Genomic DNA, 57,671 nt, shown 5'->3' with positions numbered 1-57,671 from the left:
CACAACAGATATTATAGAAAGCAAACTGGATTTTGTAGGTAAAGTAGAAGAAACCACTACCCGACATACCAAAGGCAGTAATGCTACGATTGTAACCATTGATCAATTTACCTATGATCATATGGGGAGGCTCCTTACTCAAACCCAAAAGATCAATGCACAGGATACAGAGCAGATTGTAAGTAATACCTATGATGCCCTTGGTCAACTGAAACAAAAAGATGTGGGCGGCACTTCGACTCCGCTCAGTGCAGGCGATGGAACCCTGAGCGTAGTCGAAGGGTTACAAACCGTAGATTACACCTATAACATAAGAGGTTGGCTAAAAACCATAAACGAGGGCACAACAGCCAATGGAGATCTGTTTGGCTTTAATATCGATTATAATGAAGGTGCAAATCCACTGTATAATGGCAATATCGCTGGAACTTCTTGGCAAACCGCTAATGACAATATAAATAGAAGTTATAATTATACGTATGATGCTCTTAACCGAATCATCACAGGAATTAGTAATGATGGTAGGTACAACTTAAGTAATATCTCCTATGACAAAATGGGAAATATCCTATCCCTAAACCGAACAGGACATCTTAATGAAGCAGCTACTACTTTTGGAGCGATGGATAATTTAGGATATACCTACGATGCAGGTAATAAACTTCTAAAAGTTGCAGATACAGGAAATACCACCTTTGGATTTAAAGATGGTACCAATACCAATGATGATTTTACTTATGATGATAATGGCAATATGATCACTGATCAAAACAAAGGTATCACAGGGATTACCTATAATCATTTGAATCTACCCAAAACAGTTTCTATATCCAATACGCAAGGAACAGGAAATATTACTTATATTTACGACGCTACTGGAGCAAAGCTAAAGAAAATTGCGCCAAGTGGAAGTTCTTTAATAGAAACGGAGTATGCTGGTAATTACGTCTATAAGAATGGTAACCTAGAGTTCTTTAATCACCAAGAAGGGATTGTAGAAAAAGAAGCTGATGGGTATAAGTATGTGTATCAATTTAAAGATCACCTAGATAATATTAGGTTATCCTACAAAGACGCCANGATCGAACGTTCTTATTTTTTGCTTTGTAGCAAGGCAACCGCTTGAAAAAAGGGTATACCGCTTGTTTTTTTGCGTAACTGATTATACAGGTAATTACGTCTATAAGAATGGTAACCTAGAGTTCTTTAATCACCAAGAAGGGATTGTAGAAAAAGAAGCTGATGGGTATAAGTATGTGTATCAATTTAAAGATCACCTAGATAATATTAGGTTATCCTACAAAGACGCCAATAAAGATGGGGCCATTACCCAAGATGAGATTATTGAGGAAAATAATTATTACCCCTTTGGACTACAACATAAAGGATACAATAATACCATTGTTGGTACAGAAAATAACTATCAAACGTATCAAGGAAAAGAAGATGAAAAAGAATTAGGAAAAAACACTTATGCCTTTGGTTGGAGAGATTATGACCCTGCTGTAGGAAGATTTAACAAGATAGATAGGTTTGCAGAAAAGTATTACGCTGTTACACCTTATCATTTTTCAGCTAATAACCCCGCTCCCGCTAGCGTCTCGCTAGTGGCCTCAAAGATTGGTTAGCGGTGGTATATAAGTAAAAAACAAGCTGGTTTCAAAAAATGAAACTGGCTTGTTATATTTTGTGTCCATGAGTAGAAACTATAAGTTCCATAATAAGTCTGGATTATACTTTGTTAGCTTCGCTACAGTCTATTGGATAGATGTATTTACAAGAGAAAAATATTTATCAATAATGGCAACAAGTATAGACTATTGTAGGAGAGAAAAAGGAATGGAAGTCTATGCATATTGTTTTATGCCAAGTCATGTGCACTTTGTATTTCGTTCTACCAATGATGACCCATCAGGACTGATAAGAGATTTTAAAGGATATACCTCTAGAAAGATTATGCAGGCAATAGAAGAAAATCCAAAAGAAAGTCGAAAAGAATGGTTATTATGGATGTTTGAAAAAGCGGGTAAAAAGAATGTCACAGTTAGTAAAATGCAATTTTGGCAACAACACAATAAGCCTATTGAGCTTTGGACAGATAAAGTAATCCTGCAAAAGATTAACTATATTCACAACAATCCTGTAAAATCAGGTTTTGTAACCAATCCTATAGATTGGAAATATAGTAGCGCAAGAAACTATCAAGATGATCATACTGTATTGGAAATAGATAATGATGGATATTTGTTAGGTCTTTAAAAGAAATTACGCCACTAGCGAGACGCTAGCGGGAGCGGGGATGAAATTTTCCCTATTTTATCCAGATAGCCATTCTATGGATAAAAACAACGAAACTTATAGTGCTTTCCATATATAACAACACCCTTATTAGAATTTATAATAAGGGTATTCAATATTGACATAAAATGTTCAAAATAAAATCTTTAAAATGCACAAACCGATAATTGAATAGGACGACCATTAATTATTCTTTCGACTCCGCATATGCCAGAACAACAATCACTGTCATCAACACATTTTCGGGCTACGTTTTGACAATCATAGCTTCCTCCATGAATGGATTGTTGGTGCTTTCTTTTAAGAACAGCAACACCCTCTACTTTTAATATATTTTTAATCATTTGATTTGGTTTTATAATTATACAATGAGCTTTGAATTTGTCATTATAAAAATTCCCTGAAGCAAAAACTCCAGGGAAAAATTATACATTAATCAATATGAAAAAAGCATCGCCCTCCTGAACAGGAACCTGAACAAAATCTCAAACATTGATCTCCATAATATGTCCCTGCTTTAATCGTTTTTTGTTCGCTTTTCTGAAGTGTAGTTACTCCCTCTAAATTTAAAATGTTACTTAGCATAATGATATGGTTTTGATTACCTACTCTATCCTTAAGGTTTTCGGTTGCCCCTTATCAAAATCAATGTACTATGTATCATTGATTTTGATATGAAGGTATACACGAAAATGAAGGTATAAAAACGAAGTATCCCTATATTAAACAAAATGGGGGTATAAAAAAACCCTGTAAATTTTGCAGGGTTTTTCTACTATCATTTTTTGTTTTTAATTACTTTTCATCATAACAAATACCATCAGCTTCCATATTATATACTGTTGTATCAGAAACTCTACTGGTTCCTCCTTTTATTACCTGTAATGATGCTACATTAATTCTAGTAATAGTAAGCTTTTTCAAGCTAATTTTGTTTGTGTTGTGCTTTTTCATGGTATGTGATAAGTTAATTTTCCCTACTCTTTTATGGCTTTTCAGAATCCTCCAGTATAATAAAATGAGAAGGTAATTTTTTTACAAAATTAAAAATAATAAAGCTTCCCTATTTTGTTTAAAATAGGGTGTCTCTATCATACCGTTTCAAAGCTTGTTTCTTGCTTCTGTATATTCTTGATATAATACGATGGATTGATCCCCGTTTTTGCTTTAAAATGTTTAGCAAACGAATAGTCACTTTTGTATCCAATCTCTGTTGCAATAGATTTAATAGAGAATGATCTAAATTTCTTATCGTTCTTGATTCTCATTAACGCATACTCTATTCGTAAATCATTGATATAGTCATTAAAGTTTTTTTCTTTGTGAATATTTATAATTTTGGATAGATAGGTAGCATTTGTTTTTACTTTTTTTGCCATTGCTCTTAGACTACAATCAGATTTTAAGAAATATTCCTGATCTTCTAATCGGGTTAACCCCTTAAGTACCTCAACCACCTTATCATCATCAATTATAATTTCTTTGGAAGATTCTTTTTTAACATCAATTGCTCCATTAGATTCTAATTGATTAATTTTTTCTAGCAAATCATTAAAAAGTATTTTATTTAATTTCTGTTTTTTAACGTATTTAAAAACAATGAAAATCAAAATCAAAACAAGTAAGGTTACTATTCCAAAGGTGATCTTTTTTATGTTTTCTCCTTTTTCTTTTTTTAAATTTTCTATCTCAGACTTCAATTTTTGAGCATCTTTCTCATAAATGCTATTTAAGGTTTCGTCTTTATCTTTCTGATAGTTTTCAATTAATCGTACATATTCATTATTCCAATACAATGCTTTTTCAAAATCCTTTTTTTCGCCATAACAATTAGCCAGTAATAGATACGACTGAATCACTGGTGGTTTCATTACATCTTTTTCTTCTGCAGCGTCGGTAGTTTTATGTAGGATCTCAATGGCTTTATCATACAACCCTTTTTCATAATAAGAGCTTGCTAAAAAATAATTGATATTTACCTTGGGGAAAGACTGGTTTGTAATATCATGTTCCAGTAAAATATCTTGCGCATCAAACAGATATTTAAATGACTTATCATATTCTTTCTTATAATAGAATATCATTCCTTTTTTGATATAGAAATCAACCAAACCTTCTTTATAATCCAGATTTTTACTGACTTCAATTCCTTTTTTTGAAAAGAACAATACAGAATCGTATTGTTCTCGGGCAAGATATATATCACTTACCGTAGTAAGGATATTAACATGGTTATGTGTATTTTTAAATGAGGTTTGATCCAAGGACTTAATCATTCCTGAAGCAATTGTATGAGCTTTATCCAATCGATTCATCCTTCTTAAAACCTGAATAAGTCCAGAGTTGATAACAAACTCCTGATCCAGGTCTTTTGTTTTTTTGGCCATCGACAACCCCTTGTCATAAGCATCTAAAGCTTCTTTATTTTTTCCGCTTAGTAAATACGCATGTCCCTTCTTGGTATGTATATCCCCAATTAGAACATCATTTTTTGTTTTTTCTACCAGCGCTAAAGCTTTATTATAGTACGTTATACTTTTTTCATAATCATCTGCTTTATAAAAAGATTTTCCCTTTAGAATGTATTGTATTGCAATACTATCCTTATCCTGAGCAGAAATACGACCAGAAAACAGTACTAAAAAAAATAACGTAACACTAAGCCTAAAAGCTAAATTTTGTAGAGTAGAAAAAGTCATTCTGATGGATGTGTAATTATCCAAAAGTAAGAATTACTTTTAAATTCAGAGATTATAAGCTAAGACCATGAAGTTTAGCGTAATTTATAACTTACCTCTTTTTACTACTTTTTGCTAAAGGGTTAAAATCGAGACATAATTCTACCCAATACTCCAGGTCTTTATCAAGATCAAAACCATCTGGGGTTATAAAAACAAAACCTTTCATAGGTCTACCTGTAAAATCCATGGGTTGACATCCTTCTTTTTTCATAGCTTCTTCTGTAGCGTCAACTCCTATTCTTGCCATGAGTAAATCCATTTCTTTTTTCTTGCTAAAATGAATTCCACAGCACATTTTATCATCTACCATAAAACACAATCCGCCCATCATCTTCTTTTCACAGACATTGACTTTTTGTTCTCTAAAAATCTGACGTATTCGATCTGCTAAAAATTCATTATATGCCATAATTACTGAATTGCTTTTAATAAATATTCATTTACAGGACGCATGGTATGCCAATATTCCATAACCTCTTCAAGAAGATTTTCGCTACTAATTAATCCTGAAGCTTCTTCACCTACAAAATAGAATTGTTTATTTGCGATCAGAGGTTCCTTTTTACATGCTTCTTGCCATTCTTTAGGAATACGTTTCATAGTTTCTCCTCTGATCTCTCCAAATTTTTGTACAAAATCGGCATGTTCTAACAGGCTTCTAAATGTTGTTGCATCCTTATTGATTGTAGTTCTTATCTTATGTAACTGCTCCTTAGATGGCCCGAAACATCCACCCATAATCCCTATCATTTCTGGCGAAAAACGTAAAAAAATACCAGGAATACTTTTATCCTTACGCCCTTCTCTCGAGATAAAAGCTGTGTAATGAAGATTATATGGTGATTTGTCTTTAGAAAATCGAATATCCCTATTAATTCGTAACATACAGTCTTTGGGTTGAATCACTATATTAGTGTCATATTGTTGGATTGTTTCAATTAATTTTCCAACAAATACTTCGAAGGGTTTTTTTATGCTAGTTTCATATCTTTTTTTGTTTTCGTGAAACCAGTCCTTGTGATTATTCTTTGCCAAATCTTTAAAAAATGCAACAAAGTCTTGTGTAAAATAATGCATGGTAATAAATTTAAGAGAAAACATAGAGCTTATCGAAGATACTATCTTGACAACTTCGATAAGCTCTAAATAAAATGTATATCAAAATTAACTTAAACTACAAGAGAGTTATTTCATAGAGTGAAAAGCTACTCGATTTCCTTCGGTATCTAGAAAAATAGCCATAAAACCATTTTCTCCTAAAGAGGTTTTAGGCATAAGAATTTTTCCTCCAGCTTTTTCTACTCTAGCCAAAGGTACAGACAGGTCATCGCCCCCATTAAGGTATGCAAATGTACCTTCTTGTGAAGGTTTATTACCATTACCATGGGTAACACAACCTCCTACTCCTCCATCTTTGTATGGAAAGAATGCCATTTTAAAATCCATTTCCATAGGCTGTAATTCGGCTTGCAAAAGTTCGTTGTAAAATTTTATTGCTCTTTCAAAATTTGTGCTTGGTATCTCAAACCAGCTAATTGCATTTGACATGATGTATAATTTATTGGTTTCTAATACTTCAAAGGTAAACGATCATATGAATCAAAAAAATTATATTTTTGCAAAAACATAGGTTTCTAAAATGAAGAAAAACGAAGAATTATTTTATCTAATCAAGTCATTAACCAAAAGCGAAAAACGATATTTTAAATTAAGTGCACAAGGAAATGAATCCGCAGAATACCTTCATCTCTTTGATGCTATAGAAGCACAAAAAGTCTATGATGAAACAAAAATCAAAACGCTTTTTAAAGATAAAACCTTCGTTCTTCAATTAACAACAATAAAAAACTACCTGAAACAACGCATTTTACAATCTTTGCGAAGCTATCATTCTAGAATTTCAAAAAATGCAGAACTTATGGATATCATACGTAACGTAGAAATTCTGTATCACAAAGGGCAATATTCAATCTGCAAAAGCGAATTAAATCGCGCAGAAAAGAAAGCCAAAAACTTTCAACAAGACATGTTGTTATTTCATATAGAAGACTGGAAAAGAAAAGTACACCAAGCGCTATATCCTCAGGATTTCACAACATTAAAAACTATCATAGAAAAACAAAAAGACACCCTTGACTCTACTAATGAGTATATCGATTTATTACTAGCTAATGTAGATCCTGCACAATTCTCATTATCACATAAAAAAAGTGTTTCTCTTCAAAACAAAACACTCAAAACCCTTCATAAATACAGGAAACAGCTCTTGTCTAAACACACAGATAAAGCAAGGCAAACGTTAGAAAACTTAATCAAAGAATGGGAACAGAGCCCAGAATTACTAAAGGAATATTTTGCCATGTATTTCTCTGTTAATAATAATCTTCTTGGTTTTCTGGTATTTAATAAACAATATAAAGAAGCATTTGTGAGAATTCTTCTTTTAAAACAAAAAGCCCAAACAATAACCACCATCTCTGCAGCTATAATAAAAGAAACATTGCGACTCTACAATATCGAACTCGAGATCCATAGAAATCTAAAAGACCTACACACTACCCATGAAGTAATTAATGAAATTCAGACCTTCATCAACACACACAAAACTCTGGTCCCTAACAACTATTGGCTTTCATTTCGTTTTCAATTTGCTAATATCTACTTCCTAAAAGAAGATTACAAAAAAGCATTGCAATGGATCAATGATATCCTGAATCATCAAACAAAAAAAGATCGCAAAGATTTAATCACACATACGTATTGGCTCAACCTTCTTGTACATTATGAATTAGGCAATGGATTTACATTACGCTACCTAATTGATTCTATGAAAAAACAATTAAGAAAACAAAAAAACATAGTTTTCTATGAAAAAACTATCTTAAAATTTTTATCAAAAACTGTTGAATATGATGCTATAGAAAAAAGAAAAGCTTTTATTGATCTTAATGACCAACTCGAAGAGTATCCTATCCCTGATCATATTTTGGGGTATGTAGATTTTACAGAATGGATATTTAAAAAATGCTAAATAGCTTTCTTTCTTGCACTACAATGCTATACTACACAATATAAATACCGGGAAGTAAGCAGCATAACACAAATTTTGGCTAAATCTTTCTCAAAACCTATTTCACACCCAATAAATGGTAGCTCTATCCATACTTGTGTTTAACTTGAGACTGTGTATCATTATATAATTTAAAGCAGCTCCAGATAATTTTAAAACATCCAAAATTTCCTGTTTCGATTATGTAGTTCTCCTTATCACATTTTATTAATGCAACTATGTCGCAATAAAGTAATAATTATTATCTTTGACAAAAAAATAACCCAATGATAGATAACAATAATTTTGATGTAATTATTATTGGCGGAAGTTACGCAGGACTTTCTGCCGCCATGGCTCTAGGTAGATCTCTTAGAACCGTTTTGATCATAGATAGCGGAAAACCTTGTAATCGACAAACGCCTCATTCTCATAATTTTATCACTCAAGACGGAAAAAAACCCTCAGAAATTGCTTCGATTGCAAAGGAGCAAGTGCTACAATACAATACGGTATCATTTTTTGCAGATCTTGCCACTACTGCAAAAAAAACCAATAACAGCTTCGAAATTGAAACCCAGTCGGGAGCGTTATTTCTTTCCAAAAAAATAATATTCGCCACAGGGTTACGAGATATCATGCCAAATATTGAAGGTTTTGCAGCATGTTGGGGAATATCGGTTATACATTGTCCGTATTGTCATGGCTACGAGGTTAGAAACCAAAAAACCGGTATTTTAGCAAATGGTGATATGGCTTTTCATTATGCTCAGCTAATATCCAACTGGACAAAAGAACTAACACTCTTTACCAACGGCAAATCAACACTTACAAACGAACAAACAGAAAAAATTAAGAAAAATAATATTGAAATTATTGAAAAAGAGGTTGATGCTATAGTGCATGAAAATGGAAAATTACAACACATTACTTTTGATGATCAATCAAAAACTGTTGTCGAAGCGATTTACTCTGGACCACAATTCGAGCAACATTGTGATATCCCTGAAAAACTTGGGTGTCAATTAACAGAAGAAGGTTTAATCAAAATAGACACTTCTCACCAGACTACCGTCGAAGGTGTCTATGCATGTGGTGATAATTCTAATAAAAGAACAGTTTCACTTGCAGTTTCTTCTGGTACCCTAACAGGAGTACATATAAACAACTATTTGATTCAAGAGGAATTTTAATACGTAGAACTATCTAAATAATTCTTAACAATAAAAAAAGAAGATAGGTTACATGTAACCTATCCTCTTTTACACTTAAACTAAGGGGTATATGTAGTTTGAGCTTTATCTCGAAGAGAAAAGTATTTTCTATGAAAAATAAATATAGATTCCTATGACAATTACACAGATTAATCCTCCTACTATTTTCACATTCTTCCAGGGAGTAATGTCGACTTCTTTAGTGTATTGTTGTTCATAAGGTACTTCTCTTGGAAAGAGTTTTCCTATAATAAGCATGATAATAATATTTAATACAAAAAGAATAGCCATAACATGTAAGAAATGAGGAAACTGATCTTTCATAACTGTGCTATCCAATACCACATAAATCAAATATAGTATTGCACCCGAAACAATGGCAATTTTTGCAGCAATAGCAGGTACGTTTTTGGTTAAATACCCTACTACAATAATGGTTAGGATCGGAATACTATAACATCCATTTACTTGTTGCAGATATCCAAATAACCCATCAGGAGCATTTGCAATAAACGGAGCTATAAACATCGCCAACAGCGCCAATACCACTCCAAATAATTTACCAGCCTTCACCACTTGTCGCTCAGAAGCTTCTTTATTGATATATTCTTTGTAGATATCAATTCCGAATAAAGTAACAGAACTATTTAGAGCACTATTAAATGAACTTAGTATTGCTCCAAAAAGAACAGCCGCAAAAAAGCCTACCAGGGACAAAGGCAATACTTTACTTACCAGAGTTGGATATGCTTCATCGGCATTAGTAAGCGTATCCCCAAACATATGAAACGCAATTACACCGGGAAGCACTACAATTAAAGGACCTAAAATCTTAATAAAAGATGCTAATATCAATCCCTTTTGCCCTTCTTTTAGGTTTTTTGCTCCCAGTGCCCTCTGAATGATTGCTTGGTTCGTTCCCCAATAAAACAATTGTACCAGCATCATCCCGGTAAAGATCGTTGCAAAGGGTACAGAAGCTTCACCAGAACCTAAAGAATTAAATTTCTCGGGGTTATCATTCAGCAATGTCGTTAATCCTCCAGTAAGACTTCCATCTCCTATATGAAGTAATCCAAAAATGGGAATCATAATTCCTCCTATCAATAATCCAACTGCGTTAATCGTATCAGAAACAGCAACAGCTTTAAGACCTCCGAAAATAGCATAGATAGAACCTGTAATTCCAATTCCGAAAACACAAATCCAAATTGACATAGTTTTAGACACTCCTAATAATTCAGGAACATCGAACATGGTACTAATAGCTAAGGATCCAGAATACAAAACAATAGGCAGAAACACAACTACATAACCTGTAAGAAACAACCCTGATGCTATTGCTTTGGTGGTAGTATCATATCGTCTTTCTAAAAACTGAGGAACCGTAGTAATTCCTCCTTTAAGATATCTAGGCAATAAAAATATAGCAGTAACTACCATTGCAATAGCCGCTAGAGTTTCCCAAGCCATTATCAAAATCCCCTCGGTAAATGCTTGTCCGTTAAGCCCCACAATTTGTTCAGTAGAAAGATTAGTAAGTAATAAAGAACCTGCGATTACAACGCCAGTAAGACTTCTACCTCCCAAAAAATATCCATCTGATGTATTTTCATCCGTTTTTCTGGTTGCTATGTAAGAAATAATACCAACAAGTAATGTAAATCCTAAAAAGGAAAGTATGCCCATGATTTATGCGTTTTTAATTTTTTAAATATATTAGGATTTTTTTAATTCACCATTTACAAATTTTCCTTAAGATGTTAATTTAAAAAGCTTATTGTATAAACCTTCTATTTATTACATCATGAGATAAGTAATTGCTCCTTGGTTTCATCTTCCTACCTTCATAAGCACGAAAACTCAGTTTTGTTTACTAAAAAAATGTTAATTTTTCATAAAAAGGTAATAACTCAAAACTTTTGCGGTTATTTAACACATAATTTAATAACTACAAACTCAACAAAATGAAAAATTGTAAATCGATGCTATTGCTAGCTACAGCGATAGCTATGGTCGCATGTTCGGACAACGAACCAATCTCAGAACTAGAATCCTTACAACCAGAAGTTTTAAAATTTGACGGAGCAGAAAAGGCTTTTGCAGATCAATCAGGAACTATCGAAGAAGGGTTTTTTCAAGGATTAGCTGTTACTTATGAAAAAATTAACGGTCAAAATATCCTAGAAGGAGATATTGTAATGCCCGAAAATCAAATCTTTAAAAGTGCAACCAATATTGTTCTTGAAGAAGGACAAGATCCAAATCAAGCAAAAAGTGTAGGGAGAACCGGAGGAAGATGGCCAAACAATACGGTATATTACACTATTGCCAGTGACCTTCCGAATCAAGCGAGAGTCACTAATGCAATCGCAAGCTGGGAAAACAACACTAATCTTAGGTTTGTTAGAAGAACAAATCAAAGAAATTATATCTATTTCAGATCTGGAGGAGGATGTTCTTCTAGTGTAGGAATGGTAGGTGGAAGACAAAATATTACTCTTGCCAATGGGTGTAGTACGGGAAATACTATTCATGAAATTGGTCATGCTGTAGGTCTTTGGCACGAACAAAGTAGAGCTGATAGAAATCAATATATCACTATCAACTTTCAAAATATCCAATCTGGAAAAGAGTTTAATTTTAGAACTTATGCTGAGCAAGGAAGAGATGGTGATGAATACACAAGTTCACTAGATTTTGGATCTATAATGATGTATGGTCCTACATCTTTCTCTAAAAATGGACAACCAACAATTACTAAAAAAGATGGTAGTTCTTATTCTGTGCAAAGAAATGCATTGTCTTCTGCAGATTTGCAAGGGATAAGTCAAATGTACCCATCTAGTACAGGCGGCGGCGGAGAGCCAACGTATGCAAATGGACAATATTATACTGTAAACGGCTTAAGAGTATATCGTTATAATGATAAGTGGTACTACTATACTTCTAGTAACGGCTGGAGAGAAGTTGTATATAGAAACGGGGCATGGTACTACGCTTAAGGATTAAAAGCTAGAATCATAACTCTATTAAAAGTATATATTTAGACCTTGGATATTAATCTATCCGAGGTCTTTTTTTTGGTCACAGTAATAAATACCTTATTTTTGAGTCCTTACTTAAAAACGTAGAATGAAACGATTTCTTTTTATAGGAATATTACTAATTTGTATTGGATGTCAAAGCGAAAATACCGCAAATACCCAAGAAGAAAAACCCGTTGCTCAACTGGACAGTCTTTCTAAAGAAAAAATCAAATTAGAGCCTTTAAAGCTTTCTCCTCAAGCAGAAAAAAGTCTTGAGAACTTTGAGGATTTCCAAAACTTAAGAAATTTTGTAACATCTCTACGTAATGGAAATTCCTTTTATATTAATAAACACGCAGACAGTATAAATGTATTAATAGGTACATTTAAAGAAAATCTCTCTGAGGATTTAAATGTAAATACCATCAACTCTCGTATTGGTGTGCTTGCTACAGAATCTGGTTTATTAAGATTACTTACTGAAAAGAAAAATCCCGATTCAGAAAAAATAATGGAGGCTAATACCAGGCTGATTAAGGCCTATAATAGTTTAATTATTCAGCTTAATGAATTGTCATTAGCAATTCCTGAAAATATCGAAAAAGAACTTCTTAAAAAATTAGACTTAGAAGAGGAAGAATAAACAAAACATTATCCCTATGCAAAAACTAACATTGTTTCTCTTACTAATAACATATAGTCTCTCTTCTGCCCAACAGAAAACAGAAATCAACAACATATTAGAACAATGGCATAAAGCCGCAGCAGATGCCAATTTTGATGCCTATTTTGGTTTAATGACTAAAGACGCAATTTTTATAGGAACTGATCCTACAGAAAATTGGACTAATGCAGACTTTAAAGCATTTTCTAAACCTTATTTTGACAAAGGAAAAGCATGGGGTTTTTCAACCCTCGAAAGAAATATTTTTGCTGAAAATGATATGTCCATTGCCTGGTTTGATGAATTATTAGATACTCAAATGGGGATTTGCCGTGGAAGTGGTGTAGTTCAAAAAACTAACCAAGGTTGGAAAATAAAACATTATGTCTTGTCGATTGCAATTCCGAATGAAAATGTAAAAGAGATCACTGAGCTTAAAAAAACATTTGACACTGATTTAATGAAAAAACTAAGAGTTAAAAGTAATTAGATTAGCCATTCTTTAAACGCTGTTAAATTTGAAAAACAATTTTCTGCTCCGTTTTCAATGAGTCTTACTTTGTTTTTATCTCCGATCCCTACAAAATCAAGTGATAGGTTTTGAGCTGTTTTTAGATCCCAAAGGCCATCACCAACAGAGATAATAGTATCAAATTGTTCTTTGTTATAAAAAGTTTTTGCTCGGTCTATCGCATCCATCACAAAGCCTTCTCTGGATTCATGTGTTTTTGAAGTAGCTAATAAAGATGTATCATACCATATACCACACTGATCTAGTTTCATAATTGCTGGTTTTGGCAAAGCTCCTGTAGCAAAACAAAATGGAATTTCATTATCTCTGAAAAACTGAATTAATGTCATGGCTCCTTCAATTTCATGAACTGGATCAAACCTCTTCATTTGATCTATCAGATGCTCTTCAAAATCTCCTAATAAGCTTTTGGGAGGTTTTTTTCTAAAATTACGCTCATAGTTATATCGTAAAGCATAACTATCAGTATGATGTTTATAATTATTATAATCTGTATCGATATCAGAAATTCCCAAAGCCATTAATGATTTGGTAACCGAAATTAGATACATAGGAACACTATCTGTAAGCGTACCATCTATGTCGAATATGAATAATGTATTTTTCAGAAAACAAATATTAGGTTAAACCCTTCTCTATAGCAAGCTCAGAGTAAAGGTAATTTTTATTAAAGTGTATATTTTACAGATAGAATAAAATTTCGCCCTGCTCCCGCAATACCAGAAGAATAAGGTCGATATCTTTGATCTGTTATATTTTCTACGGATAATATCCCTTGTATATTTTTACTTACTTGATATTGCGTTCTAAGGTTAAGCGTATACCAGGAAGGTGAATATGGGTTTCCGTTCTCGTCCTTGGCATATAAGAAATCATTATTTTGCTGAGAAGGTGCCAAATCTTCAAAGTTAAATTTACCATTATACACTGCAAATGCATCAATAGTTATCTTAGGTAACGCATAACTAACTCGGGTAGTCCCGAATTGAGGAGAAACATGTCTAGATGGGGCTATTGTACCATCATCTGATTCTTCTTCTCCACCGACAAAAGTATATTTTGATGTTAATTTAAAACTCTCAAGAAATTTATATTCTAAGCCCGCTTCAAAACCATATACTCTGGCATTTGCCGCATTTTGAATTGCCTGTACTGTACTAAGCTCTCCTCCAAACTCAATCTCTGTTACTCCATTAAGGTTAAAATCTCTTCGAATCAACGCATCATCTAATAAGGTATAATACGTGGCTAAATCTACAGATAAATTTTGATCCAAATTTAATCGTACTCCCAGTTCACCGTTATATGCGTATTCGGGCTTTATATCTGGATTAGGCACTACTACAGATCCAGGTTCTGAATCAAAAATCTTACCTACATCATCAATATTAGGTGCTCTAAAAGCAGTAGAGAAATTAAGTTTCCAATGTATAAAATCGTTAGGGAACCAACTTAATCCAGCAGTTCCTGTTACTGCTTCTGTATCAATATTGGCTTCGGTAAAAGGAAAATCAAAAAAGGTATCATCAAATTCTGAATACAGGATAATTTGATTATATCGTAATCCTCCTTGAAATCTTAATTTTTCACTGAATTTATGCTTTATACTTGCGTAGGCTGCAATAGATTGCCAAGTAGACCCATCAGGATAGCGTGAGGGAGCATCTGATAATACATTAGTTTCAACATTTCGTTCAAAACCGTCAGAATATACCTGATTTAATACATATTCTAACCCATAATACAATGCTGTCTTTTTATTAAAGTTTTTTTCAAAATCCCAATTTAAAGAGTACGCATCTACCTGCTCTTTGGTTCTCGATAAAATTGTACTACCAAAATCACGATCATTTCTACTCTCTTCAAAATATTGATACGCTCCTGTAATTCTCATTTTATCAAACAACTTACTCTCAGATTTATGTGAAACCTGCACATTACCCATAAACCATTTTTGAGGTCCATAAAACCATTCTGCTGATCTTAAATTACCATCACTTCTTCTAATCAAACGATCGTATCTCGGAAAATCTGAAGTTTCTGTATAAATAAAACTTGCATCAAACTCCCATTTATCAGTAGGAACAAATCGTACTTTCTGTAATACATTGAATTGATCATATCCTGTAAAAACTTGTTTTTTCGGATCATCATTTTGAATAACGATATCTGTTCCGTCGAATGTTTCTACATATTCGTTTCTCAAATAATCATCAGGACCATGGCTTCCCATTTTAAGATCATCAAAATCTGTATAACTGGCACTAGTTAAAAAGGCCCATTTCTCCAAGCCAATATTAAAGTCCACATGTCCCGTTCTTTCATTGCTTGCACTTGCATATCTTACTAATGCATTACCGCTAACTTTGTTTTTACCGCTTATTGCAAATTTGGGTTGCTTCGTATAAAAATTAAGTACACCTCCTACTGCATCACTTCCGTAAACTACCGAACCGGGACCAAGAATCACTTCTGTTCTTTCTACAGAAAAAGGATCCACAGAGATCACATTTTGTAGATTCCCTCCTCTGAAAATCGCAGTATTCATTCGCACTCCATCTACCGCTAATAATAATCGATTGGTAGAAAAACCTCTAATGATTGGGCTACCTCCTCCTAATTGACTTTTCTGAATAAATACTTGACCACTATTCTGTAAAAGATCCGCAGAGGTCTGAGGAGTAGATAAGGCAATATCATTAGAAGAAATACTTACTATTTTTTGAGTAACATCTTTTTGTTCCTGTTCCCATTTTGATACTGATATAACAACTTCAGAAAGTTGATTTTCATCAGGTTTTAAGTAAACAATATTTGATCTTAATATTTTCGATTTTACAAGGCTAGTTTTTAAATGGGATATATGTGCAAAATATAATATCTCTGTATCAGAAAATATAGAAATATCAGCAACGCCATCAAAATCTGTTACTGCGCTTTTTGATTTAATTTTATTATAAATTTCAACATTAGGAATAGCTTGGTTATTAGTAGAACTGTATACTGCTATCTTTTGTGCAACACTAGGTATCACAAAAAAAACAGTTAACAAAAAAGACACAAATAACTTCATTATTCTAATTAAAAATTTCGTTCAAAACCGAAAGTGATTTTGGTTTCTTAAAACCGTGCAAATGTAGCTCAAAATATACTAATAGCATAGCTAGAATATCACTTCTTATACTCCTTGAGAGTCTAATATTCATACTTGCCTCAAATGTTGTGCCTAAAAATTGTTTGAATTGTGCTATATGATTTCCTTTTACACAATACACATTGCTGCTAGTCGTCTGAAAAAAACCTTCCTGCATATTAAAATACTCAGACTCTATCCCTGATGTATCTGGGTAAAATCCAAGATATTGAGTAAGCTTAATTAGAAATGTAATATGATAATTTCCAATTGTATCATGCTCATCCAACCAAATAAATGCAGTCTCGAGATAATCGAACAAATCAATATTAGTTTCTTCTTCCTGAATAGAATTCTTTAGTATTTCTGAAATAAAAAAGACCAATGCACTTTTTACATAATCTGTATGTAATGTTTTATACATAGTATGAAGCTTAGCTTCTTTAATACGTTCTAAAGAACCTTTATCTTTATGAAATGCTTCTATTTCTAATATGGTAAGCGGTTGAAATAAAGATGACCTAATTTTACCTCGTTTTGATTTTAGAATTCTTTTTAATAAATAAGAACGTAATCCACTTGTCTTAGTAAACAATGTAACTATTAAATCTGCTTCTCCATATCGTAAGGAGTGTATAACTATTGCTGGAGAATGGACAATCATAATCGGGTAAAAATAACTTTAAAAAAAGAAGATTATCCTTTAAATCAAGGAATAATTCAATACCAATTGTTTTATAACAATTCCTTTTTCATTTTACACCTATCAAGCGAATCTTTTGCCCGATTAACTGTATTCTTATCTAAAGTGTTTAATGCACATTTTTTGTAAAAGTCCATTGCTTTATCTAATTTACCTTGTTGCTCGTACATAATAGCATATTCATTATAGATTGTAGCTTTAACGATACCAGGTATATTCATTGCTGTATCCAAAAGTTCTTTAAGCTCATCCCATTTCCCTAATGTAGATAACAAAACAGCATAATTATAATAGACGCTTGGATACATAGGAGATTTTTCTAAGCATAGTTTATATAATGTCTCCCCTTTATCAAACTCCTTAAATTTTACCTCATACAGATATCCCAGATGATTATATGCTTTACCAAAGCCAGGATCTATATCAATAATCTTTTCTAATTTGTTGGTAGCATCATCATACAACCCATTTTTGATATCATCATTGGCCAAATGTAACATTTCTTCAAGTTTAGTAAGGTGATCCATAGTTTCTACTTTTTCTTTTTTGGAGGATATTTTGATAAAGATTTTTCGATTATTCTTCTAAAAAAGTCTGTATGTGCATTAGGAGAGCCATTAGGGTTAAAACGTTTCTCTGCTATCGCCTGCCACACTAATTCGTCCCGTTTGGTATCAACAAAATCTGTGGTGAGCTCAAGATAGGTTTCTGGCCCACCTATAGGAATGGAACCTCCAATACCTATATTGACACCTCCTCCGCCTCCGCCTCCTAAACCAACACCGATACTATTTCGTGATGGGGCTTTAACCGTAGTTGTTTTAAAATTTATATAAATATCTGGAGTTTCTGATTTGACAAACCCCATAACTTCCATAACTTTTTCTGTTACCTGTATCAATCTCTTATGATCCAACTCACTAAGTCCCGAATTCATTTCTGGATAAAATGCATACGTTTTGTATACCAAAAAATCTTGCTGTTCGTCATAATCATAACTAGTATTGGTAACTCCACATGAAGTTAGCCCTATAATGAATAGTATAAAAACTATAAGCCTCATAAAAATCAGTTTTACTATAAAAATACGTAACATAAATAATATACCTTAAAATTGATTCAATGATTTACTTTTTTCAAAGCCTAGGTGCTTTCTATCATAACATAAAAAACCAGGAATCAAAAGGTGCAACAAGCTATATGACTATAAAAATAGTTATATAACTATTTTTATAGTCATAATTTAAAATATTATCCTATATTTGCGCCTATGAGTGAACTAACAAAAGCAGAAGAGCAAGTTATGCAATACGTTTGGAAGCTAGAAAAAGCATTCCTTAAAGATATTGTAGAGCAGTTTCCAGAACCCAAACCCGCATACACCACTATTTCTACTGTAGTGAGAGTATTGGTTAGAAAAGAGTTTTTAAAATATGACACCTATGGTAAAATTCGGCAGTACCATCCGGCAATATCAAAAGAGCACTATTTTAAAAAACACATTAAACAAGTTATAGGTAATTTCTTTAGCGGTTCGACCAGTAAATTTGCCTTATTCTTTGCCGAAAGTGAAGATTTAAATCTTAGTGAATTAGAAAAAATGAAACTGATGATAGAAGAAAAAATTGAAACCCTGAAAGATAAAAATGAATAATTTAATTGTATACTTTTTTCAATCGACTTTACTTTTTATAGCGCTTTTTCTAATTTATAAATTAGTTTTAAGTCAACTTACATTTCATAGACTTAATAGATTTATATTATTGTCATTAATTCCTATATCTGTTTTTATACCATTAATGGACAATGTGTTTCCTCCAATACATTCGACAATTATAGAAGTACCTCAACTATTCGAAACCATAACACTTAATCCTGATAACATAAGTAATGGCATTGAAAAACCAATGACCGATACTCCTTATACTTATTTTTCTTTTTTAATGGCATTATATTGTATTGGAATTCTAATATGTTTGCTAAAATTCTTCTTTACCACTCGAAAGTTAATTATACTGAAACGTACGTCTAAAGTATATCAGAAAGAAGGATTTAAATTAATAGCAACCAACGTTCCTGAAATCTTTTCATATTTCAATTGGATATTTACTCCAGAAGAAAAATTAGAAAAATATGATGATTTAATTATTGAACATGAAAGAGCTCACATACAATTAAAGCACTCCTTAGACCTCATTATAGCTGAGTTTTTCATAACATTTTTTTGGTTTAATCCTGCAGTATATCTCTACAGGAAATCATTAAAATCGATTCATGAATTTCAAGCAGATCACCAAGTACTTAAAAACAAAGTTAAAACCTCTCATTATATGCAATTGCTATTGCAAAGTATAGCCGTTGAAAAACCAAATAATTTGTATAGTTATTTTAATCACCCAATACTATTAAAAAGAATAAATATGATGACAAAAACTAAATCTAACAATATCGCAAAATTAAAATATCTCTTGCTTTTACCTGTTTGTGCACTCTTTTTAATTGCATTTACAAAACCAACTGTTGATCACACCTTTATGGATACGACAACAGAAGTATTTGAAATAGAAAATTTTCCTCCTTCTCTTTTCCCAGTTCAAAATGGAAGTATAAATGACATCAGTAGTAAATACGGTTCTAATAGTAGACGTCCAAAAATTAGCAAGAAAAAAATTCATCGTGGGATTGATATACGAGCAGAAGAAGGCACCCCTGTTATTGCAACTGCCGACGGTATAATTTCAAAAGCATCTATGGAAGGAGATTGGGGTAATCTAATTGTTATCTCTCACTCTGGAGGTTATGAAACCTGGTATGCTCATTTAAAAAGTTTTAATAGCAAAGAAACGCAACATATTAAAAAAGGAGAAATCATAGGTTATGTTGGAAACACAGGCCTTTCTACCGGTCCACATTTACATTACGAAGTAAAGCTTAACGGAAACTGGTTAAATCCAATAGATTATATAAAAAATTAGAACCTTCTACGACTAGTCTTTAAACTCTAAATTTAAAATCATTTAATCAGATAATTACTTCTGTTTTTTTAAGCAGAATAGGATATCTATGTCCTTTTCACAACCTCATTAAAATTCAATATTATTTTATGAAATTACCTTTTTACCTTACTGTTTTCTTTCTTATCTCCTTAAGTGGATATAGTCAAAATGATACTATTATAGGAAAAATAAGGAATCAACCTGAAACTTCTGTACAGGATCAATTATTGAAACAAAGTGCTTTTAATCAAACAGATGATTCACTTTTTCTAAAATTAGATACTATTCTTATAGATTCTACAAAACTGATTAAGCCCATTGACATTAAAGCAAATCATTGGAATACTACCGTTTTTAATCCGTATAAAAATGTAAAACCCAAATTCCCAATTAAATTAGAATTCTCAGATAGTAGTTATAGCTCTCCAATTACAAGAAATAAAGTTGTTACTTCCCGATTTGGATGGAGAAATGGCAGGGGTCATCATGGTATTGATATAGATCTTATTACCGGAGATAGTATTTTTTCTATGTTTAGTGGTATTGTTCGTTTTGCAAGATATAGTACCGGATATGGAAAAACTATTGTAGTTAGGCATTATAATGGTTTAGAAACGGTGTATGCGCACTTATCTAAGTATGCTGTAAAAGCAAATGACACCGTAAAGTACGGACAACATATTGGTTATGGAGGAATTTCTGGTAATGCCAGAGGAAGTCATTTGCATTTAGGCATTTATTACCATGGCATAGCAATATATCCAGAGTATTTATTTGAATTTTCAGCAGCTAATAGTGTAAGAGCAAAAGAAATTTGGGTCACAGATAAATGGACCCGTTCATACTTACATAACCATAAAAAGCAGAGTACTTTGAATATTTTTACGACTAAAGAAGAAGCGGTTAGAAGTCGTAAAAACCGAAAAAAGATTTACATTGTAAAACGAGGAGATACACTGTCTAGAATAGCTTTAAAAAATAACATTCCTATTACTACAATTTGCAAAACCAATTATATTAAAAGCAGTGCTATTTTAAAAATCGGACAAAAGTTGATTATAGAATAAAATATGATATAAAAAACGGCTTAGAGAAAACTCTAAGCCGTTTTTTTAACCTTTATGTTTATGAAATTATATCACGCCTTGCGCAAGCATAGCATCTGCAACTTTTACAAAACCTGCAATATTAGCTCCTTTGACATAATCAATATATCCATTTCCATCTGAGCCATACTCAAGACATGCAGAATGAATTTCCTTCATAATTTGTTTTAATTTGTCATCTACTTCTTCACGAGTCCAATTATAACGTAATGAATTTTGCGTCATTTCTAATCCAGAAGTCGCTACACCACCAGCATTGGATGCCTTACCAGGGGCAAAGAAAATCTTAGCCTCATGAAATGCCGCAATAGCTTCTGGTGTACTTGGCATATTAGCACCTTCACTAACACAAATACATCCATTAGCAATTAAAGCTTTTGCATCATCTCCATTTAATTCATTTTGAGTAGCACATGGTAATGCGATATCACCTTTCACTCCCCATGGAGTTTGTCCTTTATGAAACTCTGCTGATGGATATTTATCTATGTATTCACTGATACGTCCTCTTTTTATATTTTTAAGCTCCATTACAAAAGCCAGTTTTTCATCATCGATTCCATTGCCATCATAAATATATCCAGATGAATCTGATAAGGTGATTACTTTTGCTCCTAATTGTGTAGCTTTTTCTGCAGCATATTGTGCCACGTTTCCAGAACCAGAGATCACAACATCTTTTCCGTTGAAAGAATCTCCTTTTGTTTCAAGCATATTTTGCGCAAAATATACCGCTCCATATCCTGTAGCTTCAGGACGGATTAATGATCCCCCCCAAGTAAGGCCTTTTCCGGTAAGTACTCCTGTAAATTCATTACGCATTTTACGATACATCCCGAATAAAAATCCTATTTCGCGGCCTCCTACTCCTATATCCCCTGCAGGAACATCGGTATCTGGACCAATATGTCTAAAAAGTTCACTCATAAAACTATGGCAAAAGCGCATAATTTCGTCATCAGACTTTCCTTTTGGATCAAAATCAGATCCACCTTTACCTCCTCCCATAGGAAGTGTGGTCAAACTATTCTTAAATACTTGTTCGAAAGCTAAGAATTTTAAAATACTTAGATTTACCGATGGGTGAAAACGTAATCCTCCTTTATAAGGACCAATAGCAGAATTCATCTGAATACGATATCCCCTATTTACATGAATCTCTCCCTTATCGTCTACCCATGGTACACGAAACATAATAGCTCTCTCAGGCTCAACCATTCGTAACAGAATGTTTTTACCATTATAAATTTCGTTTGAAGCTATATACGGAATTACAGTCTCTGCAACTTCCTGTACTGCTTGCAAGAATTCGGGCTCATGTGAGTTACGAGCCTTTACTTCTTCCATAAATGCATCTATCTTTGCTTGCATATGTTAATAAAATTAATAGATTCTAATCTAATGGTTGAATTACTTCGTCAAATATATGATATTCTTAAAAATAGAGGTTTGTTTTTTTTAATTTAATAATCAATTAACCTATTGCTTGATCAAGATCGGCAATTAGATCATCTACATCTTCAATTCCTACACTTAATCTGATCAAAGCATCTACTACTCCTGTCTTCTCCCGTTCTTCTTTTGGGATCGAAGCATGTGTCATACTAGCTGGATGTCCTGCTAGACTTTCTACTCCTCCAAGTGATTCTGCCAACGTGAATATTTTCAGATTCTCAACAATCTTAATCGCTTTATCATAGTCACTTCCTTTTGTGATAAAAGAAATCATACCCCCAAATCCATCCATCTGAGCTGCAGCGATATCATGGTTAGGATGATCTTCAAAACCTGGCCAATACACCTTTTCAATTTTGGGATGATTTTTCAAGTATTTTGCAATCGCTTCTCCATTCTCACAATGCCTTTGCATTCGTATATGTAATGTTTTAATCCCTCTTAAGACTAGAAAACTATCCTGAGGTCCACAAACAGCACCGCTTGCATTTTGAATAAAATATAAGCGTTCTGCAATTTTTTCATCCTTCACAATTAATGCCCCCATAACCACATCACTGTGACCTCCCATATATTTAGTGGCACTATGCATTACAATATCCGCTCCAAGATCCAAAGGCCTTTGTAAATATGGTGTAGCAAAAGTATTATCAACTGCTAATACAATATTATGTTTTTTTGATATCATAGCTACAGCCTTGATATCAATAATATTCATCATTGGATTGGTTGGAGTCTCTACCCAAATTAATTTGGTCTTATCATTAACGTACTGTTCTATTTTATCAGCATTTTCCATACCAATAAAATGAAATTTGATTCCGAAATCTTCAAATATTTTGGTAAATATTCTATAGGTACCTCCATATAGGTCGCTAGTAGAAATCACTTCATCACCAGGTTTCAATAATTTGATAACTGCATCTATAGCCGCTAATCCCGACCCAAAAGCCAGTCCAAATTTTCCATTTTCGATACTTGCAAAAGAATCTTCTAATGCTTTTCTGGTTGGATTGTGGGTTCTACTATATTCAAATCCTTTATGTCCCCCTGGAGTAGTTTGAGCATACGTGGATGTTTGATAAATAGGAGGCATTACGGCTCCATAAGCTGGGTCATGCTGTTGCCCTCCGTGTATTGTTTTTGTATTAAATTTCATTTCTCACCCTATTATTAAGAAGAAAAAATTAACTTGATCGTTTTTATGTTAAAAAACTGAACAAATGTATCATTTAATTCGTTCTAATCATATTTCAATGAATACCTTTAGTAGATGATTAACAGAAAACCTAACACTCGTTTTACATTCATTTATTTCCTTCTAATTTTCATCGTTTTTTATAGCTGTAATAACAAGGAATCCTTCACTTTTGAGAAAGAAAATTTTACCGTAGACGACCTACTCGATTGTAAGGTTGTCGATTGCGCTTCTTTAGAAATCAATCTACTTAAGGTAATTGATGATAGCCAAATTTCGACAACCATTAATAAAGAAATTGAACATGTTGCTTGCAGTATATTAAATATTGGTGAGCAAACATCACAGGAGACATTAAAAGAAGCTGCTCATCAATTTAATACATCTTACCAGGAGATTAGCGAAGAATTTCCTGATGAAACTGTTCCTTATGAGGCTTCTATTAATTGCGAACTTGGTTTTCAATGCAAGGGCTTACTCTCTGTTGTCATGGATTCATATGTCTTTACTGGTGGTGCGCATGGATATGGCAGTATCTCTTATATTAATATCGACACAAAAAGTGGTAAACGAATTGCAAACAAATCCTTATTTAAAGATTATGATGCTTTTGTGAGCTACGCCGAAAAGGTATTTAGAACACAACATAAAATCCCGGAAGAAGAATCTATTAATAGTACGGGCTTCTTTTTTGAAAACGATGTATTTACTTTACCAGAGAACATTGGTTTTACGGATAAAGAAGTCGTTTTATATTATAATCAATATGAAATTAACTCATACGCTGAAGGCCCTGTTGAGCTGAAATTAAACAAAGAAGAGGTTCTATCGTTTTTTGCTATTAAGGTTCAATAAGAAGTTATAGAGTTAGATTACCATGATGAGTGGGAGTTAAACTAAATTTGTTTTGAGGTTTCATGTATAGCCCAGTTTGCTTCGCAAAACGCATATATACATTTACAAATATTAGTTCTTGATTTCTTTTTTAATTAAGCCAGGTTCAATCCACTTTTTGTATATAAAAAATTCAATTACAGGTATACTCATAATAATAAATAATAATATGATAAAAAGAGATTTCACCATCGAATGGTATTGAGAATCTAGAAAAGAAGTAAGCCACGTCATTAACTTATCCTGCACAGCTACTTCAATTTCTTTATACACCACATCTATTAAAAAGTCCATTGCGGCACTAAATTCATCATAAGACATTGACTCATTGATGTCAGCATGAACCTTTCCTCCAGCGAGATTAAGCATAGCATAGAGGCATGTCTTATAAATGTCGTCTCCGTATTTTTCAATTAGATACACAGAAATCTTATTTTTACCACGATCTATTAACGAAATTCCTGAATTATAATTCGTTGATGTTACTTTTAATAGCTCAACCAAATAATCAGATCCATCCTTTGCATATTCTGCAGATGCTTGTAATTCTTTAACAAATGTGTTTTTATTTTCCTCTGATCTAAAAATAAAGCTCAGGGTAATAAAATACACGTTAGATACAATAGGTTCTTTTTCTTTGTGCAAAATCTTGTAGACACCTCTTATAAAACCTACTTGTCCAAAAATATATAGAAATGCACATAGAAGTATTGGAATGTATAGTTTTACTGCCCAATTATAATATTTAGGCTTTCTTTTGAGAACTTTTTTTTTGGATAAAATAATAGTGTAAATGATCGATAGAAAAAAACCAACTATTAAAAATAAAATAGTATTAAAGATTAATGTGGCAGAATGTGGAACAATTGTATCCTTAATTACGCCCCAAACCAAACTCCAATCCAATTTTTCCAGATACTCCATGTTTTATCTCTCTTTTCTCTATTTTTAACCGAATATAGAAAAAATCTTCTCGTCTTTTAATTATTGATATTAAATAAAGCTATCTAATTCTTATGCGTCTCAATCCAATTTTTTGCTTCAGTAGTATACCAGTTTTTTGAAAAATTATCAGCATTAACAATACTTTCAAAATGATATCTTGCCCTGTTAATATCTCCTTTTCGATCATAATAAACACCCATATATACATGGCCATATGGATTTTCAGGATCTTCTTTTAACACCTTTTCGCCAATAGCTTCAATTTTTTCATCAAATTGATTAAACTCTCCTAATTCTTTATAAAATGCCACATCCTTTAGAAATGTAAGGTTATGCAACAAGTTAAGGTCTGCATACTCTAAATAATCTGGAGATTCTGAAAAAACCTTCTCTAGTAACATCGAGCTGGTTTGCATTTTTTTTGTTTCGAATCTTGCCATAAACGATGAGGCTAACGCTTGAGCCAAAAGTTTTCTGGTATAAAAATTCTCATTTTTATAATCTCCTTTAGTTTTACCAGACTCTTCTGGTTTTAATAGCGGCATATCTTCTATTTGATAGATATAGTTTTTTATAAAACTTAGAGCAAAAAGTGATGTAGTAACATCTCCATAAATTAATCGTGCAGGATCACTCAATAAATTATTATTTGCAAGCAATACTAAAGTGATGTTTCTTGAAGGTACTTTAAGTAATAAACTCGAATAACAATCGTATTGGCCGTAAGCCCAAACTAATTTTAAGTCATCAAACTGTTGATTAAAAACTCCGTATCCATACGGTAAATTTTCATTAACTCCAGAAAGCATTAGATTTTTTGATCTTTCTGAAATGAGTTTATTATGATCAAAAGCTAGGCTAAAAGTTTTCAAATCATTTAGATCAGTAATAATACCAGCAGATGAAGAATACCCAAAATCAATAAATCCTTTTTCTATACCATTATCTAAAATATATGGAGAAGGTATTTTTAAGTTATTTTGACTTATCTGTACAGTGTCTTTTAGTAAATAGGTATTTTGTAAGGCTAGAGGTTTAAAGATTTCTGAGGTCATATACTCCTTAAACGACTTTCCTGAAGCTTTCTCAATGATAGCTGTTAAAATTCCGAATCTAGAACTATAATAAAATTGTTTTCCCACTTCTCCCTGAGAGGTATGAGACAAAACATGTTTTACCAAAATCGAGTCTGGGACATTCATTTGCGGAACATACTTTTGTATAGGTTCATCTAAAGAAATTTTCTGCTGCTCTACTAACTTCATCATCAAAACACCAGAGAATACTTTTGTAATAGAAGCTATCGGAAATACATAAGTACTATCTAATTTTGTTTGGGATTCTAAATCAGAATACCCCAAATAGTTCTGATAGATAGTCTTATCCTCTTTTATCACTGACACTGCAATACCAGGGACATTAAAAAAGTTCTGCAACTCTATAAGTTCGTTTTCAAATTTTTCTGAACTATTAAATTGAAGTTCTTCTTTCTTAGCACAACCAAAGGTCAATAAAGTAATGAATGCATATTTTATTAGTGACCTCATTTTTGTGCTTTTTAATCGTTTATAATTAGAGAATTACAGAATCACTCCCGTTAGAATCCTTCAGAAAGAAACACTTCATACTCTTTAAATAGATGTTATACAGATTTCTTAAGTGCCAGAATATATCCTAAATGAATTCCCTCATGAAAATTATTAAAATTTAGAGCGTCTTGAACAGATTTTAACACAAATCCCGTACTGGTTGGATATTCGTTATAATCCTTGAAAACTTCAGCTGTCAAATCTTCTTCGGTTTTATCCAGAGTGCTAAATAGCAATTCTTTTATTTTTAACACTTCTTCTGCCGTGACTTCTCTTTCAAATTTGGTTCCTTTTCGATATAAATTGACCATCTCCTCATCAATCATCATTGGTAATCCACTTAAATTATATACTAACAACTGTTGTGTCACTACAACATGAGCAATATTCCAAATCAAATTATTCTTAAATCCTTCAGGTACTTTATTCAGCTGCTCTAATGTATGATTATCTAGTATCTTTTCGATTAATTTTCGATTTACCCGAGTAATTGTAATTGGATCTTGCATGGTATTTATCTCTTTATTTTATTGCTTTTCAAAAGTCATACTTCAATATTGATTAGTAATAACATAATGAATGTATGATTTCATAATTTTTAGCCAAAAATATGAGTTTTAATTGTGAAATGAATTCCTTTGCAGTGATTTTGATACTTAAAATAATTAACTGTGAAAAAAATATATCACCTATCCACTTGTGACACGTGTAAACGCATTATCAATGAGTTAAATCTATCTTCAGATTTTGTATCACAAGACATCAAAAATGAATCAATTACTTTAGATCAAATAGAAGAAATGCATCAACTGGCAGGTAGTTATGAAGCCTTATTTAGTAAACGTGCACGATTATATAAAGAGCGTGATCTCAAAAATCAAAGTCTTACAGAAGAAGATTACAAAAAATTAATTCTTGAACATTATACATTTTTAAAACGTCCGGTGATTATCATTAATGATCAGATTTTTATAGGAAATAGCAAAAAAGTAGTAGAATCGGCCAAATTGGTGATATAACATATGAGTAAAAGAACTTTAGCACTAATTGCAGCTAGTTTTGTGGCAATATTTTATGGAGCAAACTATACTATTGCTAAAGATGTAATGCATTTTTATATTCAGCCATTTGGATTTATTCTATTGAGAATAGCGGGCGCTACAATTCTATTTTGGGGAATTAGTTTTTTAGGGCCAAAGGAAAAAATAGAACGTAAAGATTTTGCCAGAATTGTCGCTGCATCTTTATTTGGAGTAGGTATAAATATGTTGGCGTTTTTTGAAGGTTTACATCTCACCACTCCTATAAGTGCTTCCGTTTTAATGGTTACCACACCTGTGATCGTATTAATTCTGGCTGTAATCTTCTTAAAAGAAAAAATAAGAGCATTGAAAGTTCTCGGGGTTTTAGTTGGACTTTCGGGAACATTGCTTATTATCTTATACGCCACCGGAAACTCTGCTACCGCAACAAATCCGACTTTAGGAAATTTTCTGATTTTTGTAAATGCAGTCTCTTATGCCAGCTATATCATTGTAGTAAAAAAAATCACTCAAAAATATCACCCTTTTACTTTTATGAAATGGATGTATGGTATTGGTTTTCTATTTGTTTTACCTTTTGGGTATTCTCAACTTTTAGAAGTACAGCCTGATATAATTCCCTTAGAAGGATACCTTAAAATTGGTTATGTTATTCTCTTTGCCACTTTTGGGACCTATATTCTCAATATTTTTGCTATTCGAGAACTTAAACCTACTACAGTAGCTGTATTTATTTACCTACAGCCTTTATTGGCTTCTATATTTGCGATTGGATTAGGCAAAGACACCTTGGATATTATCAAAATTGTTGCTACTCTTTTAATTTTTATCGGAGTGTATCTTGTAACCAAAAAACCTAAAGCTTTACACTAAATCCACTGGAACCTTAGCAAATTTTCTAGTATCTTCTTTGGTTAATACTTTAAAATCCTTTGGGCGTTCTATTGTATTCAAAAACTGGTGCATCTCTTCTGGAAGCGCAATAAGTTTACGAGTCTCCAAATTCATCCATGCTCCCATCATCTCGCACTGAGCAAAATTTCTTCCTTTATAATCATAAAAATTATGCCTGAATTCAAAAAATTTCCCATCCTCACTTAATCCTGACACTTCTAAAGAAACCCGAACAGGTCTGCCATAAAAAACTTCTTTAAAATAATAGATATGTTCATAGAACACAACCGGACCAACATTAAACTTGGCCAATAAGCGCTGATCAAATCCTTGTTCTACCAAGAAAGACATTCTCGTATGAGCTGCAAATTCTATATATGCTTTATTGGCTAAATGACGATTAGCATCAATATCGTTCCATCTAATTTCAAAATCTTTTATATACATATTCCCTGATTTTTCTGAACTGCGAAAATACAAAAGATAGATTATGCACGCATAATATTATTGTGTTAAATATTACTTCCTACGGTATAATAAAAAGCCGAAAAAATGATAATAAAAAACTGATTTTATTTTTTTCGCACCTGATATTCTAATTATGCCTATCGTATGCCAAAAGTACCCTCATTTTACAAAATGTACTCCTAATGTACCCATGTATTTAATGATGTTATTTATCTATTTAAGAACCTTTGCCCCACAACAAAATGAATCAAAAACCAACACTATTACACACAAAAAACAACACTTCTTTCTCTTATCAACACAAACTCAACTCACTTAACACTTATTTATCTTGAAACCACAATTAATACTCTTCACTAACCCTTACATATCATTTCCATTCTAGGAAAATCGAAACGTTAATTCGTAATCGAAAAGTAGTTATCCCCATAAACTACTGGTATCCATGTGATCCAAAAAAGACCTGGCAGACTTTGAAAGTCTGTTGGGTCTTCTTATTTTTAACAAAAAACCGCACATGTACATTAAACGAAATATTAGTTGGGGAGTTATTCTTAGATATGCATGGAAGAACATTATCTTCTTCACCGTATATACCACAAGTATTTTTTCTATCTATTATTTTTTGGGCTGGGATTTTATTGATATTCCTTTTCAGCCATTATCTCTAATTGGTATCGCAGTTGCTTTTTATATTGGTTTTAAAAATAGTCAAAGCTATGATCGGTTTTGGGAAGGTAGAAAAATTTGGGGCGGTATTGTAAATTATTCCAGAACCTGGGCAAATCAAGTATTATGCTTAGTAAATGCTGATCATAATACAAAAAAAGTTCTTATCCACCGTCATATTGCGTGGATCAATGCATTACGAATTCAACTGCGTCAACCTACTTCATTTACCATTAAAGAAAATGCAGCTGTAGAAAATCTTTTTAAAAGACATGGCGAACAAAAACCAGCCTGTGATGCTACTCAACAATTTGTTTCTGAAAAAGAATATCAAGATTTACTCGAAAGAAAAAACACCGCTACACATCTTGTAAAAAATCAAGGACTTCACATCAAACAACTTCTTGACAATGACCAAATCACAGAATTCGATAAACAACTTTTTCATCATACTCTCGAAGAGTTTTATAATCTTCAGGGAAAATGTGAACGTATCAAAAACACACCTTTTCCTCGTCAATATGCTTATTTTAGTACTGTATTTACCTGGATCTTTGTTCTCTTATTACCCTTTGGACTACTTAATGTATTTGAAAGTGAATTAAGTGATATGTCGCAACACCTTAAACCATGGTTCATTTTTTTAATGATACCGCTTTGTGTTTTGATAAGTTGGATTTTCACCACTATGGAAAAAATTGGAAGTAACAGTGAAGACCCTTTTGAAGGAAGAATTAATGATGTCCCTATGACAGCTCTTTGCAGAACTATAGAAATTGATCTTCGTGATATGTTGGACGAAAAAGATTTACCAGAAAAAGAACAACCAAAAGATAACATCTTATATTAATGCCAGTAATAGACTCTCAATATAATCCTCCTTTTTTATTTAGAAACGGGCATATCTCCACCATATATCCTAACTTATTACGTAAAGTAAAAGACATATCTCAAAAAAGAGAACGAATAGAACTTGACGATGGAGATTTTATAGATTTAGATTGGAGTCACGGCTCAGCCAAGCATTCTAAAAAACTAGCCGTAATTATTCATGGATTAGAAGGCAATGGACAACGACAATATATGCTTGGATTAGCAAGACATCTTAATCATAATGGTTGGGATTCTGCCGCAGTTAATCTTAGAAATTGCAGTGGTGAAGTAAATCGCTTGTACAAATCTTACAATGCCGGAGCTAGTGAAGATCTTGATCATATTATCAATCATATCCTTTCTATCTATGATTACAGCAGTATAACTATTTGTGGATTTAGTCTGGGAGGTAACCTTCTACTCAAATACTTGGGAGAAGGTCGTGTTCTTCCATCAGAAGTAAAAAATGCTGTTGCCGTTTCTGTTCCTTGTGATCTTTATGATTCGTTATCAGAAATAAATAAACCCAAAAATTATATCTATCAACAACGTTTTATTAAAAACCTTAAAGCCAAACTATATGATAGGCAGATTCAGTTTTCTGAGGTCCTAGATAAATCCGACATTAAGGCTTGCACTTCGCTTATAGATATTGATAACTTATATACCAGCAAAGCCCATGGCTATGAAGATGCCATGGACTATTACTCAAAATGTAGCAGCAAACAATTCCTAAAAGCTATCCAAATTCCTACACTTATTCTTAATGCAAAAAATGATTCTTTCCTTGGAAATCAGTGTTATCCAATAGATGAAGCAGAAAAAAATCCTAGTATATTTCTAGAAATGCCTGATTATGGTGGTCATGTGGGTTTTTATCTTCCAGACAAAACCTACTACAATGAGCGACGAACACTGGAGTTTTTTGAAAAACATATATCTTAAACCATCTTAAAGAAGGTTTTTTCCTACCCAAAAAATACCTTAAACGAACGTTAAGCGTTTGTTAAGGTTTTATGAAGTGTTTTTCTTTCACTTGATCGAAAATCTTTTTTTAATTAAGAATATTTTAAGAATTTTGGTTGTTTCCTTTTAATTTTTCAAGGAAATGTATTTAACACTAACTCAAATTCAATTAAAATGAAAAAAAGCTACAAAAGCCTCAATACTTCATTGAGCTTTATGGGCAAAGTGACTCCTGCAATGAGCACCTTTGCTTTTATGACAATGGTTTTACTATCTTCAGGACTTTTTGCTCAAAATGCTAAACAAAAGCAGCAAATCGCACAAGAAACTAATCTTGCAAAATTAAGTCAACTTCAGATTGAATCTTCTAACAAAGCAACTTTACAAAAGAAAGAAGCTTTACAGGCTGCAAAGTCTAATGGATGGCAGGTAAAAATGACCAATGCCGATGGAAGTTTTTCTGAACTACAAAGAATTGCTAAAGACGGAAGCCCACTTTATTACACAACATTTAATGTAGATGCGGCAAAATCTACAAGAACAAATCATCTTAATTCTGGAGGTTCTCTAGGATTAAATCTTGATGGTCAGAATATGACTGCCCACGTTTGGGATGGTGGTCATGCCAGAGCATCACATCAGGAATATGATGGTGCTGGGGGTAGCAATCGTGTTACTATAAGAGATATCGCTGGAGAAGGTGGTTTAAAACTTAACTTTCATGCAGCTCACGTAACAGGAACTATTGCTGCATCTGGTGTACAAGCTAACGCAAAAGGAATGGCTCCTCATACAAAAATCGATGGATATATGTGGAATAACGACGTTGCAGAGGCAACTGCTGCTGCTGCTAACGGAATGTTAGTTTCTAATCACTCTTATGGTTTTAGAGGTGACCTTGTTCCTGATCAGTATTTCGGGGCATATATTGACGAATCCAGAAATTGGGATGAGGTAATGCACAACGCTCCATTTTATCTAATGGTTGTTGCTGCAGGTAATGATGGTAACAGAGATACATATAATGCTGCACCTTTAGACGGTAATTCTTCTTATGATAAATTAACTGGTCATTCTACTTCAAAAAACAACTTGGTAGTTGCAAATGCACAAGATGCCAATGTAAATAGTAGTGGTACTCTGGTAAGTGTATCAATCAATAGTTCTAGTAGTGAAGGACCTACAGATGATTATAGAATCAAACCAGATATTACTGGTAACGGTACAGGTGTATACTCTACTTATGAAAGTAGTGATACTGCTTACAACAGCATTACCGGAACATCTATGGCATCACCAAACGTTGCTGGTTCTCTTTTATTATTACAGCAACATTATAACAACGTAAATGGAAACTTTATGAAAGCGGCTACTTTAAAAGGTTTAGCTTTACATACTGCAGATGATGCTGGACCTTCTGGACCAGACGCCGTATATGGATGGGGATTATTAAACGCTAAAAAAGCTGCCGAAACAATCACTGATAACGGTAGTGAAACAAAAGTTGAAGAATTAACACTTACTAGTGGTCAAACATATACAATAACTGTAGATTCTGATGGTACTAGCCCTTTAATGGCTTCTATCTCATGGACAGATGTACCAGGTGCTGCAGTTACAGCTACGAATTCTAACACCGCTGTATTAGTAAATGACCTAGACATTAGAGTATCCAAAGGAGGAACTACATATAACCCTTACAGATTAACAGGAATTACAACTAATGGAACTGGAGATAACACCGTTGATCCTTATGAAAGAATCGATGTTGCTAATGCATCAGGAACATATACAATTACAGTAACCAACAAAGGTTCATTAACTGGAGGAAGTCAAAACTTTTCTCTTATTGTAACTGGATTAACAGGAACTCCTGTAGTATGTTCTGCAACAGTACCTGCAGGTGTTAACAACTCTAATGTTGGAAACACTAGTGCAACTATTGGATGGACAGCTGTTCCAGGAGCAACATATGATGTTAGATATCGTCAAACAGGAACTACTTCTTGGACTACCCAGGCTGCTAGTGCAACTTCTTACGCAATTTCAGGATTATCAGCTTCTACATCTTATGAAGCGCAAGTAAGAAGTAAATGTTCTGACGGAACGACATCTTCATATAGTGCTTCTACTACGTTTACAACTACAGCAGTACAATTAAACTATTGTGCTTCGAATGGAAATAGTGTAGCCGATGAATATATTAGTAATGTACAATTAGGAACAATTAACAATGCTTCTAGTGCGGGAAGTGGTGGTTATACTGATTTCACTTCTATTTCTACAACAGTAGCAAAAGGAAGTTCTAATACCATTTCTGTTACTCCTACCTGGACTGGCACACAGTATAACGAAGGATACAGTGTATGGATTGATTATAATCAAGATGGGGATTTTGCAGATTCTGGAGAACAAGTTTGGACACAAGCTGCTACACAAACTACTCCGGTAAGTGGAACTTTCACTGTTCCTGCAAGTGCTGCAGATGGGAGCACAAGAATGCGTGTATCTATGAAATATAATGGTATCCCAACTTCTTGCGAGTCTTTCCAATATGGTGAAGTAGAAGATTATACAATAATAATAGGCACATCTACAGGAGGTGGAGGTGGAAACACAGGTTGTACGTCTGGTATTTCATCTTTCCCATATAATGAAGGGTTCGAAAACACTCTTGGAGCATGGACTCAATCATCTGCAGATGATATTAACTGGACCGTAGATGCTAGTGGTACTCCTTCTAGAGGAACTGGACCTTCTAGTGCAACTCAAGGATCTTACTACATCTTTGTAGAAGCTTCTGGAAACGGAACAGGATATCCAAACAAACAAGCCATCTTAAACTCTCCATGTTTTGATTTATCTGGACTTACTTCTGCAAGTTTTACATTTAGTTACCATATGTATGGTGCTGCTGATATGGGAAGTATTGCAGTAGAAGCAAGTAATGATAATGGAGCTACCTGGACTAGTCTATGGAATCAAACTGGAAACAAAGGAAATTCTTGGCAAACTGCTAATATTGACCTTGCTTCTTATGTAGGTAATAGTGTACAACTACGATTTAATAGAGTTACGGGCGCTACATGGCAAGCTGATATTGCTATAGATAATGTTGCTCTATCTTCTGGTTCTTCTACAACTTCGATTTTTGCTGTAACAGCAGATACTTTAGGACAAGAGGTTAGTGAATTAAGTACTAAGATAACTGCTTATCCAAATCCACTAGCACCAGGTGATGTTCTTAATATTGCTTCTCAAAACAGTGAAGCTAAACCATATACAATCTACAATACGCTAGGGCAAGTTGTAGGTCAAGGAAAAGTGACAAATACTATCAATGTTGATGGATTAGAAGCTGGACTATATATGCTTAAAGTAAATACAACGATAATTAATATCGTTAAGCAATAAAAAACCATAAATAAACAAATTTTTAACCCTCAGGAACTCTTGTTCCTGAGGGTTTGTTTTTTCAAAACTATCGTTTGACAAATAATATAACACTTACATTATTTAAAAATATTTAGATTTGTAGCAACTACGAACTGATTTAGTATTTTTTATTCGAACTGGGAACAAAACAAAAACATTATGATTTTTAGACTTTTAGTTATCTTTTTAGCTATAGCTGGGGCATACTATATTATAAGAAACGTATTTGGTAATTCTGAATACAAAAGCTGTAAAAAGTGTGATGGCAAAGGATATTGGATTGCTATGAGAGGCGAAAAAGATAAATGCGATATTTGTAAAGGATCAGGAAGAATTCCAAGGCAATATTAAATGAACATGAAGAAACTTATAATCCTCGCAATACTCGTTATACTCTCCATAAAAACTTATGGGCAAATCAAAACAATTCATGTTTTTGTTGCTTTATGTGATAACGAGAATCAAGGAATAGTTCCTGTTCCCGCAAAAATAGGAAATGGAAAAGACACTAGAAATAACTTGTATTGGGGAGCTGGATATGGTGTAAAATCATTCTTAAAACTAAAAACAAAAGACTGGAAATTAGTAAAAGAATTAGATACCTCCAACCCCAACATTTTAGATAGAGTATTATTTAAACATGCAACAGAAGAAGTCTACTTGCTTGCCGATGCTTATGATGGCGAACAAATTAAAACATGTATTGAAGACTTTTTAAAGGCATCAAATGCTCAAGATCCTCAAAAAATTCAATTTAACACTAAAGAATTAGGGTTTGGAGGAGATTCTGATTTGTTAGCTTATGTAGGACATGATGGATTGATGGAATTTGATGTTTCTATTTCGTACAAACCAGTACAAACAAAACAGAAAGATATCATTGTTTTAGCTTGTTATAGTAGAAATTTCTTTTCTCCCGAAATTAAAAAAGCAAATGCCAATCCAATTTTATGGACTACACATTTAATGGCTCCCGAAGCATATACATTAAAATCTGCTATTGATGGGTGGATAAAAAATGAAACCGGAAAACAAATTGATGAAAGAGCAGCTCAAACTTATAATAAGTACCAAAAATGTGGAATACGAGGTGCGAGAAATCTGTTTACTACTGGGTTTAAGAATTAAATACTTATTTGATAAAACTTCACCATGAAAATCTGTAGTGTACAGACTAAACCAATAACAGGAGATATCGAATGTAATATTGCAGATCATAAAGCATGGATAAAACTTGCTGTTTTACATCAAACAGATTGTATCATATTTCCAGAATTGTCATTGACTGGCTATGAACCAGAATTAGCAAAAAAACTTGCTATATTCCCCAATGATCATCGTCTTGATGATTTTCAAAAATTGAGTGACCAACATAAGATTGTTATTGGAGTTGGGGTTCCAACAAAAAGCAAGACAGGGATTTTCATTAGTATGATTGTTTTTCAACCCAATACAGAGAGGAATACGTATTCAAAAAAATATCTACATATAGATGAAGAGCCTTTCTTTATTCCTGGAGAGAATATAAAACCGCTAATAATTAATGAAGAACAAATTGCAATTGCAATTTGTTATGAAACATCAATACAAGAGCATATAGATCAAGCTATAAAACATAAAGCCACTCTATATATGGCTAGTGTTGCAAAATTTACAAACGGAATTGAAAAAGCCAATCATCGATTAACAGAGATTGCAAAAACACATCATATAACAACGATGATGTCAAATGCTATAGGAAAAGCCGATAATGGTCAATGTGCAGGAAATTCTTCTGTCTGGGATGAGGCCGGTCATAAAATAGGACAATTAGATAACACCAGTGAGGGAATTTTAGTTTTTGATACAAAAACAAAAAAATTGACTACAGTATATCGTCAATAAAAATCAATTCATCCTTGGGTTCAGTACATCCAAAAATTTGTAGTAGCATTAAATTTTTGTAAGTTTAAGGGGATAAACCCAATTGATAAAATTGGTTTAGCTACATCTCCTCTAGTTCTTTAATTCAGTCACATAACCCTCACTCTAATGAATACAAACATCATAAAAATCCGTTTGCTTTTTACACTGGTTACACTTTTTGTAGTAAATACATCATGCTCTCAAACTGAAACGATAGAAACGCAGATTGCCTGGGATACCTGGGGAGTTCCTCATATTACTTCAACTACTATTGAGGATTTATTCTATGCACAAGGCTGGGCTCAAATGCACAATCATGCTAACTTGATTTTAGAACTTTATGGAAGCTCCAGAGGAAAAGGAGCAGAATATTGGGGGCAAAGCAAGCTTCAAAATGATATGCTTATCCATACATTAGGGTTTGAAGAATTAGCAAAAGAGTGGGAAACAAAACAAGATTCCGAAATCAAAACCATTTACTCTTCTTTTATCAAAGGTATGAATGCTTATGCAAAAGCCCATCCTGATGCAATAGATCAAAAAAATAAAGTTGTCTTACCGCTTACAGCTCAAGATATGAACATGCACAGTATGTATGTTATCTTCACTCGATTTATTGGTGGCAATGATTTGGGGCGTGTTCAACAATGGCCAGATATGGGATCCAATACGTATGCCATTGGTCCTAAACGCTCTGCTTCTGGAAATGCTATGTTAGTACAAAATCCTCATTTACCCTGGTGGCAAGAATTTTTATTTTTCGAATCACATTTAAATCTTAACGGAAAAAACATGTATGGGACAACGCTAGTTGGTTTTCCTGGAATTGCAATTGGTTTTAATGAAAATTTAGGATGGAGTCATACCGATAATACTATTGACAATGCAGATACATATGAACTAGAATTGAAGGACGGTAGCTATCTTTTAGATGGTAAACGAACAGCGTTTAAAACCTCTTCAAAAACAATAAAAATAAAACAAAAAGATGGTTCATTGATAGATCATAAAATACCTTTGATGAAGACTATCCATGGTCCAGTAGTTAATAAAACCAAAGACAAGGCACTAGCATTGCGTATGGTGGGATTAGATCGCCCAAATATGTTATTACAATGGTGGAGAATGATTAATAGTGCCAATTTTAATGAATTCGAATCTGCATTAAAAATGGCACAAATCCCATTTTGGAATGTAATGTATGCTGACAAAAAAGGTGAGATTTTCTACCTGTTTAATGGTTTGGTCCCTAAAAGAAACCATGGTGATTGGAAGTATTGGAATAGAATTATCTCAGGAGGTAAATCCAAAGATGTGTGGACAGAAGTGCATCCTTATGCCGATTTGCCAAAAGTAAAAAACCCTGCGAATGGTTGGTTACAAAACGCAAATGATCCGCCCTGGACCAGCACTATACCTATGGCCTTAAATCCGGATGACTACCCCAGTTACATGGCTCCTCAATATATGCCTTTTAGACCTCAGCGTTCTGCAAGAATGTTACTAGAGGATGAATCTATAACTTTTGAAGAATTGGTAGCTTATAAACTCTCTACTCGGTTAGAATTTGCAGACCGTATTTTGGATGATCTTTTTGCCGCTGTAGATGCTTCCGATTCCAAAAAAGCAAAAGAAGCAAAGGTAGTTCTCGAAAATTGGGACAGAGAAGCAGATATAGACAGTAAAGGGATGTTACTATTCTTTAACTGGGCTCGTAAATTTAATGTAAGACGAAGCTCTAATTATTCTAAATCATGGAATATCAAAAATCCCAACACAACGCCAGATGGACTTTCTGATCCCAAAAGAGCAGTTGAATTATTAGAAACCTCAGCAACCGAGATAAAAACAAAATTTGGAAAACTAGATATGCCTTGGGGAGATTATTATAGAATCAGGTATAACGGGAAAAACCTTCCTGCCAATGGTATTGATGGATCAATGGGGGTTTTTAGAGTAGCATGGCCAGGAGGTACTGATGAAAATCATATGTATGTAGGCGGTGGTGACTCCTGGGTAGGTGTCATAGAGTTTGGTGATACAGTACATGCAAAAGTATTATTAAGCTATGGTAATGCCACTCAAAAAGATTCTCCCCATAATGGAGATCAATTAGAGTTATTCTCTAAGAAAGAATTACGTGATGCATGGTTTACAGAAGAACAAGTCAAAGCCAATACTGCTAAAGTGGAAATTCTTACCAAAAGTGGGTTTCAGGAAAAAGAATAAGGAATATTTTTCATCTAATACAAACAAAAAAATGATGTTTTAACTTTAATCATCTTTGAAGATATTATAGTAATTGATCATCATTCATTCCATTTTACCAAAATAATAAAAACCGAATATTTCAAACAATGAAATTCATATTTTGTATCCTTGTAACCTAAAATCAATATTAATAAATAAGGTAATGAAAAATAAAAAAGCTCTTTTAGTGATCGACATGCAAAAAGGCTCTTTTACATCCAAAACACCCCGATTTGATACTAAAGGCGTGGTTAATAAAATCAATGCACTTGCCCAACTATTTAAAGCATCTGATTTGCCTGTAATCTTTATTCAGCATGATGGAACAAAAGAAAATGAATTTATACCTAGTACAGAAGAATGGGAATTATTAGACACTCTAGAGGTCGTTTCTAATGATATTTTTATTGATAAATATGCTAACGATGTATTTTACGAATCTAAGCTACAATCAACGTTAACCAATCTCGCTATAAACGAATTATACATTACAGGATGCGCAACGGATTTTTGTGTAGAATCCACTATACAATCGGCTCTGACTAAAGATTATAATATAACTGTTGTGAGTGATGGTCATACTACTGGTGAAAGACCACATCTCGAAGCAGAAAAAGTGATTGAACATTATAATTGGGTTTGGCAAAATATGATTCCAACCAAAGGAAAAATAGAGGTAAAAAGCTTCGAAGAAGTAAAAAATGATATATAAACACCCCCTTTAGGGAATGTAAATTTTTAGACTACATAAAAACAAGTTATTTTTGAAAACAGTCGACCTAAAAAATGTAATCCTTTATTGATCATGAAGCATATTTTTTTTATAATTTTTATCTTATTTATTTCATCCTGCGCTACAAATAAATCATCCAAAAATGTGGACATAATTATTTATACGGATTTTTTAAACCCGCAACAAACTTATGATCAAATAAGAAATAATATGATGCAAACGGGGCTTATAGACAGTCTTAAAATTATAGGTAGACCCATTACCGTTTCTTCTTTAGATATTCAAATCGATTCTGTAGCTGTACAACAACTTGAGATTTCGGTTGAAGATTTAGAAAATAAAATTGAGGCCATCTATACATCCAAAATTAGCCCTTCAGATGTAATGCATCAATCTATAAATAACAATAGTGGCAAAAAAATTCCGATAAGTGCTTTCTCAAAAATTATGATTAAGCCTATCAATTATGAGCCAAAAATATTTATACCGCTTCCAGAGGTTTATTATCATGAGGATAAAAAAGCGGTAAAGATTGAATGTTACCATAAAAAGAAAAACAGAAAAAAACTCCTCGAATTTATCCAAAAGACTATGCCTAAATATGCTGATGAGTTTTCTCTTCTAAAAATCGATTTTGAAATTATACAATAGAAAAATGCACAGTTCTGATGTTATAATAAACAGCATTTTTAAAGACATAGCCTTCACAAAACCAGAGGTTAGTTTTATGGAGAATACATTTGAAAGAGTTATACTAACCAAAGGGGAAATTGTCCTCAAAGCAGGTGAAAGAGTTACTGATCAATATTATGTATACGACGGATGCTTACGAACTTTCTTTATCGACAAGGCAGGAAAAGAGCATACTATACAATTTGCAATACAAGATTGGTGGATTAGTGATTATATTGCTTTTTTTACTGGCGAAAAGGCCGTGCTAAATATAGAATGTATTCAAAATGCGATATTATATAAAATTTCTAAAAAAAATATAGAAAAAACGTATGATAGAATCCCAAAAGTAGAACGATTCTTTAGAAAGAAAATGGAAAAATCATTTGCAAGTTTTCAGAAAAGAATTTTGGCTAATCTCGCACAGTCTGCCAAAGAACGTTATGTTAATTTTATCTCTACATATCCCAATATAGAACAGCATATAAAAAATTATCATATTGCTTCATATCTAGGAATCACAACCGAAAGTCTAAGCAGAATTCGAAAAGAATTGACAACAAGTTAATTTATTACCATACATCAATTTTTTTAATCATCATTAGTTCTAATTTCGCAATTAGAACTAACAAACTATATCTAACTAGTAAGATAAATTACCCCAATTATAATTATTATACTATTCTCTTCTTGTGAAAAGCATAGGAGAATTTCCCTGTTAAAGAAAAATAAATCAACAATAAAAGAAACACAAAAATGAAAAACGTATTATTTGTCTTAACAAGTCATGAGGATTTAGGAAACACTGGACATAAAACTGGATTTTGGATTGAAGAATTTGCAACCCCATATTATCTTTTAAAAGATAAAGGAGTTAAAATTACAATTACTTCTCCTAAAGGAGGTCAACCACCAATTGATCCAAAAAGTGCTTCATCAGATTTTGAAACAGAATCGACCAAAAGATTTGCCTCTGATAAGGAAACACAAGAAATTTTAGCAAAGACAGTACAATTAGAAACTGTAAATCATTCTGATTTTGATGCCGTATTCTATCCAGGGGGCCATGGTCCATTATGGGATTTGGCTGAAGATAAAAATTCGATAGCACTAATCGAATCCTTTTATACCAGTAACAAACCTGTAGCTGCAGTTTGTCATGCACCTGCAGTCTTTAAACACACAAAAAACACAGATGGATCGTCTTTGGTAAACGGTAAAAAAGTTACTGGTTTTACAAATAGCGAAGAAGAAGCCGTACAATTAACTTCTATTGTACCATTTCTAGTAGAAGATATGCTACAAAAAAATGGAGGAATTTATTCTAAAGGACAAGATTGGACCCCTTATGCCGTAGAAGATGAGCAATTAATTACAGGGCAAAACCCTGCTTCATCAGAATTAGTAGCAGAGTTGTTACTTCAAAAATTGAGTTAAAGATAATTGATTGCTACATCGATATTATAGCGGCTTGGGTATATATCCTTGCCGCTATTATTTTTACTGCACCTCTATATTAATCAAAAAATAGAGTTTCAAAAATTAAATAGTAAAAAAAAACCTCAGTCCCGAAAAATGGAACTCTCTCCATGTATTTTTGATAAATAAGTTAAACTCTTAAAAACTATCAAAATGAAAAAAACTTTTTTTCTATTATTTGCGGCAGTATTTATTTCTCTTACCGCTAGTGCACAATCGGTTTTGGCAACTTCTATTTTACCTAATATTCAGGATTTAAAGAATTTTGCTGGTAATGATCAATATGTTTATGTAAAAGGTTATTATACTCCTGATGATGGTGGTGGTGGTCTTTTCAAAAATGAAGTATCTAATTTTCCAGAAAATGGAGGTACCATTTTTAACGTTAATGGCAATCCAACCAAAAGATGGATTAGACTCTATGATGCTAGTATTAATGTAAAATGGTTTGGAGCAAAAGGCAATTTTCATGATGACGACACAGATGCGATACAAAATGCTATCTATGAATCTCAATATAAAGGGAAGATAGTTTACTTACCCAAAGGGGAATATAGAACTACAAAATCACTTAAAATAGATACAAGACTTGAAAGAATAATAGAAGGGGATACTACTAAAATAATAAGAAGATTGCGAATAATAGGAGAAGAGAAAACACGTACATCGATCCAGGCAGACTTTAATGGAGTTATTTTTGATCTTAAAATGGTACCAGATTCTGACACTATACAAAATATGGTCATAAAAGATATGACCTTAATTACAGTCAATCCTTCTACCAATTTAGTAACTGGTATTCAAATAAGTGAAAATCAAGGTGCACTAATTGAAAATTTAATTTTCCGTGATTTACGATACGATATTTATGCAGATCACTTCTGGTCAAGTACTATAAGAAATTGCAAAAGTTTAATAAATACTACAAATTCAAATTTTAAGAATAGATATCGTTTTAATACCCAATGTAATGATTTATTAATCGAAGGATGTGTCTTAAGTAATTCGGCGAAAAATGATGATTATTTAGTTGTAATAAGCGAACCTTCTTCAAGTATAACTTTTATGAGTTGCACATTCGAATTTGGAAAAGGTTTTTTTATTGACAGCAGAAGTACTAAAGCTGCGTTGACTAATATTTCTTTTATTGGATGCTATTGGGAATGGATACAATATTCAGCCATAAGCATTCATAACCAAGCAAATGTTAGAGGAATAAATATTACGAATAACTATTTTAACTCAATTACTGAAGGAACAGCATGTAATAGAGGTATCGACAGAAATCGATATGAGCCCAATTTTGCAATTGTTCTGGGTGGAGCAAAAGGCATGTCTATTACAGATTCTTATTTTACAAACTGGTGGAAAAATCCAATTTATAGTGCTGGTTTTGCAGAAGGAATAAATATAAACATGTGTACATGGAAAACCATCGAAAATATTAGAGTTGCAGATGCAAATATTTGTAGTAATAATCCTAGCATTATAGCCAATCCAGACTATCCTATAATAAATTCTATCCCCTTAAATAGTCAGGTTTTTAATCCAACCTCAGAAAGAGGAAATTACGGAGGTTCTAGTTTATTAAGCAGCATAACTTCTTCTAAAAGTGATAAAATTAGTCTGGCTTCTCCTCCAAAAAATGGGAATTGGATCCAAGGAGACATTATTTTCAATACAAATCCAGTACCTGGTAATTATATAGGTTGGGTGTATTCAAATAATGAATGGTTAGGATTTGGTTTAATTCAAAATAACTAATAATATACCATGACAAATAAAAAAGAAGCTACTCTAGAGCAGCTTCTTTTTTATTCCTAAATCATTATAATATCTTCATTATCATATACTTACTTCAATAAAAAAATCGATAGACCCCTAAGAGGAATACCAATAAATCTTAAAAAAATGTTAATAAAAATGTGATTTCTTAAGATAAATCTCTATATTCGCCCATTCAAAGTAGCTTCACAACCTCACACACATCATTTTAACATTTAGTATTTATTCTATACAATAGCTTAGTATTATTTCATTAATTTTTTTGACATTAAGCAATGTCATTTTTAATGAAAATAATAGAAAGAAATAATAGCATTAACAGTGCGGAAATTTTTCGCCTGCTTGCTAGTAATTATATCGAAGGGAAATTATCGAATTTAGCTGTAGTATCAGCATATAGTTCGAGTGTGTTGGGGGACACAACAGGTATATAATTACTGAATCCCTTCTCTGAGGAGAGGGGATTTTTTTTTATTTATTATAGTACATAATCTCTACATATCAAATTTTAAAAAAAACTGATATAAACTTCACAAAACAACTTTACAAGAATTTTCTCTTGAAAACATTTGTGTTTAGCAATAGAATCTGTATATTAGTTAGATACTTCGTAAATACTTCTTCCCCACATTTTTGTATATAAACAAATAGCAAATAAAAGACTTGTTTCTTTTTCCAATATTTTATGCTTTAAAACCAACCATAAAACAAAAAAATGATTACACCTCCTATAGAAAAAATACTTTCGGTAATGGATCAAAAAGGATATAGAGTTTATAATACTCCCGCAATCGATTGGAATCTAAATATAGTTGGAATACGAAATAAGAACATAGTTCCGGATAAATTTGATGACACTCTGGTTATCTTTCATAACTTTCTTAACCATTGGCATATCTCATATTATCCTATCACCACCGATCCAAGTATTTTTTATCTAAAAAAGCCTCTCAATCCTAAAGGGACAGCTATTTTATTAGAAGGCCAATATAAAAGCACATATAAAATCGATAAACATAATGGACGATATTATGCATTATGTCAAAGATTAGCAGACGTTTCTGTATATCGTGACAATGACAAAAATGGCACATTAGCTTTACAACCAGATACCATACAAACAGGTAGGTTTGGTATCAATATTCATAGAGGACCGAGAAATGGTAATTGGGGTACTGATAATAACCCTGCATATTCTGCAGGTTGTCAGGTTTTTGCAGACTCCAGACATTTTAATGAGTTCATGAATAAATGTAAAAACGGTGAGAAAGCATTTGGAAACAAATTCACCTATACTCTTCTTAATGAAGTTGATTTTTTATAAAGAAATTGTTACCCCGTTTTATCAACTTGACTTCGTAAGCACTACGTCATGATTTAGCAAAATTATGGAATAAGAAAGGACTTGTTTCCTTTCTTTTCCATATCAAAAGTTAACTACTGTAGATCTTCTTCTTTAAAATACAATAATATAAGAAGTCAAAGTACTTTACACAGATATCACTTCATCATCATCTAATAGTTCCTCTTGTCGAAGACGCAGCAAAATTTGGGCTACAGCAACAGTATCTTTTTCACAATAAATCACAATGCGATCGATATCCTCTTCTTCATAAAAAACCTGTCGTACCTGACTACCATCTATATCATCTTTTGGAGAGGGAATTCCCAGAATACCAGTAAGTAATTTTAAAGAAGTATAATGTTTGTAATCTCCGAATTTCCATAAATCTAAAGTGTCTAAATGTGGTACTTCCCAGGGTTTTTTACCAAAGAGATTAAGCTTGTGAGGTAGTGATATATTATGAATAATCATCCTACGGGCGATATAAGGGAAATCAAACTCTTTTCCGTTATGAGCACAAAGTAAATGATGCGGCCTGCTAAAATGAGTTTCTATTAAATTCTTAAAATCTATCAATAGTTGTTTTTCTTCTCCAAAAAAGGAGGTAGTTCTAAAAGATCTCGTTTCTCCTTTGGACGTAAAATACCCAACTGATATACACACTATCTTGCCAAACTCTGCCCAGATACCAGCTCGTTCATAAAACTCTTCTGGAGAGAATTCTTCTTTACGTTGATATTTAGTTTTATCCGCCCAGAGATATTTCATTTCTTCACTGAGTTCTTCAAAATCTTTATGCTCAGGAACTGTTTCTATATCCAAAAACAGGATATGCTCTAAATTAAGTTTATGAAGCATTCTCCAACATTTTATATGCTTCTTCAATGAAGACAAAGAAATCTTCTGTAAATGATTCTCCTGGAACAAACTGACCTCTGTTATGACCTAATCTAATTATCATAATATTATCTTCTGGTATGCAAATTACGTACTGTCCCAAAATACCTCTCATTGCAAATATCTTCTTGTCCAAATGATCTGATAACCAAAAGCCATACCCATACATTTCGCCATCTTCAAATCTCGCTCTAGTTGCTATTTCAGTAAATTCTTCGGGTAGTATTTGTTCTCCCTCAAAAACACCTTTATTCTTAAACAACATCCCGAAACGTGCAAAATCTCTTGCATTACTTGCTACACAACAATATGCTTTCTCCATACCGCTATCATCACTATCTAATTGCCAGATTGCATTCTGCTGCATCCCTAAAGGTTTCCAGAAACTTTGACTTAAATATGATGATAATTGTTGACCCGTAGCTTTCTCAATCACCATACCTAATAACTGAGTATTTCCGCTAAGATATTTGAATTTTTTTCCCGGCTCGTCTACCACTTCTAATCCTAACATTACATCTCTAATATTGGGATCATAGTATACCCTTGCTGTAATAGAAAATGGACTTGTGTAGTGTTCTGTCCAATTAAGACCCGATGACATTGAAGAAAGATCTCCTACTGTTGTTTTTGCTGCAAGTCCCTTAGAAAATTCAGGGAAAAAGTCTCCTAAAGGTTGATCTAGACTTTTTATATGACCATCCATTATTGCTTTACCGAGCATCCCTGTCACCAAGCTTTTTGCCATAGAGAAAGAATTAGTTTTTGAATCTTTATTATATCCTTCGGCATAATTTTCATACCAAATACTATCATTCTTAACAATCATAAAAGCAACAGTTCCAAGTTGTTCATTAATTGCATCCAATTTATCAGTAGATTTTGCCTTATTATAATCTGGATGAACAGCCCAAGCAGATGTACTATTTCCTTTTTCTATTTTACGGTTATCAAAATGTGGATAATCATCTATATATGCTGTAGTATGCCCAGTCATATATACCACTCTTACTCCTTTTAGGATATAATCGTAATCAAAAATATATAATAGTGCTACGCAAAGGAGAATAATAATTAGAAAACTTTTAAGAAGAAATTTAAGTATACGTTTTATCATTTCTATGTAAGATTGAGTTTATATGATCATTTGCCAAACAAGTACCTTGTTTATAGCTAATGTATGAAAATTAATTGCACATAAATAACCACTACAAAAATTTAAAAGCTCTAAAGTTTTTATGATTTATAGGATTAAACCACAATAATAGAACATCTCAGTTTCATTTTTTGAAACTGAATATTTCTATAACAATATTGTTTTAGGTTTAGGTTATAAAAAAGGAATTTTTAGAACAACGATTGTTGCTTTACTGGATTTTCATGATCTAGCAGCCATTTTTTTCGCCATAGTCCTCCTGCATACCCTGTAAGCGATCCATCACTTCCAATCACCCTATGACAAGGTATAATAATCCACAATGGATTCTTACCATTAGCACTTGCTGCTGCACGTATACATTTTGGATCTCCTAATCGTTTGGCCATATCCAAATATGTAGCAGTTTTACCAAAGGGAATATGAAGTAATTCATTCCAGACTTTTTTTTGAAAATCAGTACCCTCAGGATTTAAAACAAGATTAAAATCAGTGCGTTTTCCTTCAAAATATTCGTGTAATTGAGAAACTGCATTCTGTAAATGAGAAGGTATATCAATCGAAGGTGTATTTGTAGATTCTTTGGTAACAGAAACACTAGTTATTCCATCCTTATTTCCTGTTATAGTAGCAATCCCTAATGGAGTATCTATATACACTTCTTTTATCATTCTTCTTTTTTGTCGTCTAAAATCCCTAGGCGTCGGGCGCGGCTTTCCCAATTCTTACGAGCAAGTACCTGCATATCAGTTTCGGTATCACTTTCATCAACGATCTCTAATCCTAAAAGAGTCTCAATTACGTCTTCCATAGTTACCAAACCACTTATTGAACCATATTCATCAACAACCAATGCTATATGATTTTTGGTTTGAATCAATTCATTAAATAAATCTGGAATCGGTAGGTTTCTCGTTGTGAAAATTATAGGTCTTTTTATATCTGCCAAGGTTTTATGACCATTTTGATTGGCCATTTCTTTAAAAATCTCATCTTTTAATACCTGTCCCGTGATATTATCTGCTTTCTCATTATAAATAGGTATTCTTGAAAAACGAAGATTTTGATTCTCATTAAAAAACTCTTCGACTGTGGTTTTTTCTGATGCAGTTTTCATTACTGTTCTTGGAGTCATTACATCTTTGGTGAAAATCTTTTTAAAATTTAATAGATTTTTGATCACTTTTGATTCTGACTCTTCAAAAACTCCTTCTTCTTCGGCAATATCTGTCATTGCTGTAAAATCTTCTCTACTCAATACTGATCCATGATGGCCTTTACCTCCAATAAGCTTGGTAGTAAGTCGTAATATCCACAAGATTCCTGTATATTTTAAAGGAGCTATTAAAATAACCAGTGCTTTAGAAGTAAAATTTGCCAATTGCTTCCAAAATGTAGCTCCAATAGTTTTGGGAATAATTTCTGACAATACCAGAATCAGTAATGTCATGATAGTAGAGACAATCCCTACCATATTAACCCCAAAAATTTCATACTTATATGGTAATTGCTCTGCTTGTACTCCCACTAAAATTGCTCCAACAGTGTGGGCAATTGTGTTTAAGGTAAGAATGGCAATAAGTGGTTGGTCTACATCTTTTTTTAGATTCTCTAATGTAGTTGCATACGATTTTCCTTCTTTCTTTTTAACATTAATAAATGTCGGAGTTACACTAAGCAATACTGCTTCTAATATTGAACATAAAAACGAAAAGAAAATAGAAAGTACGGCGTAAATAATTAGTAAGGTCATTGTTGTTTTATTGAAGATACTAAATTAACTAATTCCTTCTCTATTCGGCATTGAATCTACAAAATAAATTTATTTATAATCAATTTAATCGTATTAGCAAAAGCCCGATGTAAAACAAAATCAATGGAATAAGATTAATTATAGTTTTAATATAACTTGAATTATTGTACTTGAAAAAACCTTGAATTATAATTTTCATAGCAATTAGCCAACCTATATAAAAAATCATATTCCAATTAAAATCTAAATCCTTGAAAAAGAATCTTTTTGAAAAGAAAACAATAATTAGGCTTATGGTTATAGGCACTGATGTATGCGAAATAACTGATTGTATATCTGCATAACTTCCATTACCTGATAACCACATATTGATCTTGTGTAAGATTAAACTAAATAATACCCCAAAGAATATAAAAACAAACACGATAAGTATAAAATCAAGATAAGGATTAATCAAAATAGTGTTTACATCGATTTTCAAAAAAAATACAATCATCCCATAAAAAAAGAATAGAAATATGCTCTTGATATTGAGATTTACCTCATCTTGATTATCTAAATACTCTAAAGTTCTTTTTGTATTAAATATAATTAGGAAAATTGATTTCATACATCCTTATGTTCTTGTTCTTACCAACATATGTAATCAGAAAGTTTAATTTCATTAACGTTTCGAACCATATATCTGTATTCTTAATATCTTAAGCAATCATTCGGTTTTACCTTTACCCATCTCATTCATATACACAGTCACAGCTTTAAGTTCTTCTTCTGTGAATGTTTTGATAATAGCAAAATTGGTTTTCATCACCGCATAAGTTTCTGGATCCACAATAGGTTCTGCTTCTTGTTTTAAGAATGCAATTAGATCCCCATTTTGTTCTTCATATATCTTTATAATATCGATAACTCCGGGGCCTATAGATTTCTTATCAATTTTATGGCACGTATAGCACTTCCCTTTTCCATTAAAAACACTTTTCCCCAAATCAAAAGAAGAAATTTTCTCTTTCTTTGTCCCTATTTTTATCTCTTCTTTATCTTTTTTTTCTGATTGACAACTTGTTGAAAATAATAGTACTATTCCAAACAGTACTCCGATTTTATATATGTAATTCATGAAAGGTTTTAACTATATTTTTCTTTAATCTTTTCGATATCATTTTTAAAGCGTTCTAATAAATCTCTTGAAAAATTAGTAATCACTTTTTCTTCTTTGCTATTCATTCCCTCACTTGCATCTGCAATTTTGGCAAGTGCGTAAAGCATAAAATCATACTCTTCATCGGGTCCATTATCAGAAAACACTTCTATTACTTTCTTGTATAGGGTTTCTATATCATTTTGATTTTTATTTTCATAATCAAAAGACCATTTGATTACCGCTCCTTTTGGATGTCCTTTCAAAATTTCTTCTAGTGTTTCGACTTCTTCTTTCTGAATAACCCCATCACTCATTGCAATTACATAAAGTAATTCTCCAAAGGTCTGATATAATCTATCTCTGCTTACCATAAAATCATAGTTTTATTTTATTAACCCCATTTAATTTATTTCAAACTTGTTATGCACAAACGACATTTGTCTTAACTCAAAAGCTTAACAATATCTTTTGCAAAATAACTAGCGATAATATGTGCTCCTGCTCTTTTGAATGCCATAATCTGTTCTAACATGACAGTATCATGGTCTAACCATCCTTTTTCTGCTGCTGCTTTCACCATTGCATATTCTCCACTTACTTGATATACAGCTACAGGAACATCTACTGCATCTCTTACATCTCTTACGATATCCAGATAACAAAGACCAGGTTTTACCATGACAATATCTGCGCCTTCATCGATATCCATAAGCGTTTCTTTGATCGCTTCATCCCGATTAGAAAAATCCATTTGATATGTCTTTTTATCTCCAAATCCGGGAGCAGAATCCAGTGCATCTCTAAAAGGTCCATAAAAGGCTGATGCATATTTCGCACTATAACTCATGATCCCCGTTTGTTTAAAACTCTCTTTTTCTAATACTTCCCGAATGGCCAAAATTCGTCCGTCCATCATATCACTAGGTGCAACAAAATCTGCACCTGCCTGAGCATGTGACAAAGACATCTCTGCCAAAACTTTGCAGGTTTCATCATTGATGATATACCCTTTCTCTACAATTCCATCATGCCCATATGAAGAATATGGATCTAGTGCTACATCGGTCATTACTAGTATATCTGGAGCAGCCTCCTTCACTGTTTTAACCGCCCTTTGCATGAGTCCTTCTGGATTTATTGCCTCTGTTCCTTTATTATCTTTAAGATCATCGGGGACTTTTACAAAAAGTAATACTGATTTTAATCCCATAGACCAAAGTTCTTTTACCTCATTTGTAAGTAAATCGAGGCTATATCTATAATACCCTGGCATCGAAGGGATCTCTTCTTTTATTCCTTTTCCTTCTACTACAAAAAGGGGAACTAAAAAATCATGTGGAGTAATGGTATGTTCTCTAACTAAAGAACGAATCGCTTCATTAGTTCTTAGTCTTCTGTTTCTGCGAAGTTGTTGCATTCTTAATGGTAAAATTTGATATGTGTAAAGATACTCATATATCTGTTATTTTTTTCGTATTCGAATTTGTCTAAAAACAAAATATTTTTTTTCGCGTTTATGCAAAATAGAAATTCAAAAGTGGGGTTTGATTGGTCAAATTAAAATAAAAAAATAGTACTAGTTCAAGCCAAGTTGATAATTGGTTATAAAGGTAATTTTACTTAAAAAATATATCAAATAATGTAACAAAACCTTAACAAAACCTACTAACATTGAAATATCTAACTCGCAAATTCAACTGTATGCTTACGATAAAAAACCTCAATAAAACATATCCCAATGGAACACAAGCTTTGAATGATGTTAATCTGTCATTAGAAAAAGGAATGTTTGGCCTTTTGGGACCCAATGGTGCAGGTAAATCTACCTTAATGAGAACTATAGCTACTCTGCAACTAGCAGACTCGGGCACAATTGATTTTGATGGTATTGATGTGTTTAAACACCCTGGAGAGTTGCGAAAAATACTAGGGTATTTACCACAAGATTTTGGAGTGTACCCAAAGGTTTCGGCAAAAATGATGCTTGATCATATTGCTAGGGTAAAAGGTATTACCAACAGCCAGGAACGTAAAGGTTATGTTGCCGATCTTCTTCATAAAGTAAATCTATACAAATTCAGAGATCGTAACCTCGGTGATTATTCGGGAGGAATGCGACAGCGTTTTGGTATTGCTCAGGCGTTGTTAGGTAACCCAAAATTAATCATAGTAGATGAACCCACGGCCGGTCTGGATCCTCTAGAACGTAACCGTTTTCATAACCTACTTAGTGAGTTAGGAGAAAATGCTGTTGTAATTCTAAGTACCCATATTGTGGATGATGTGACCAATCTATGTCAAAATATGGCTGTTTTTAATGAAGGGAAAATCCTGGTACAAGGAAATCCTCAAGAACTCTCGAATACTTTGAATGGTAAGGTATTTAAAAAGCGTATTGACAAATCAGAATTAGAAACACTTGAAAACGAATTTACCATATTATCAAACTACCTTAGAGCAGGACAATTTTATGTAAATGTATATGCCGAATCTAATCCTGGAGAAGGGTTTGAAGTAATAAACAATGATTTAGAAGATTTTTACTTCTACTGCATCAATAAGAAAGAACAGGAGGAGGTAACGGTATGATAGAAATCTTACGATTTGAATTACAATATAGATTAAAAAGACCCGCTACCTGGATTTATATCATTTTAGGGTTAATCATAGCAGGAATGTGGGGTGCATTGATGCAATCTTCTACACCAGAATTTATAAATAGCCCAAACAATATTATTGGAATTATCGGTCCTGTTTCTATTATTTCGATCTTTTTTTATGCTACAATTATGGGAGTTCCGATATTTAGAGATAAGGATCATAAAACTGCACAAACCTATTTTACTTTTCCAATTACACAAAAATCGTATGTTTTAGGGAGGTTTTTGGGGAGTTTTACCATAGTTACTTTATTAAATCTATTTATACTTTTAGGAATTATTATTGGTCTTGGTATAAATATGTTCCTTGATCGCCCTGATTATGGAATCTTTACTTCATTTAATTTTACATCATATTGGCTTCCTTTTCTATTTTTATTAGAAATCAATGCATTTTTAATTGGATCTCTATTTTTTTGTTTGATGGCATTTTTTAAAAAGATGCCCATTATCTATCTGGGCGGAATATGTCTTTTTCTATTATATAGTATTTCTGGAGATTTACTAAGAAGTTTAGATAATCAATGGTTAAGCGTTTACTTAGATCCTTTCGGAACTAGAGCCTTTAGTTTTGTTAAAAAATACTGGTCAATCAATGAGTTAAATACAAACCAGCTTCCTATATATGGTAAATTTTTATTCAATAGAATATTATGGTTCGGCATAGGCTTACTTCTTTTTTTAATTACTTTTTTCAAGTTTGATTATAAAAAATTCTTGCTTTCTGGAAAGAAAAAGAACACTATAGAGAACGGAGAGTATACTCCATCATTAATATCTTCGGTTACACAAGTATTCACCAAAAAAACAGAACGAAACAATTTACTTTCTCTTAGTAAAATTGAATTCTTATCTATTTTTAAAAGTCCGGTTTTTGTTATTCTCCTAATTATCGGAGTTATATTTTCTATATTTAGTATATATAGTGCCAATGAAACGTACGGAACCCCTAACCTGCCACTAACCCGATATGTGGTTATGTATATCAACGGACTTATTTCTTTCTTCTGTGTTATAATTTTAGTCATTTATTCTGGTGAAGCGGTACATCGAACAAGAAGTAACAAGACGTTTGTGTTTTATGACGCATTGCCCATTAGCAATTCTAGTTTATATTTTTCAAAAATAATATCGCTTATCGGTATTGCTTTTACATTGGTTATCGCTAATATTTTTATCGGTATTTTGTTTCAGACTTTTAATGGGTATTTTAGATATGACCTGGGTATGTATATCATTTATAATTTTGTTTTGGTATTTCCCAGTTTTATCACCACTATTCTGGTGTCATTTTTTATCCATGTATTAGTCAATAATAAATTCTTAGGTCATTTTATTATTATCTTGATCTATGTCGGATTACCACTTTTGGTTGCTTTTGCTTTTAAAAGCGTCAATCCGATGTATATTTTTACAGGAACCACTCCGATCTTTTTAAGTGACCTAAATGGATTTGGGCATTATCTGGAAGGAATCACATGGCTTAATCTATATTGGATTCTGATGGCTTCAATCTTAATGATGATTGGTAAAGTTCTCTGGACTCGAGGTTTCTTTTCTACAGCCAAAGAACGTTTATCTCTTGCAAAACAAAGATTTGATGCCAAGACTATTTTAGCATTTGTAGTCATTTTATTGGCTTTTATATCTGTAACCGGATATAATTATTATAACCTTAAAGTACTCAATACTCTCGAAGATGGCAATTATGCAGAAGAAGTAGAGGTTGATGCAGAAAAGAAATACAGTAAATATATTGGTCAAGCTCATCCGCAGGTCACAGATCTAAAAGCATATATTGATGTATTCCCTAAAGAACGAAATGTAAAAGCAAAAGGAGAATATAAAATCATTAACTCTTATGATACTCCGATTGACACTTTACTGCTGGAGATTCAATATCCTGGTCCTAATACCTATCTAAAAAAAGTGATTTATAATGGTACATCATTACATCCCGTCGTATCTGACTCGGTATATAGAATGTATTTTTATAAGCTACCCAAGGCTATGCTTCCTAATGAAAAAGCAGAGCTTACTATAGAAGTATCATCAGAAACTAAAGGATTTGCTAATGATTTAGAAACCGAGGTATTACATAATGGGTCTTTCTTTAATAGTAGTATTTTTCCGAGATTTCATTTTGAAAGAAGTCTTATTGATAATGGAGTACGTGTAAAACACGGATTAGAAAAACTGGATTATCTCTATCCTCCCCGAACAGATTCTTTAGCCCTTAAAAAGAATCTATTTAACGAAGATGCTAATTATATCAATTTTGAAGCTGTAGTAAGTACTGCCGATGATCAAATCGCTTTAGCTCCAGGAAAATTAATAAAGGAATGGAATGAAAATAACAGGGCATATTATCATTACAAATTAGAGTCACAAACCGATCTGTTTTTTAATGTCGTATCTGCCCGATATGATATTGAAAAATCCAGTTGGACTGCTCCTAGCGGGAAAGAAGTGGCCATAGAAATTTACCATTCTCCAAAACACAAGCGTAACCTCAAACATTTTGTTGAAGGCACACGAGTAGCATTAGACTATTGCTCTAAAAACTTTTATGAGTATCCTAACTCGGTGATAAGAATAGTAGAATTTCCGGCGCATGCTACCTTTGCACAATCATTTGTAACGACTATCCCCTACTCTGAAGATTTTGGATTTGCTGCTAATTTTGATAAAGCCGAGGATTTTAATTATGCCTTTAGAGTCACTACTCACGAAGTAGCTCATCAATGGTGGGGACATATTGTAACTCCTAGTAAAACCTCGGGAGCCAATATCATTTCAGAAACACTGGCAGAATATTCATCGCTTATGACTATGAAGCATCAATATGGAGAAAACGGAATCAAAAATTTCCTTAAATATTCTTTGGATGACTATTTAAGAAGCAGAGCTTTTAGCTTTAAACCCGAACGCTCCTTAATCAATGTCGAAGTAGGACCGCATATCTGGTATCGTAAAGGGTCTATGGTCATGTACGAGCTTCAGGATATTATTGGAGAGGAAAAAATAAATACTGCGCTCAAAGATTTTCTTAATGAATATAAGAATTTTGAAAAAGGGGTGTATCCCACTTCAGAAAACTTGTATAATGCCATTTATAAAATAGCCCCAGATTCTCTAAAATATGCTGTAGAAGATGGATTTACCAAAATAGCCTTATACGAAAACCGTGTCGTACAGGCCAAAACGAAAAAACTGGATAATGATACCTATGAAACTACTTTTACTGTTAATGCTCAGAAAATCTATTATGACGATACAGGAAAAGAAGAGCGTATTGATGACAAAACTAATTATATCGAGGTTGGATTATTTGGTGAAGATATTGTAGATGATCAAGAGGTTCCTCTTAAAAATCCATATTACCTGGAACGAAAATGGTTACACCCTGGTGAAAATACCTTTACAATAGTTACTGATAATAAGCCTATAAAAGCAGGTATTGATCCTTATAATAAATTAATCGACAGGAATTCTGGTGATAACCTAAGGCCTGTTGAAGAAGAGTAATTTTAGTTAGTTGTAAAAATCACGATTGAGAAGCGCTGTCTCGGTCGTGATTTTTTTATGAGTATATTTTCTGTTAAGTAGTATTAACTTTTATTTTTCTTTTTAAGAACCCAATATTTCATTACAAAATATATATCGAAAACAAGTAACGCTATCAAAACAATACCTTCTTCTTTACCTATACATGGTGGGCAATATTGGTCACCAATACATGGAGTGCATTGAGGAGATAATACATATGCAATAAAAAAACCAATTACGTTAATGGATATAAAAATTAATGTTTTTCTCATAAGTAATAAATATTTTAATTCCCTCTAAACTTATTCATATAAGTATTCTTAACCCGTTGTGCATTTAGTTAATATTAATTTTTAGGTTGTTTATATTTCTGTTGAATTCAAACCTATTGATATATTGAATAATGGTCATTGCTGTGATCTTTGATAAGATTCTATTTTTAAATCCCT

56 protein-coding genes and 1 pseudogene (1 of these 57 running past the window's edge) are annotated in these 57,671 nt (G+C 32.8%); 29 read left to right on the top strand and 28 right to left on the bottom strand.

Annotation, left to right across the window (positions count from 1 at the left end):
* The 3 genes from FOF46_RS32615 to FOF46_RS19670 all read left to right on the top strand — a co-directional run.
* Window positions 1–1,126: the end of a DUF6443 domain-containing protein gene (locus FOF46_RS32615; protein WP_143917624.1), read on the top strand. 1,469 nt of this gene lie to the left of the window's left edge; the window shows 1,126 of its 2,595 coding nt (coding positions 1,470–2,595); its start codon lies off the left edge, out of view; the stop codon is at window positions 1,124–1,126.
* Window positions 1,127–1,142: 16 nt separating this feature from the next.
* The gene (locus FOF46_RS19675) at window positions 1,143–1,628 is read left to right on the top strand and encodes an RHS repeat-associated core domain-containing protein (protein WP_167571894.1); all 486 of its coding nucleotides are present in this window, start codon (window positions 1,143–1,145) and stop codon (window positions 1,626–1,628) included.
* A 67-nt stretch (window positions 1,629–1,695) separates the two neighbouring features.
* Entirely contained in the window at window positions 1,696–2,259 is a 564-nt protein-coding gene (locus FOF46_RS19670; protein ID WP_143917622.1) for an REP-associated tyrosine transposase, read from the top strand.
* Between the two features lie 185 nt (window positions 2,260–2,444).
* Here FOF46_RS19670 and FOF46_RS19665 read toward each other — a convergent pair whose 3' ends face one another.
* From FOF46_RS19665 to FOF46_RS19645, 7 genes are all read right to left on the bottom strand, one after another.
* Window positions 2,445–2,642 carry a hypothetical protein gene (locus FOF46_RS19665; RefSeq protein WP_143917621.1) on the bottom strand — a complete coding sequence of 66 codons (198 nt, stop codon included), beginning with the start codon at window positions 2,640–2,642 and terminating at the stop codon, window positions 2,445–2,447.
* An 88-nt stretch (window positions 2,643–2,730) separates the two neighbouring features.
* Window positions 2,731–2,883 carry a hypothetical protein gene (locus tag FOF46_RS31675; RefSeq protein ID WP_160114128.1) on the bottom strand — a complete coding sequence of 51 codons (153 nt, stop codon included), beginning with the start codon at window positions 2,881–2,883 and terminating at the stop codon, window positions 2,731–2,733.
* 210 nt (window positions 2,884–3,093) lie between these two features.
* The gene (locus FOF46_RS32355) at window positions 3,094–3,252 is read right to left on the bottom strand and encodes a class I lanthipeptide (RefSeq protein WP_255412220.1); all 159 of its coding nucleotides are present in this window, start codon (window positions 3,250–3,252) and stop codon (window positions 3,094–3,096) included.
* Window positions 3,253–3,389: 137 nt separating this feature from the next.
* A complete protein-coding gene (locus FOF46_RS19660; RefSeq protein WP_143917620.1) occupies window positions 3,390–4,997 on the bottom strand; it encodes a tetratricopeptide repeat protein in 1,608 nt (535 codons plus the stop codon).
* Window positions 4,998–5,088: 91 nt separating this feature from the next.
* On the bottom strand, window positions 5,089–5,448 hold the full coding sequence (locus FOF46_RS19655) for a TfoX/Sxy family protein (protein ID WP_143917619.1): 360 nt from the start codon (window positions 5,446–5,448) through the stop codon (window positions 5,089–5,091).
* Window positions 5,449–5,450: 2 nt separating this feature from the next.
* Window positions 5,451–6,116 carry a DUF2461 domain-containing protein gene (locus tag FOF46_RS19650; RefSeq protein ID WP_167571893.1) on the bottom strand — a complete coding sequence of 222 codons (666 nt, stop codon included), beginning with the start codon at window positions 6,114–6,116 and terminating at the stop codon, window positions 5,451–5,453.
* Between the two features lie 108 nt (window positions 6,117–6,224).
* Window positions 6,225–6,587, bottom strand: coding sequence for a VOC family protein (locus FOF46_RS19645; RefSeq protein WP_109435951.1), 363 nt, complete (start codon window positions 6,585–6,587; stop codon window positions 6,225–6,227).
* A gap of 91 nt (window positions 6,588–6,678) precedes the next feature.
* Here FOF46_RS19645 and FOF46_RS19640 point away from each other — a divergent pair, with 91 nt between their 5' ends.
* Both FOF46_RS19640 and FOF46_RS19635 read left to right on the top strand, forming a co-directional pair.
* The gene (locus tag FOF46_RS19640) at window positions 6,679–8,070 is read left to right on the top strand and encodes a hypothetical protein (RefSeq protein WP_143917617.1); all 1,392 of its coding nucleotides are present in this window, start codon (window positions 6,679–6,681) and stop codon (window positions 8,068–8,070) included.
* A gap of 305 nt (window positions 8,071–8,375) precedes the next feature.
* A complete protein-coding gene (locus tag FOF46_RS19635; RefSeq protein WP_143917616.1) occupies window positions 8,376–9,281 on the top strand; it encodes an NAD(P)/FAD-dependent oxidoreductase in 906 nt (301 codons plus the stop codon).
* A gap of 129 nt (window positions 9,282–9,410) precedes the next feature.
* On the opposite strand, the gene FOF46_RS19630 is transcribed toward FOF46_RS19635, so the two are convergent.
* A complete protein-coding gene (locus FOF46_RS19630) occupies window positions 9,411–10,991 on the bottom strand; it encodes a solute:sodium symporter family transporter (protein ID WP_143917615.1) in 1,581 nt (526 codons plus the stop codon).
* A 278-nt stretch (window positions 10,992–11,269) separates the two neighbouring features.
* On the opposite strand from FOF46_RS19630, the gene FOF46_RS19625 reads away from it, so the two are divergent.
* From FOF46_RS19625 to FOF46_RS19615, 3 genes are all read left to right on the top strand, one after another.
* A complete protein-coding gene (locus FOF46_RS19625) occupies window positions 11,270–12,307 on the top strand; it encodes a M12 family metallopeptidase (RefSeq protein ID WP_109435955.1) in 1,038 nt (345 codons plus the stop codon).
* A 130-nt stretch (window positions 12,308–12,437) separates the two neighbouring features.
* Window positions 12,438–12,974 (top strand): hypothetical protein, encoded by a 537-nt coding sequence (locus FOF46_RS19620; protein ID WP_109435956.1) that lies wholly within the window; start codon window positions 12,438–12,440, stop codon window positions 12,972–12,974.
* 16 nt (window positions 12,975–12,990) lie between these two features.
* The gene (locus tag FOF46_RS19615) at window positions 12,991–13,485 is read left to right on the top strand and encodes a nuclear transport factor 2 family protein (protein WP_143917614.1); all 495 of its coding nucleotides are present in this window, start codon (window positions 12,991–12,993) and stop codon (window positions 13,483–13,485) included.
* On the opposite strand, the gene FOF46_RS19610 is transcribed toward FOF46_RS19615, so the two are convergent.
* The 5 genes from FOF46_RS19610 to FOF46_RS19590 form a co-directional block, all read right to left on the bottom strand.
* A complete protein-coding gene (locus FOF46_RS19610; protein WP_334212207.1) occupies window positions 13,482–14,117 on the bottom strand; it encodes an HAD family hydrolase in 636 nt (211 codons plus the stop codon). The genes FOF46_RS19615 and FOF46_RS19610 overlap by 4 nt on opposite strands.
* 77 nt (window positions 14,118–14,194) lie before the next feature.
* Entirely contained in the window at window positions 14,195–16,561 is a 2,367-nt protein-coding gene (locus FOF46_RS19605; protein WP_333968553.1) for a TonB-dependent receptor plug domain-containing protein, read from the bottom strand.
* Window positions 16,562–16,604: 43 nt separating this feature from the next.
* Window positions 16,605–17,324 carry a DNA repair protein RecO gene (gene recO, locus FOF46_RS19600; protein ID WP_109435960.1) on the bottom strand — a complete coding sequence of 240 codons (720 nt, stop codon included), beginning with the start codon at window positions 17,322–17,324 and terminating at the stop codon, window positions 16,605–16,607.
* Window positions 17,325–17,395: 71 nt separating this feature from the next.
* Window positions 17,396–17,890, bottom strand: a complete 495-nt coding sequence (locus tag FOF46_RS19595; protein ID WP_109435961.1) for a tetratricopeptide repeat protein — start codon at window positions 17,888–17,890, stop codon at window positions 17,396–17,398.
* 5 nt (window positions 17,891–17,895) lie between these two features.
* Window positions 17,896–18,426: a DUF4136 domain-containing protein gene (locus FOF46_RS19590; RefSeq protein WP_160114130.1), complete on the bottom strand. Its 531-nt coding sequence runs from the start codon at window positions 18,424–18,426 to the stop codon at window positions 17,896–17,898.
* A gap of 207 nt (window positions 18,427–18,633) precedes the next feature.
* Between FOF46_RS19590 and FOF46_RS19585 the strand changes: the two genes are divergently transcribed.
* The 3 genes from FOF46_RS19585 to FOF46_RS19575 all read left to right on the top strand — a co-directional run bounded on the left by FOF46_RS19585 (window position 18,634) and on the right by FOF46_RS19575 (window position 21,426).
* Complete coding sequence (locus FOF46_RS19585; RefSeq protein ID WP_143917611.1) at window positions 18,634–19,017, top strand: BlaI/MecI/CopY family transcriptional regulator; 384 nt, start codon at window positions 18,634–18,636, stop codon at window positions 19,015–19,017.
* Window positions 19,010–20,338: a M23/M56 family metallopeptidase gene (locus FOF46_RS19580; RefSeq protein ID WP_143917610.1), complete on the top strand. Its 1,329-nt coding sequence runs from the start codon at window positions 19,010–19,012 to the stop codon at window positions 20,336–20,338. Before FOF46_RS19585 ends, FOF46_RS19580 begins: the two co-directional genes overlap by 8 nt.
* A gap of 128 nt (window positions 20,339–20,466) precedes the next feature.
* Window positions 20,467–21,426, top strand: a complete 960-nt coding sequence (locus tag FOF46_RS19575; RefSeq protein WP_143917609.1) for a M23 family metallopeptidase — start codon at window positions 20,467–20,469, stop codon at window positions 21,424–21,426.
* Window positions 21,427–21,492: 66 nt separating this feature from the next.
* Here the strand turns inward: FOF46_RS19575 and gdhA are convergent, their stop codons facing one another.
* Both gdhA and FOF46_RS19565 read right to left on the bottom strand, forming a co-directional pair.
* A complete protein-coding gene (gene gdhA, locus FOF46_RS19570; RefSeq protein ID WP_143917608.1) occupies window positions 21,493–22,836 on the bottom strand; it encodes an NADP-specific glutamate dehydrogenase in 1,344 nt (447 codons plus the stop codon).
* Window positions 22,837–22,939: 103 nt separating this feature from the next.
* Window positions 22,940–24,079, bottom strand: coding sequence for a cystathionine gamma-synthase (locus FOF46_RS19565; RefSeq protein ID WP_109435967.1), 1,140 nt, complete (start codon window positions 24,077–24,079; stop codon window positions 22,940–22,942).
* 114 nt (window positions 24,080–24,193) lie between these two features.
* Between FOF46_RS19565 and FOF46_RS19560 the strand changes: the two genes are divergently transcribed.
* On the top strand, window positions 24,194–24,973 hold the full coding sequence (locus tag FOF46_RS19560) for a DUF3298 and DUF4163 domain-containing protein (protein ID WP_143917607.1): 780 nt from the start codon (window positions 24,194–24,196) through the stop codon (window positions 24,971–24,973).
* Window positions 24,974–25,084: 111 nt separating this feature from the next.
* On the opposite strand, the gene FOF46_RS19555 is transcribed toward FOF46_RS19560, so the two are convergent.
* From FOF46_RS19555 to FOF46_RS19545, 3 genes are all read right to left on the bottom strand, one after another.
* Window positions 25,085–25,936, bottom strand: a complete 852-nt coding sequence (locus tag FOF46_RS19555) for a hypothetical protein (RefSeq protein WP_143917606.1) — start codon at window positions 25,934–25,936, stop codon at window positions 25,085–25,087.
* An 83-nt stretch (window positions 25,937–26,019) separates the two neighbouring features.
* Window positions 26,020–27,504, bottom strand: a complete 1,485-nt coding sequence (locus FOF46_RS19550) for a serine hydrolase domain-containing protein (RefSeq protein ID WP_143917605.1) — start codon at window positions 27,502–27,504, stop codon at window positions 26,020–26,022.
* Window positions 27,505–27,599: 95 nt separating this feature from the next.
* Window positions 27,600–28,055 (bottom strand): DinB family protein, encoded by a 456-nt coding sequence (locus tag FOF46_RS19545; protein ID WP_109435971.1) that lies wholly within the window; start codon window positions 28,053–28,055, stop codon window positions 27,600–27,602.
* A 162-nt stretch (window positions 28,056–28,217) separates the two neighbouring features.
* Here FOF46_RS19545 and FOF46_RS19540 point away from each other — a divergent pair, with 162 nt between their 5' ends.
* Complete coding sequence (locus FOF46_RS19540) at window positions 28,218–28,565, top strand: arsenate reductase family protein (RefSeq protein WP_109435972.1); 348 nt, start codon at window positions 28,218–28,220, stop codon at window positions 28,563–28,565.
* 3 nt (window positions 28,566–28,568) lie between these two features.
* Window positions 28,569–29,462 (top strand): DMT family transporter, encoded by an 894-nt coding sequence (locus FOF46_RS19535; RefSeq protein ID WP_109435973.1) that lies wholly within the window; start codon window positions 28,569–28,571, stop codon window positions 29,460–29,462.
* Here the strand turns inward: FOF46_RS19535 and FOF46_RS19530 are convergent.
* Window positions 29,454–29,930, bottom strand: a complete 477-nt coding sequence (locus FOF46_RS19530; protein ID WP_109435974.1) for an acyl-CoA thioesterase — start codon at window positions 29,928–29,930, stop codon at window positions 29,454–29,456. The two genes, FOF46_RS19535 and FOF46_RS19530, sit on opposite strands and share 9 nt — an antisense overlap.
* Before the next feature lie 538 nt (window positions 29,931–30,468).
* On the opposite strand from FOF46_RS19530, the gene FOF46_RS19525 reads away from it, so the two are divergent.
* The 13 genes from FOF46_RS19525 to FOF46_RS19465 all read left to right on the top strand — a co-directional run bounded on the left by FOF46_RS19525 (window position 30,469) and on the right by FOF46_RS19465 (window position 46,042).
* Window positions 30,469–31,470: a bestrophin family protein gene (locus FOF46_RS19525; protein WP_109435975.1), complete on the top strand. Its 1,002-nt coding sequence runs from the start codon at window positions 30,469–30,471 to the stop codon at window positions 31,468–31,470.
* The gene (locus FOF46_RS19520; protein WP_143917604.1) at window positions 31,470–32,438 is read left to right on the top strand and encodes a YheT family hydrolase; all 969 of its coding nucleotides are present in this window, start codon (window positions 31,470–31,472) and stop codon (window positions 32,436–32,438) included. The genes FOF46_RS19525 and FOF46_RS19520 overlap by 1 nt, the downstream gene beginning before the upstream one ends.
* A 195-nt stretch (window positions 32,439–32,633) precedes the next feature.
* A complete protein-coding gene (locus tag FOF46_RS19515; protein WP_244299669.1) occupies window positions 32,634–35,873 on the top strand; it encodes a S8 family serine peptidase in 3,240 nt (1,079 codons plus the stop codon).
* A 180-nt stretch (window positions 35,874–36,053) separates the two neighbouring features.
* The gene (locus tag FOF46_RS19510; protein ID WP_109435977.1) at window positions 36,054–36,245 is read left to right on the top strand and encodes a hypothetical protein; all 192 of its coding nucleotides are present in this window, start codon (window positions 36,054–36,056) and stop codon (window positions 36,243–36,245) included.
* Window positions 36,246–36,251: 6 nt separating this feature from the next.
* The gene (locus FOF46_RS19505; protein ID WP_143917603.1) at window positions 36,252–37,022 is read left to right on the top strand and encodes a hypothetical protein; all 771 of its coding nucleotides are present in this window, start codon (window positions 36,252–36,254) and stop codon (window positions 37,020–37,022) included.
* Between the two features lie 24 nt (window positions 37,023–37,046).
* The gene (locus FOF46_RS19500) at window positions 37,047–37,778 is read left to right on the top strand and encodes a carbon-nitrogen hydrolase family protein (protein WP_143917602.1); all 732 of its coding nucleotides are present in this window, start codon (window positions 37,047–37,049) and stop codon (window positions 37,776–37,778) included.
* A 147-nt stretch (window positions 37,779–37,925) separates the two neighbouring features.
* Window positions 37,926–40,028: an acylase gene (locus FOF46_RS19495; protein WP_143917601.1), complete on the top strand. Its 2,103-nt coding sequence runs from the start codon at window positions 37,926–37,928 to the stop codon at window positions 40,026–40,028.
* Window positions 40,029–40,212: 184 nt separating this feature from the next.
* Window positions 40,213–40,761, top strand: a complete 549-nt coding sequence (locus FOF46_RS19490; protein WP_109435981.1) for an isochorismatase family protein — start codon at window positions 40,213–40,215, stop codon at window positions 40,759–40,761.
* A 165-nt stretch (window positions 40,762–40,926) separates the two neighbouring features.
* The gene (locus FOF46_RS19485; RefSeq protein WP_143917600.1) at window positions 40,927–41,433 is read left to right on the top strand and encodes a hypothetical protein; all 507 of its coding nucleotides are present in this window, start codon (window positions 40,927–40,929) and stop codon (window positions 41,431–41,433) included.
* Window positions 41,434–41,509: 76 nt separating this feature from the next.
* Window positions 41,510–42,022: a Crp/Fnr family transcriptional regulator gene (locus FOF46_RS19480; RefSeq protein ID WP_235010943.1), complete on the top strand. Its 513-nt coding sequence runs from the start codon at window positions 41,510–41,512 to the stop codon at window positions 42,020–42,022.
* Window positions 42,023–42,210: 188 nt separating this feature from the next.
* Window positions 42,211–42,891: a type 1 glutamine amidotransferase domain-containing protein gene (locus tag FOF46_RS19475; RefSeq protein WP_143917599.1), complete on the top strand. Its 681-nt coding sequence runs from the start codon at window positions 42,211–42,213 to the stop codon at window positions 42,889–42,891.
* 195 nt (window positions 42,892–43,086) lie between these two features.
* The gene (locus FOF46_RS19470) at window positions 43,087–44,697 is read left to right on the top strand and encodes a glycosyl hydrolase family 28-related protein (protein WP_143917598.1); all 1,611 of its coding nucleotides are present in this window, start codon (window positions 43,087–43,089) and stop codon (window positions 44,695–44,697) included.
* A gap of 736 nt (window positions 44,698–45,433) precedes the next feature.
* Window positions 45,434–46,042, top strand: coding sequence for a hypothetical protein (locus FOF46_RS19465; protein WP_143917597.1), 609 nt, complete (start codon window positions 45,434–45,436; stop codon window positions 46,040–46,042).
* 165 nt (window positions 46,043–46,207) lie between these two features.
* On the opposite strand, the gene FOF46_RS19460 is transcribed toward FOF46_RS19465, so the two are convergent.
* The 7 genes from FOF46_RS19460 to hemB form a co-directional block, all read right to left on the bottom strand.
* On the bottom strand, window positions 46,208–46,921 hold the full coding sequence (locus FOF46_RS19460) for a 3'-5' exonuclease (protein WP_109435986.1): 714 nt from the start codon (window positions 46,919–46,921) through the stop codon (window positions 46,208–46,210).
* Complete coding sequence (locus FOF46_RS19455) at window positions 46,911–48,077, bottom strand: serine hydrolase domain-containing protein (protein WP_143917596.1); 1,167 nt, start codon at window positions 48,075–48,077, stop codon at window positions 46,911–46,913. The genes FOF46_RS19460 and FOF46_RS19455 overlap by 11 nt, the downstream gene beginning before the upstream one ends.
* A gap of 230 nt (window positions 48,078–48,307) precedes the next feature.
* Window positions 48,308–48,787 carry a methylated-DNA--[protein]-cysteine S-methyltransferase gene (locus FOF46_RS19450; RefSeq protein ID WP_407933697.1) on the bottom strand — a complete coding sequence of 160 codons (480 nt, stop codon included), beginning with the start codon at window positions 48,785–48,787 and terminating at the stop codon, window positions 48,308–48,310.
* Window positions 48,784–49,869, bottom strand: a complete 1,086-nt coding sequence (locus FOF46_RS19445; RefSeq protein WP_109435988.1) for a CNNM domain-containing protein — start codon at window positions 49,867–49,869, stop codon at window positions 48,784–48,786. The genes FOF46_RS19450 and FOF46_RS19445 overlap by 4 nt, the downstream gene beginning before the upstream one ends.
* Window positions 49,870–50,578: 709 nt before the next feature.
* Window positions 50,579–50,989: a c-type cytochrome gene (locus FOF46_RS19440; RefSeq protein ID WP_143917595.1), complete on the bottom strand. Its 411-nt coding sequence runs from the start codon at window positions 50,987–50,989 to the stop codon at window positions 50,579–50,581.
* 8 nt (window positions 50,990–50,997) lie between these two features.
* Window positions 50,998–51,384: a tellurite resistance TerB family protein gene (locus FOF46_RS19435; protein WP_143917594.1), complete on the bottom strand. Its 387-nt coding sequence runs from the start codon at window positions 51,382–51,384 to the stop codon at window positions 50,998–51,000.
* Between the two features lie 71 nt (window positions 51,385–51,455).
* Window positions 51,456–52,430: a porphobilinogen synthase gene (hemB, locus tag FOF46_RS19430; RefSeq protein ID WP_109435992.1), complete on the bottom strand. Its 975-nt coding sequence runs from the start codon at window positions 52,428–52,430 to the stop codon at window positions 51,456–51,458.
* A gap of 284 nt (window positions 52,431–52,714) precedes the next feature.
* On the opposite strand from hemB, the gene FOF46_RS19425 reads away from it, so the two are divergent.
* Together FOF46_RS19425 and FOF46_RS19420 are read left to right on the top strand one after the other, a co-directional pair.
* Window positions 52,715–53,602, top strand: a complete 888-nt coding sequence (locus FOF46_RS19425; protein WP_143917593.1) for an ABC transporter ATP-binding protein — start codon at window positions 52,715–52,717, stop codon at window positions 53,600–53,602.
* Window positions 53,599–57,201: an ABC transporter permease/M1 family aminopeptidase gene (locus FOF46_RS19420; protein ID WP_143917592.1), complete on the top strand. Its 3,603-nt coding sequence runs from the start codon at window positions 53,599–53,601 to the stop codon at window positions 57,199–57,201. Before FOF46_RS19425 ends, FOF46_RS19420 begins: the two co-directional genes overlap by 4 nt.
* A gap of 83 nt (window positions 57,202–57,284) precedes the next feature.
* On the opposite strand, the gene FOF46_RS19415 is transcribed toward FOF46_RS19420, so the two are convergent.
* Both FOF46_RS19415 and FOF46_RS32610 read right to left on the bottom strand, forming a co-directional pair.
* Window positions 57,285–57,494, bottom strand: a complete 210-nt coding sequence (locus FOF46_RS19415) for a hypothetical protein (protein ID WP_109435995.1) — start codon at window positions 57,492–57,494, stop codon at window positions 57,285–57,287.
* Window positions 57,495–57,558: 64 nt separating this feature from the next.
* Window positions 57,559–57,671: pseudogene (locus FOF46_RS32610) on the bottom strand (IS982 family transposase); the annotation flags it as partial.

It is taken from the genome of Aquimarina algiphila (assembly GCF_007489275.1).
GTDB classification, from domain to species: Bacteria; Bacteroidota; Bacteroidia; order Flavobacteriales; family Flavobacteriaceae; genus Aquimarina; species Aquimarina algiphila.
Note: the sequence above shows the minus strand (reverse complement) of the source record. Positions and strands in the feature narration are given on the sequence as shown.

Coding starts and splice junctions, on each gene's coding strand:
- FOF46_RS19575 (WP_143917609.1), top strand. CDS start 20,467: ATGAAATTACCTTTTTACCTTACTGTTTTCTTTCTTATCTCCTTAAGT.
- FOF46_RS19590 (WP_160114130.1), bottom strand. CDS start 18,426: ATGAGGCTTATAGTTTTTATACTATTCATTATAGGGCTAACTTCATGT.
- FOF46_RS19440 (WP_143917595.1), bottom strand. CDS start 50,989: ATGAATTACATATATAAAATCGGAGTACTGTTTGGAATAGTACTATTA.
- FOF46_RS19435 (WP_143917594.1), bottom strand. CDS start 51,384: ATGGTAAGCAGAGATAGATTATATCAGACCTTTGGAGAATTACTTTAT.
- FOF46_RS19505 (WP_143917603.1), top strand. CDS start 36,252: ATGAAGAAACTTATAATCCTCGCAATACTCGTTATACTCTCCATAAAA.
- FOF46_RS19585 (WP_143917611.1), top strand. CDS start 18,634: ATGAGTGAACTAACAAAAGCAGAAGAGCAAGTTATGCAATACGTTTGG.
- FOF46_RS19565 (WP_109435967.1), bottom strand. CDS start 24,079: ATGAAATTTAATACAAAAACAATACACGGAGGGCAACAGCATGACCCA.
- FOF46_RS19655 (WP_143917619.1), bottom strand. CDS start 5,448: ATGGCATATAATGAATTTTTAGCAGATCGAATACGTCAGATTTTTAGA.
- FOF46_RS19460 (WP_109435986.1), bottom strand. CDS start 46,921: ATGCTTCATAAACTTAATTTAGAGCATATCCTGTTTTTGGATATAGAA.
- FOF46_RS19630 (WP_143917615.1), bottom strand. CDS start 10,991: ATGGGCATACTTTCCTTTTTAGGATTTACATTACTTGTTGGTATTATT.
- recO (WP_109435960.1), bottom strand. CDS start 17,324: ATGATTGTCCATTCTCCAGCAATAGTTATACACTCCTTACGATATGGA.
- FOF46_RS32355 (WP_255412220.1), bottom strand. CDS start 3,252: ATGAAAAAGCACAACACAAACAAAATTAGCTTGAAAAAGCTTACTATT.
- FOF46_RS19465 (WP_143917597.1), top strand. CDS start 45,434: ATGATTACACCTCCTATAGAAAAAATACTTTCGGTAATGGATCAAAAA.
- hemB (WP_109435992.1), bottom strand. CDS start 52,430: ATGCAACAACTTCGCAGAAACAGAAGACTAAGAACTAATGAAGCGATT.
- FOF46_RS19415 (WP_109435995.1), bottom strand. CDS start 57,494: ATGAGAAAAACATTAATTTTTATATCCATTAACGTAATTGGTTTTTTT.
- FOF46_RS19645 (WP_109435951.1), bottom strand. CDS start 6,587: ATGTCAAATGCAATTAGCTGGTTTGAGATACCAAGCACAAATTTTGAA.
- FOF46_RS19425 (WP_143917593.1), top strand. CDS start 52,715: ATGCTTACGATAAAAAACCTCAATAAAACATATCCCAATGGAACACAA.
- FOF46_RS19580 (WP_143917610.1), top strand. CDS start 19,010: ATGAATAATTTAATTGTATACTTTTTTCAATCGACTTTACTTTTTATA.
- FOF46_RS19650 (WP_167571893.1), bottom strand. CDS start 6,116: ATGCATTATTTTACACAAGACTTTGTTGCATTTTTTAAAGATTTGGCA.
- FOF46_RS19450 (WP_407933697.1), bottom strand. CDS start 48,787: ATGATAAAAGAAGTGTATATAGATACTCCATTAGGGATTGCTACTATA.
- gdhA (WP_143917608.1), bottom strand. CDS start 22,836: ATGCAAGCAAAGATAGATGCATTTATGGAAGAAGTAAAGGCTCGTAAC.
- FOF46_RS19535 (WP_109435973.1), top strand. CDS start 28,569: ATGAGTAAAAGAACTTTAGCACTAATTGCAGCTAGTTTTGTGGCAATA.
- FOF46_RS19660 (WP_143917620.1), bottom strand. CDS start 4,997: ATGACTTTTTCTACTCTACAAAATTTAGCTTTTAGGCTTAGTGTTACG.
- FOF46_RS19490 (WP_109435981.1), top strand. CDS start 40,213: ATGAAAAATAAAAAAGCTCTTTTAGTGATCGACATGCAAAAAGGCTCT.
- FOF46_RS19525 (WP_109435975.1), top strand. CDS start 30,469: ATGTACATTAAACGAAATATTAGTTGGGGAGTTATTCTTAGATATGCA.
- FOF46_RS19625 (WP_109435955.1), top strand. CDS start 11,270: ATGAAAAATTGTAAATCGATGCTATTGCTAGCTACAGCGATAGCTATG.
- FOF46_RS19635 (WP_143917616.1), top strand. CDS start 8,376: ATGATAGATAACAATAATTTTGATGTAATTATTATTGGCGGAAGTTAC.
- FOF46_RS19620 (WP_109435956.1), top strand. CDS start 12,438: ATGAAACGATTTCTTTTTATAGGAATATTACTAATTTGTATTGGATGT.
- FOF46_RS19470 (WP_143917598.1), top strand. CDS start 43,087: ATGAAAAAAACTTTTTTTCTATTATTTGCGGCAGTATTTATTTCTCTT.
- FOF46_RS19560 (WP_143917607.1), top strand. CDS start 24,194: ATGATTAACAGAAAACCTAACACTCGTTTTACATTCATTTATTTCCTT.
- FOF46_RS19475 (WP_143917599.1), top strand. CDS start 42,211: ATGAAAAACGTATTATTTGTCTTAACAAGTCATGAGGATTTAGGAAAC.
- FOF46_RS19670 (WP_143917622.1), top strand. CDS start 1,696: ATGAGTAGAAACTATAAGTTCCATAATAAGTCTGGATTATACTTTGTT.
- FOF46_RS19500 (WP_143917602.1), top strand. CDS start 37,047: ATGAAAATCTGTAGTGTACAGACTAAACCAATAACAGGAGATATCGAA.
- FOF46_RS19545 (WP_109435971.1), bottom strand. CDS start 28,055: ATGCAAGATCCAATTACAATTACTCGGGTAAATCGAAAATTAATCGAA.
- FOF46_RS19510 (WP_109435977.1), top strand. CDS start 36,054: ATGATTTTTAGACTTTTAGTTATCTTTTTAGCTATAGCTGGGGCATAC.
- FOF46_RS19515 (WP_244299669.1), top strand. CDS start 32,634: ATGAAAAAAAGCTACAAAAGCCTCAATACTTCATTGAGCTTTATGGGC.
- FOF46_RS19445 (WP_109435988.1), bottom strand. CDS start 49,869: ATGACCTTACTAATTATTTACGCCGTACTTTCTATTTTCTTTTCGTTT.
- FOF46_RS19615 (WP_143917614.1), top strand. CDS start 12,991: ATGCAAAAACTAACATTGTTTCTCTTACTAATAACATATAGTCTCTCT.
- FOF46_RS19455 (WP_143917596.1), bottom strand. CDS start 48,077: ATGATAAAACGTATACTTAAATTTCTTCTTAAAAGTTTTCTAATTATT.
- FOF46_RS31675 (WP_160114128.1), bottom strand. CDS start 2,883: ATGCTAAGTAACATTTTAAATTTAGAGGGAGTAACTACACTTCAGAAA.
- FOF46_RS19420 (WP_143917592.1), top strand. CDS start 53,599: ATGATAGAAATCTTACGATTTGAATTACAATATAGATTAAAAAGACCC.
- FOF46_RS19480 (WP_235010943.1), top strand. CDS start 41,510: ATGGAGAATACATTTGAAAGAGTTATACTAACCAAAGGGGAAATTGTC.
- FOF46_RS19550 (WP_143917605.1), bottom strand. CDS start 27,504: ATGAGGTCACTAATAAAATATGCATTCATTACTTTATTGACCTTTGGT.
- FOF46_RS19595 (WP_109435961.1), bottom strand. CDS start 17,890: ATGGATCACCTTACTAAACTTGAAGAAATGTTACATTTGGCCAATGAT.
- FOF46_RS19530 (WP_109435974.1), bottom strand. CDS start 29,930: ATGTATATAAAAGATTTTGAAATTAGATGGAACGATATTGATGCTAAT.
- FOF46_RS19520 (WP_143917604.1), top strand. CDS start 31,470: ATGCCAGTAATAGACTCTCAATATAATCCTCCTTTTTTATTTAGAAAC.
- FOF46_RS19665 (WP_143917621.1), bottom strand. CDS start 2,642: ATGATTAAAAATATATTAAAAGTAGAGGGTGTTGCTGTTCTTAAAAGA.
- FOF46_RS19555 (WP_143917606.1), bottom strand. CDS start 25,936: ATGGAGTATCTGGAAAAATTGGATTGGAGTTTGGTTTGGGGCGTAATT.
- FOF46_RS19495 (WP_143917601.1), top strand. CDS start 37,926: ATGAATACAAACATCATAAAAATCCGTTTGCTTTTTACACTGGTTACA.
- FOF46_RS19640 (WP_143917617.1), top strand. CDS start 6,679: ATGAAGAAAAACGAAGAATTATTTTATCTAATCAAGTCATTAACCAAA.